A 57,671-nucleotide genomic window follows, 5' to 3' on the forward strand; every position below is an offset into this window, starting at 1 on the left:
CATATGAACGTGCTCGCCATCGACAGCCTGAACAGGTACGTTCGCCGCAACCCCGATTTCCTGAAATCGGCCCCCAATTTCGAGGCCTTCAACGACCTGCTGTCGACCGAAATTGTGAAGAAAATGAAGCAGTTGCAGGGCGACCGCCGCGAACTGCTGACCCGCTACACGGTCGACCACGAAAAGGTCAGGCTGCTCGATACGCAGATGAGCGACCTGGCCGACTACATGAAGGAGAGCATCAACAACACGCTCACCAACCTGCAAATCAAGCACAAAGACCTTAATCGCACCATTCAAGAGGCCGAAGCACAATTTATTGGTCTGCCCAGCCGCGAGAAAACCATGACCGTGCTGGAACGAAATTTCAGCCTCGACGAACAGATATACCGGTTTCTGCACCAGAAACGCACCGAAGCCGACATTGCCCGCGCAGCCACGATCTCGTTTCATCGCGTTATCACAGAAGGTAAAGTAGCCCGCACCCCCATTTCGCCCAACCCAACCCTGATCAAAGTGCTGGCCGGTTTCCTGAGTCTACTGATGAGTATCGTGCTGCTCTACGGCGTTCATTTCCTGAAAGCGCGGGTCAACAACGAAGAGAATATTCAGCGCACGTCGGAGACCGAAGTGGCAGGTGTGGTGCCTTTTCTGGCCAATGCCGCTAAATCGACCGCCTTTTTCCGGCAATGGGCGCTGCACATGGAATTGAAACAGTGGCTCATACCCGGTTCGGTCGTTACCATTTCGTCGTTCGACAAAAAAGAAGGCAAACGTACCCTGGCTACGGGGCTGGCAACGGCGCTGGTGAATCTGGGTAAAACGGTGCTACTCGTCGATGCCGACGGGTCGCTGACCTCGTTCGGTAATCAGGACAACCCGGCCTACGTGAACGTACCTGAGGCTGATCCGCAGTGGCAACGGCCCATCAATTGGCAACCGATGCTGAACGAGTGGAAAGCTTGCTTCGATGTGGTGCTGATCAAAAATGCGCCGATCACCGCCGAGCCCGCCGCCGTGATGCTCATGGCCTCGGCCACGCTCAACCTGCTGGTGCTCGACAGTCGCCGTACCAAACAAAACCGGGTGCTGGATACCGATGTACTGGCCAGTAATCTGAAACTGCCTATGCTGGCATTCGTGCTGAACCGCGCCGGATACACCCCGTCATTGCTCAGTGAACTGATTCAGACCGTGCGCGGGCTGGCTCGTCGTCGCCAATCGGTAGCTAAACCAACGAACGTTTACGCATGAACCCGGCATCGATCAACCAACTGTTGAGGTCCGAAAAAGGACTGGTACTCACCGATCAGGTGGTGGTGAGCGGCGCGGCCTTTGCTACCAACCTACTACTGGCGCAATCGCTGGGGCTGGTGGCCTACGGGCAATTTTCGGCGGTGGTGCTGAGTCAACTGTTTCTGTTGTCAGTGCAACAAGCGGTGGGTAGTGGCATTTATCAGGTCGTGTTTCCGGGTTTGTCGGCTGCCGTTCAGAAACCGTATACCAACGGCTTGTTCTGGCTTCAACTGGTCTGGCTGGCCCTTGTACTCATTACAGGTAGCCTGTTGTATGCCTTGTTGCCTATTCTGTTTATACCCTATAACGCCGACTTTATGCTGGCGGCGGGCGTGGCTACGGTGCTGTACCTGTTACAGGATTTCCTGCGTAAAACGCTGCTTGTTCAACAGCGCGCTGGTCAGGCCCTGGTGCTTGATGGCCTCACCAACGTAAGTCAACTCCTGCTGCTGTTCGCCTTTAGTCAACAAAACGCCCTGACGTTGCCTGTAGCCCTGTGGATTATCGGAGCCACGTTTGTGCCGTCGATTTTGCTGGGTACGTTCTGGCTCAAACCCGGTCGGTTCCGGGCCGAAAATGGGCAACTGGTCTGGGAGAAGCACCGGCAACAAGGTGGCTGGATGCTGCTTTCGGCCCTGACGCAGTGGTTGGCGGGTAACTTCTTCATTGTGGCCGGTGGCTGGTGGCTGGGTGCTGCCGCGCTTGGTGCCCTCCGATTGGCGCAATACATTTTCGGACTTCTAAACGTGCTGCTCCAGGCCGTTGAAAACTACGTCATACCCCAGGCGGCGCAACGGGCGCATGTCCCCACCGACCTGCTGACGTACCTACGTTCGGTGCTGCTGAAAAGCCTGCTCGGTTTGCTACCGGTGCTGCTCGCGCTAACCCTGGGTGCCGAACCGCTGATGGCCCACATCGGTGGCAACGATTACCGGTCGTTCAGCTACGTCATGTACGGATTGTCGGCGGTGTACCTGCTCGTGGTGTGCAGCTATCCCCTCCGAATTCTGCTGCGGGTTCGCCTACTCAACAAACACTACTTCACCGGCTACGCCCTTACCACCGTTTTCAGCCTCAGTACGGCTACCTGGCTTATTTCGGGTTGGGGGCTCAAGGGCGTGCTGGCGGGTCTGTTTTTTACCCAACTCATTCTGATCACTTACTGGCTTATTGTCTTACATCGTAACGGTTTATTCGTATGGAAATCATTCATCTTATTCTCGGCAAGGCCAATCCGGCCCGAATGAACGGGGTCAACAAAGTGGTTCATGAACTGGCTACTCAGCAGCAACAGGCGGGGTATTCGGTCGAGGTATGGGGCTTTGCGGCCAATGCACTGCACGACTACCCGGAACGTACCTACACCACCCGCCTGTTTAAGGCCAGTCGTAATCCGTTTTGGGTGGGCGACAACTGGAAACGGGCTATTCTGGCCCGGAAAGACGATGTGGTGGTGCAGTTTCACGGTGGTTTCATCCCCCGTTTCTTCGCCGCCGCCCGTTTCCTGAAGCAACACCACATTCCGTATCTGGTTACGCCCCACGGCAACTACAACTGGCATGCCTTGCAACGGAATAAACTAGCGAAAAGTCTGTATTTCAGGTTGTTTGAAAAGGAGGTGCTGACCGGTGCCAGTGCTGTTCATGTGTTGGGGAAAAGTGAAATCTCGGGTTTGCAGACCATGTACCCCAACCAGAAATCGGTGCTGATTCCGTACGGATTCTCGGTTTACGAACAGGCTAGCGAACCCATCGATTCGGCCTTCATCATCGGCTTTTGCGGCCGCCTCGATATTGATCATAAAGGGCTTGACTGGCTCATTGATGGCTTTGCCGAATTTAAAAAGAACGTCCCCAACGCCCGTCTCTGGCTGATTGGCGATGGTCCGCACCGGAAGCAATTGAAAGCGATGGCCGAACAACACGGCATAGCGCACCACGTAACGTTTTGGGGCAGTCGGTTTGGCGAAGAGAAACTACAACTACTAGGCTTGTGCAGCCTGTTCGTACATTCGTCGCGCTACGAAGGCTTGCCGGTATCTGTACTCGAAGCAGCATCACTGGGGCTGCCTTGTCTGGTGTCGGAAGCAACCAACGTGGGCGACTCCATTCGGGCGTTCAATGCCGGGTACGTTGTTGAGCACGGCACCGCCCCGCAGGTAACCGAGGGCCTGACCGCTTTGCACGCGCAATGGAAATCCGGCCAACTAGCCGAACTGGGTAAAAACGCCCGCGACATGGTGGACAAACATTATAACTGGCCGCGTCAGCTCAAGCAGTTTAACGAGTTATATCAACAGGTATGGCACGCCAATTAACCACGCCGACCGACCATACGCGGTTCCTGAAAACAGTCGGTTTTTTGCTAACGCTGATCCTGTTTGTCAAGCTGGGCGGCTTCTTCACCTGGAGCAATAACATCTCGATTACGCGGGTCATCAAAGTCATCAGCCGCATTGCCATGACGGGGTCTATCTGGTACCTCTACCGGGCAATCATCAATCGTGGAGCGGTGGCGTCGTTTGGCTGGAAACAGAGCCTGTCGCCTTTTCTATACGTCGTTTACCTCTTTCTGGGACTGCTGTCGGTAATGTGGTCGACTGATCCGGGATACTCTGGTCTTCAGTGGTTCATGGATATGGAAGGGCTGGTTTTTTGCTATTACTTTATCGCCTGTTTCATCCTGATCGACCATTTCTTTACCGATAAGGCCGTGAAAATGTACCAGGTCATCGGCGACGCGGTCATGATGATGATCAGCATCTTTCTGGTGGGCATGTACATCGACCCCGATACGTTCTACCGGCTGACCCACGGCGGCGAAGAGGCCCGCTTGGGTGGGTTTATCATGAACCCCAACGAGTTGGGTATGCTGTGCGCGGTGGGCGTCTCCTGCTTCATCTTCAACATCTATCGTAAGCACCAACTCGTCTGGACGTTCATCAAAATTGGCCTGCTGATGTGGGCTGTGGTGCTGACCGGCTCCCGCTCATCGACGATCGGCTGTCTGCTGATCGCGTTTTTTCACATTCGCCAGTCGTCGAACACGAAGCTCAAGATTGCCATGTACGCTGGGGCGGCTATGGTGGTGCCGGTGGCAGTGCAAACGCTGCTGATTAAAGAGCACGGCGGTGGCCTCGACGAGGTGATGAGCATGACTGGTCGCTTACCATTCTGGACCGCCCTGCTGACCGAAGGCTTGCCCAAAGCCCCTTTTTTCGGTTTCGGTTTCATGCGCATCGCCACTACTGACTATTTCCAGGGCGTGCACGTGTTTACCTACGCGGCTAAAATGACCCACAATACCTTCATTCAGGTGCTGATGAATCTCGGCTTTGTGGGCTTTTTCATCGTGTTGTTCCAGCTCGTGTTCACCATCCGTGGTTTTTTGCAGGTGCCCGAAAAAGAAAAGAGCCTGATCTGCGTCGGCGTGCTGATTCCGATCATGATCAACTCGTTTACAGAGTTCGGCATCTTCGGCGAAACCAACTACGGCATCCTGTTCTATCAGCTTCTGATTTTCTACATCAGCCTGTCGATCAACCCGCTGTTCACGCCTAGAGAAAAATTGTTTCTTTATCGTCGTCGGCCCGATTTGCGGCCAGTTAGAGCTTGAGTGTATTGCTCCGCGCTCTAGGCCCTTCGACTCCGCTCAGGGTGACAAGACACTCAAGAGTCATAGCCTGAACATGGTGATGACTGATGTCACCCTGAGCGGAGTCGAAGGGCCTAGAGCGCGAAGCAATACACATAAGCGCGAAGCCTACGCCGTGCAAGAAAATCCCCCATTCCAGAAAATGGAATCACTTTCCCGAAGGCGGAACTGATTTATCCTAAAACAGGCTCATACAGCGCGTATGGGCCTGTTTTGGTTGCTGGCATGGTACTGGCAATATAGGTATACATGAACAACGTATACAGTGCAGACATACAGCGGTTGCAGGACGGGTTGCTGGCCATTGGGCTTCCGGTATCAACTAAACCCACTGGCAAAACGGGTTATCCGATCTTCTGTAACCTGTACCACAACCCCGATGGCACCATTCGTTGGGTGTGGCCGAGCGCATCAAACCAGCCCGATTTTTTGCGGTTTTACCATGCCGGTAGCCGTCGGGCCCGTTGGTTTGTGTGGGTGGTTCGCCTGCTGTTTCGCCTAAAACTGGATAACCTGCTGGTGCAAAACCGGATCACGTTCTACACCACCGAAACGGGCTTCGAGTTGCTGCAACGTACCCAGGTTTGCCGGTGGGCGCTGTTTACCGGAACGGCCGGACCAAACCGCAAATTGGTAATCTGGTACAACACAAAAGACGGCGAAAGCCACTTCCTGAAAATTGCCTTGTCGCCCAATGCGGAGGCCAACCTTCGGCAGGAAGCAACGGCCTTGCAACAGATGCAGCAAACGCCCTTTCGCCAGATCATGACGTCCGCACTTCTTTCTTTTTCAGGAAACGCCTTGATTCAGCAGGACATGGGAGCGGCCGGAAATAAGCCCATCACCCAACTGACCGACTTGCCCTACGGAACCATGCAGGAGTTCGTGAGCCGCAACTGGCATACGAAACCGCTGCAACAGGCCGATTTCTGGACACAGGCGCTGGACACGCTGGTGACGTTGCGGGTGAAAAACGACAGTCGTATTCCCGTCAGCCTAATCGATAAGCTCGAAAAGCTGATGCTCAGCATCGACGATCAGCAACCCGTAGCCCTGGCCGCGGCGCACGGCGATTTTACGCCCTGGAACAGCATGCTGCGTGGCAACAAGCTGTGCGTCATCGATTGGGAACTGTACCAAACCGCATTGCCGGGTCTCTACGATCTCTTCCATTTCCAGTATCAGTCGCTGATTATGGTTGGGAATAAAGGATTTCAGGCCATTCGGCAGCAGGTTGATAACACGCTGGATCAGGCAGAATGGCAACTATTTCGCGAAGCGCACCAGATCGATGTTGACGTGGCCGAGAAACTGTACCTCATTCATACTATCACGTATTATCTGTCGGTCTACAGTCGGCAGGCGGCATGGCATCAGCAGGTAAACTGGCTGCTCACTACCTGGAACGAGGCCCTTACCTACTGGCTGACCGAGCAACAAACCACCACCGACCGGAAACTGCTGCTGCATGACCTGGCTTTCTGGCTGCACAATCAGCCCCACGCGGCGCTGAAATTCCTGCCAACGTGCCTGTACGAACTACCCGAATCGTCGGATCTGGATCTGTGCATGCCCCGGTCTTCGGCCAGTCAACTGGTTCGTTTCGTGCGGCAACATTCGCTGGTTAGTCAGCTTGTGATCGATAACCGGACGTTCATGAAACAGCTTCACATTCAGCTAAACGATAACACAAGCCTGCACCTTGATCTGATTTGGGCCTTCAAACGGAAACAACTCGAATTTATGCCTGCTAATGCCGTTTGGGAAACGGCAAAGCTAGCCCCGCATGGCCTGAACGTACCTGCGCTCGAACATGAACAAACCTACGTGCGCCGGTTTTACGGCCTCAATAATGCCCCGGTTCCCGACCGTTACCAATACCTGTTCGGCTATCTTACTCAGGCCACGATGACCACCCAGGAAACGACCGCTATTCAGGCAATGCCCGCCAATCGGGGATGGCGTGCAGTGCGCAACACGCTGGCCTACGGCTGGGATACAATACGCTCGTTTGCGTTCCGGCGCGGCATGATCGTGACGTTCAGCGGTGTCGACGGTGCGGGGAAATCGACGGTGATTGAGCAGACGAAACACGACATTGAAAAGAAGCTCCGGCAACGGGTGGTTGTGCTTCGGCATCGGCCTTCGCTGCTGCCTATTCTCAGCGCCTGGCAATATGGTCGCCGCGAAGCCGAACAACGATCGGCCAGTCGGTTGCCGCGTCAGGGAACGAACAAAAGCAGTTTGTCGTCGATGTTGCGCTTCGCCTATTATTTCGCCGATTACCTGCTGGGCCAGTTCTACGTACAACTCAGGTACGTGTCGCGTGGGTATGTTGTTCTGTACGACCGCTATTACTTCGATTTCATCAACGACCCGCGCCGGAGTAACGTACAACTTCCCGCCGGGCTTGCCGCTAGCCTGTACCGCTTTCTGCTGAAACCCGAACTGAACGTATTTCTCTACGCGCCCGCCGATGAAATCCTGCGCCGCAAGCAGGAACTCGACCCGGCCACTATCACCGAACTGACCAACCAATATCTCGGCCTGTTCGACACGTTGCAGCGACAATACCCATCGTCCGACTACATGCCGGTGCTGAATCAGGATCTACCCATCACCCTGAACCGCATCTTCAGCCGTATTAAAACCCATTCGCTGGGTACGTTATGAAAACACTTCTCGAACGCATTGTCCGGTTACGCAATCCGCAATTCCGGTTTTCGCCCGTGTTGACCGATTCGCTTATTCTGGCGTTTTGCTGGCAGCAGGGCCTGGCTCTGTTGCGGAGTAGTACGCTGCTGTTGCGCGGCCGTTCGCCCAAAGGGATGATTCGGGGGCGAGGTGTACAGTTTTTTAACCTGGCTCAAATTCGGTGGGGGCGTTTCCTGAAACTGGGCGATCAGGTGTATTGCTCAGCCATCAGTACCGACGGAATCCGGCTCGGCGATCAGGTAAGCATTGGGGCGTTCAGCCGACTTGTAGTCTCGACAACGCTCGATAACCCCGGCCGGTTTATTCGCATCGGTAATCGGGTAGGTATTGGCGAGTTTGCCTACCTCGGCGGCGCGGGCGGGCTAACCATCGGCGACGATTGCATTATTGGGCAGTACTTCAGTTGCCACCCCGAAAATCACCTCTTCGCCAACCTGAACGTACCTATTCGCCTACAGGGGGTCGACCGAAAACCGATTGCAATTGGTGCTAACTGTTGGATTGGCAGTAAGGTTACCGTACTCAGCGGCGTCACCATTGGCGAAGGATGTGTAGTGGCCGCCGGGGCCGTTGTGACGCAGAGTTTCCCTGCCAACAGCCTCATCGGTGGCGTACCCGCCCGGTTGCTTAAAACGCGAACGGAAAGCGAGAAGAAACATCTTGCGGTCGCCTGATCGCTAAAATCGCTTTTTATGATCAACTAATGCATCATTTCTACCCGAAATCAATCCGTTGAAAACAATCCTTGCTACTGCTTATGCCGTGAATCCTTACAAGGGATCTGAAGACGGAATGGGCTGGAATTTTATTCTCGAAATAGCCCGTCATCAGCGCGTTATTGCCGTAACCCGGCCTAACAATCAACCAGCCATTGATCGCTACTGGAACGAGCATCCTGAACTGGATGAACTTCGGCAACGTACCCAGTTTCTGTATTTCGACTGGCCCTATTGGCTTCGTTTCTGGAAAAAAGGCCCGTTGTTGTCCATGATTTATTACTACGGATGGCAACTGACGCTGGCCTTCTGGCTGAAACGCAAACGACTAACGGTTGATCTGGTTCATAACGTTAATTTCCACAACGACTGGACGCCTACCTTTCTCTGGCTGTTGGGCAAGCCACTGGTGTGGGGGCCAGTAGGGCATCACCCGGCCATACCCGATCAGGCTATTGAGGAGTTCGGCTGGAAAGCGAGATGTCAGGATCGTGCTTTATGGCTGCTGAAACAGGCCTTCTGGAAACTGGATCCGTTTTTAGCGCTCAGTAAGTGGCAGGCGGCGCACATTCTCTGTATGAATCAGGCCGCCGCCGACGTGCTCCGGCTATCGCCCCGGGAGTATAGCATCGTGCCGTCGGTAGCATCGGTACCAGTCAATCCGAAACGGACCAATCATGGCTATTTTCGGGTGCTGTCGGTTGGCCGGTTTGTGGCGCTGAAAGGCTTTACGAGTACGGTACGGGCGTTTGCTCAATTTTATCAAGGACTTAACCCCGACGAGCAGCAGCGTACCCGGCTAACGCTGGTGGGCAGCGGCCCTGCCGAGGCGATGATTCGGCAACTGGTTCAGGAGCAGGGTATCGGGCATTGTACGGATATCATCAACTGGCTTCCTAAAACTGAAGTTGCCGCCTGTTATCAATCGGCATCGGTCTTTTTGTTCCCGTCGCACGAAGGGGCGGGTATGGTTGTGGCCGAGGCAATGAGCTACGGCCTGCCCGTAGTTTGTTGGGATAATGAAGGGCCGGGTCGGTTTGTCAATCCACAGTCGGCGTTGCGAATCAGTCAGCGTAACCTGAAGAGGGGCGAGGCGCAAATGGCTACCCGGCTAGAGGCCTTGTTTCATTCACCTGGTTTTTACAAACGTGAAAGCCAACTGGCTCATCAGCAATTCAATTCAACCTTCACCTGGTCGGTACGGGGGCAACAGCTTCGGCAGGTTTACGACCGTATTTTATCATCCAATTCAGTAGTAGTTAACTCATTTTATGACGTCGAAACGACTTATAGCGGTTCACCTGCTTAACGACTGGAGCGGGAGTCCCCTTGTTTTCCGGCAGGCGCTCGAAGCCCTTCATCAGGCTGGGTACGTTGTCACGCTATTCACGGCAACGTCCGAAGGTGGTGGCTTTCTCAGCAACATCGACGGTGTAACAACCCGATCGCTTCGCTACAAATGGCATCCCGCCAAATTGGTGACGCTAGTCAACTACCTGCTGGTTCAACTCAGTTTGTTTGGGAAACTAATGGTTCTACTTCGATCAACCGATACGGTTTACATTAATACGTTGCTTCCGTTTGGTGCGGCGTTGGCGGGCTGGGTACGTGGTTGCCGGGTAGTGTATCACGTGCACGAGGTAAGTATAAAGCCCCGGCCGTTGAAGATATGGCTACGTGCGGTAGCTAACCAAACGGCGAGTGAAGCCCTGTTTGTATCGCGCTATACGGCGGAGCAAACTCAATTGAAACAACCTAAAAACCGACTGATATACAACTCGTTGCCTGATTTGTTTATGGAGCGGGCCAGTGAAATTCATACGCCCAATATGTTCTCACCATTCACTGTGCTGATGGTATGTTCCAACAAAGCGTATAAAGGCACGTATGAGTTTGTAGAGGCTGCCCGGCAACTGCCAAGTCTACAGTTTCGGCTCGTGATGAACACAAATCAAGCCGACGTAGACGCCTTTGTTGAGCAATACGAACCGCCCCAAAATTGCACTGTTTTTCCAGCCCAAACCGACACTATTCCATTCTACCAACAGGCCCATGTAGTGGTCAACTTATCGCATCGAAATGCCTGGGTCGAAACTTTCGGGCTTACCATTCTCGAAGGTATGGCTTGCGGACGACCCGTGCTTGTTCCGCCCGTTGGCGGCGTTCGCGAACTGATTGATGATGGGGAAGAAGGATTCGTTGTCGATGCGCTGGCACCACAGGCTGTTGTAAGCGTTCTTCAACGATTATCGTCAGATATTAGTCTGTATATGCGCGTGGCGAAAGCTGCCAGGCATCGTGCAGATTCCTTTTCAGGATACGCATTCCGGCAGCAAATCGTTGAGGTTTTCAGTGGCAAAGCTGACCGGGCTACGCCTGTTGTTGAACCGTTCGTAACTCGTTGACTACGGCCGTAATGACGGTATCCAACTGGGCTATCAGTAATTCCAGTTCCTTGTTTGTCAGGGTATTACCGGCTTCTTTTTCGATCGTTCTGATGGCCTCTTTGAGCGAAAGAATGCCCATGTTATCGATCGAAGGTTTAATGCGGTGAGCTGTTTTTCTCACTTTCTCGAAATCTCCGGCCATATGAGCGTCCTTGATCTCTTGTACGGCAGCCGGGCCGTACTCGATAAACAGGCTGGTCATTTTTGTTACAAACACTTCATCGCCCTTGGCCATGCGCCGGAGCGCCGATAGATCGAACAGGGGAGTAGCCCGAATGTCCAGATTCTGGACTGGCGTTTCGGTTTTAGCTAACCACTTGGTAATCACCGCCACCAGCTGACTTTCTTCAAATGGTTTAGACAGATAATCGCTCATGCCAGCTGATATGAACTTCTCACTGTCGCCTTTAACGGCAAAAGCAGTTAAGGCAATGACCGGCAACTGATTACTGAGTTTTGCCCGAATCTGTTTGGTGGCTTCTACACCATCCATGACCGGCATTTGAACGTCCATCAACACAATATCGAACGTGGCTTGCCGAAGTTTATCAATGGCCTCCTGCCCGTTGTTTGCTTCTTCGATTACGGCACCATAATTCTGCAGTATCGTCGAGGCTACCAACCGATTCATTTCATTATCGTCGGCAACCAGAATTCGCTTTTTGGCGATTAAATCTGTATTTATATAATGCGTTTCCTTGACCGGCAAACTTTCCTGAGCACCCTTTAAAAACGGAATGGTAAAAGAAACTGACGTACCTACGCCTTTCTTGCTTTGCACCTCCATAGTACCCCCCATCAACTCAACCAGATTTTTGCAGATGCTCAGCCCAAGTCCGGTGCCCCCAAAGCGCCGACTAATCGACGCATCTTCCTGCATGAATTTTTGAAGAATTGTTTTGGAAAAAGCGTCATCCATGCCAATTCCCGTATCGCTTACGGTGGCTTTAATAATCTGACTTGTGTCAGTATCGCTGATCACTTTGCAACGAATATCGATGCCCCCCTTCTCCGTGAATTTTATGGCATTCGAGATTAAATTGAGCAATATCTGATTCAGGCGATACGGATCGCCAATGAGAACAGACGATAAGGCGCTGTCGCAGAACGAATTGGTAAACGCCAGGCCTTTCTCTTCTGCTTTGTGCATCATTACCTGCATAGCCCGGCCTACCACTACTTTGGGCTCGAAACCAATACTCTCCAGCGTGAGTTTCCCGGCTTCAATCTTTGATAGATCGAGAATGTCATTGACAATAATCAGTAAATTATCGGTTGCAGATTGTATGGTGCTTAGATAAAACTTTTGATCGGTAGTGAGGGGTGTTTTAGTTAACTGATTGGCCATTCCCATGATGGCATTCATTGGAGTACGTATTTCATGGCTCATATTGGCCAGAAATAGTTCTTTTACCCGAGTCGATTCTTCGGCTACCTCTTTGGCATAGGTTAACTCAATTTCTAGCTGTTTTTGCCGCGTAATATCAATATGGGTACCAATTATTTTGAGCGGATTTCCTTCGTCGTCTTTTTCAAGCACAACGCCTCTGTCAAGTACCCAATGAATGCTTTCATCCTGATGAATCATGCGGTATTCATGATGGTGCTGATCAATCAGTTTCGCTTTGTATTGAAAATCATTGAGTTCCAGTATTTTTCGATCGTCGGGGTGAACCCTGCTCCACCACAAATCGGCAACATTTGTAAATTTCTCAAGCTGGTAGCCCAATATACTACTGCTGGGATTTGAGAAATAGGTTTTCCCGGTTCTAAAGTCGTGTTCCCAATAATTGTCACCTACGTTGGTTAACGCCATTCTTAGCTGTTCCTCGTAGGCTTTCAGCTTCAGTTGGGCTCCTTTTTCGGCCGAAATATCTTCAACCATCGAGAAATAGTGCGTAATAGCTCCCCGTTTATCCGTAACAGGTTGGCCGTTTGTTCGGGCCCAAAACCAGGTGTTGTCTTTCCGGTAATGAATGCCTTCAATGTCAAACGCTTGTCCTTTCTCAAAGGCATTAAGCATTACTTTCAGACTGTCGCGGTCAGAGAAAGGGCCTTTGCACAGTTCAATAGGGGTTTTGCCGATAACTTCTGCGTTGGTATAGCGGGTCAGGTTGCAAAAACCTTCGTTCGACCAGAAGATTTTTCCATCCAGATTGACAAACACAATGCCGTTTTTGTTAGCACTCGCTACTAATGACAGTCGCTCTAGTTCAGCTTCGTTTCGCTTACGTTCGGAAATGTCTCTGATAAACGAGCAAAAAAATTCATCATTGCCCTGTTTAACGGGTATAATGTACATTTCAATAGGGAATAGTTTACCCTCCCGATTAAGGGCTGGTAATTCCATTTGCTTCCCCATTGCCGGGCCATGTCCGGTCTCGTTATAATGCTTCATGCCCTCATCATGGGCAGCCCGGTGTATCGGAGGGATAATGAGATCGGCTAATTTTTTGCCAATAACTTCCGCTGCTTTCCAGCCAAAAACATGTTCCGATTGCGGATTCCAGAATGTAATTAAACCGGCTTTGTCAATCGTAATGATTGCATCTAAAGCCGCATTCATAATCAGCCGGTTTTTTAATTCGCTCTGTTCAATGGCATCCTGGCTTTTTTTGCGCTCGGTTATATCGGTATAACTCCATAGATGCCCTTTATATTTATCGTCGATAAAAATTGGAATATAATCCCGTTGAAATATTTTTCCGTCAACGAGTTCAAGAATTTCACCCGTAATGAGTTTTTTTTCGAAAAGAATCTTATTGATTCTCCCTGAAAAATAATCTGATTGTTTAAAGAGATGTTTCGTTTGCTCAGCCGTATTGGTGCAATCTACACCTTTGAGCGAATCAGGAGGGGCGGGAATACTGAAAAGATCACAAAAAACCTGATTTGTAAACGCAATTTTTCGATCTTCATCTTCCAGTAGTACACCACTCTGCATATTGGCTATAAGCGACGTAAATACTTCCTCAGCATTCTTGCGCTTATTTACCTGCTGATGCAATAATCGGGCAATAGCCAGCAGATCATCAGAATCGGTCGGAGTGTCGATGCCGGAAATAGCGCTTGTGGCATCTTTTAATTTTTCAATAGACTGCTTTTTTACGTAAATCTCCTGTTTAAGCTTATGGTGTAATTGTAGGTATTCTTCTTCGCTGATGGTGAATGCCCGTTCTGCCAGCTCTCTATCTCTATCAAGAGCCCTATACGACTCACTGACCACACCCAGAAATTTATTCATTCTGGGATTTTCCAGAAATTCTTCCGGAAAATACTTGGCAATTTGTTTCGTCAGTAGCTTATGGTAGTTCATAAAAAGAAGTAATAGTCATAGTCTGATTATGTAACTGACAACTGCCGCCATCATAAAAAGGAGAAATTTCGCCGTTGGCGTAAAAGCCGGCTACTGGAACGCTACTGCCCAGGGTATCGCTTACTGCTTCCACCTCTTCGTCGATACGTGGACCGTATATGAGTTTGCGACCAACACAACTTACCAATAAGGCCAAATCTGGTTTCCGATTGTTGGCAAAGCAGGTTTGTTGAGCGGCTTTGGCAGCGGCGGCCGTAAGCTTATCGAAATTGGCTTTCATGAACCGCACTTTAGACCCCGCCGGTACATCACCGGCAAAAGTCATGCTCTTTTTCTGTTCGTCGATCGATAAAATAGTACGAACTACGGGTTGCTCGGCACCTGGACTTGTAACCGACAAAGGAAACAGGAGCGCAGAGCCTGGCAAATGTTGGGCATCGGGCCCCAGGTATTTTTTATAAATCGACAGCGCGTTCTGATCATCAATTTCGTACAGAATATTTCGCTCTGATTTGGTTATTTCTTTCTCCAGACCAAACATATCCCATCCGCCTTTCGACCCGTGGGTAACTACCAGTTTTCTACTGTAAAAGCCAATAGCTACAATGTTGCCCTCAGTTGGTTGTTTATTCAGCCCAACCAGTGTCGCCGTAAAATTGGCTGCATCGCCGGCGAGGCCTCCTGTGATCAGTACGTTTTTGGCTCCCGCCGTCAGCCCTTTCACCAGTTCACTCCCGTTGACCAGACAGCCATCAGACAGCACCATCATATAGGCCAGGTCATCGGCCAGTAATGAACCGGAAAGGTGTTCGGCAGCGTGATAACTGTCGTTGAAATCGGCAATATTGACCGATGCCGTTTTAACACGGGTATTACTGAAGGTTATGGCAATGGCTACCAACGTGTTATCATGTACGGTATCCTGATAAATTTCACCCGCTGTGCTGCATAAGGCTATTTCTGCATTGGGGAATTTCGCCTGAACGAGGCCGAACATCGATTCAACTTCCAGAATCTCCTTGGCACCGAAGCACAGCACCAACTGGGCATCTTTATCATCTAATGCCTGGCTAACCGCGTGCCTCGACCAATTATTTTCTGAATACTGTACAACTGATACGACCATTTAAGTAGAGCGAGGCAAAAAGTATAGACTGAACGATAAACACCATAAAAAATCGTACCAGTATTGCGATCGCTATTTAATTGTTTAGTTATTAGCTAGTTATCGTGGTTTCTATAAATGAGATTTTTCCATATTTTGGAATATGAGTCTCTAATTTGGAATGATCAACACTTGTTCAACGTACCAGATCTTGGATACTAGAGGCTGGATGCTGGATAAATAAAAACGGGATTGGCTAGCTTTTTTTAGCCAACATCCAGCCTCTAGTATCCAACGTCTAGTAACGAGACACCAACTAATATTGACGTTGTAAAAAGTGGAATAATTTTCCAGAATTCGGAATTTACTTTTTCTGAAAACGTCGATTTGAGCGAAATAGAGGGCATTTTTCAGTTTGGCACGGCTTAAGCATACTAGCTAGTACATAACTAATTAGTAGCATGAATAAGACAAGCGTAGCCATTATCGGTACTGTTGGCATACCGGCTAAATATGGCGGTTTTGAAACATTGGCCGAGCACCTGGTCGAGCATTTGGGTAATGAGTTAGACCTGTCGGTGTATTGTACCACGAAGAAATACGGGCAGGCCGAGCGGCAAACACACTATAAACAAGCCCGGCTCATCTATCTGCCGTTCGACGCCAACGGCATTCAAAGTATCATTTACGATTGTGTTAGTATTATACATGCTCTGTTCTATGCCGATGTGTTATTGATTCTGGGTGTAAGCGGTGGTTTCGTGTTGCCCTTTGTGCGGTGGTTTACAAATAAAAAAGTGATCATATCTATTGACGGGATTGAGTGGAAACGTCACAAATGGAGCAAACTGGCAAAGTGGTATTTGTGGGCGGCCGAATGGATGGCCGTTCGATATTCGCACGCCGATATTTCAGACAACGAATCGATTCAGAATTATACGGCCATTCGTTACAAGACACTGAGTCAGATTATCGAGTATGGGGCAGACCACACCATGGCGGTGCGCCCAACCCCGGCCGATCGAGAGCAGTATCCGGTGCTGGCAAAAGCCTATGCTTTTACGGTCTGCCGTATTGAGCCGGAAAATAACATTCACCTGGTGCTCGAAGCCTTTGCTCAATTGCCTAAGCGTACGCTGGTGATGGTGGGAAATTGGGCCAACAGCGACTATGGTGTCGATTTGTATGCTCGTTATGGTGCTTATCTAAACCTGCACCTGCTTGATCCGATCTACGATCAACGGCAGCTTGACCTGCTGCGGAGCAACTGTCTGGTTTATGTGCATGGTCATAGCGCGGGTGGCACTAATCCGTCGCTGGTAGAAGCCATGTATCTGGGATTACCCATTATGGCTTTTGATGTGAGCTACAACCGCACCACCACCGAGAATAAAGCCTTGTTCTTCAAAACAACTCACGATTTGGTGCGGCACATCGAGGACACCTCGGTTGGTGAACTGATGCAACAGGCGGCTGCGCTGAAAGCCATTGCTTATCGCCGCTACAGTTGGGCGGTCATTACCCGAAAATATGCTTTTCTGGTACAACGGGTTATGCAAACATCGAGCAAGGGTAAATTACTTTCTAAAGCGGGAGAACGTTTATCGACCGATTGGCTATTACAAGCAGAACTGGCTCATTTACAGGCCCCTATTTATTTCTACGAATAAGCTTTGACCATAACCCATGATCAATTTTACACTCTCTTCTGCAAGCCTGCTCTCTGGCTTCGCCATTGCGCTGCTTCTTTGCTGGATGCTATTGCCACTGCTGATCCGTTTGAGCCCTGCTATTGGTTTGGTTGATCGGCCAAATGATCGTAAAGTGCATCAGCAGGCTATTCCGGCCATTGGTGGCCTCACTATTGGATTGGCCGTGTTTTGTACAGCGCTGATCTATGCGCCGTTACAGATCCTGTTCCGTCAGCATATTCCGCTGGCTCTGGCATTACTGATTTTGCTGGTGACCGGCGTTGTCGACGATCGGCTGAATATGCGGGCGTCGGTTCGTTTGCTCATTCAGGTTGGCTGTGCAGTGACTGTGGCTCACTATGGCATTCGACTCACATCGTTGCATGGTTTGTTGGGCATCAATGAGTTACCGCTTGCCGTTCAATACGGGATAACAGTGCTGATTCTCACCGGAATGGCCAATGCCTTTAATCTGATCGATGGTATCGACGGGTTGGCCGGTAGTTTGGCGTTCATTAATATGACACTCTTTACGGTGCTTGCCTTGGTGCTGGGGCAACGTACCTGGCTGGCTTTGCTGCTACCACTAATGGGAGCGTTACTTGCCTTTCTGAAATACAACTGGCGACCGGCACGGCTCTTTATGGGCGATGGCGGTTCGGTGGTACTTGGCTTTCTGATTGCCGTACTAGGTATCGTGTTTGTTGAAGAGGCTTACCAGAGCAACTCAAGCTATGCACCGCAGGTAGTAGTAGTGGTCATGGCTAGTTGCATGATTCCTGTATTGGATGCGCTCCGGGTATTTAGCAGTCGTATTTTAAAGGGAGATTCCCCTTTCCTGGCCGACAAAAATCATATGCACCACTGGCTGCTGAAACACCGGCTTGCCCACTCGCAAATCACGGTCCGAATAACGGCCATTCATATTTTTTTGTTAATAGTTTCGGTGACAACTTCGTTTGGTGCAAGCATATCAATAGTATTTTTTGCTCAAGTATTATTTGTTGCTCTGTACACAGGAATTATGCAGCTTAGTTACTCGTTTCTGCAAAGCTACCGTTTGGTTAAGATGTTGGCGAATAGTTAGTTGGCTGAGGTGTGTTTCGTTTTTTTTTGAGCACCAATCAGCAATTAAAATCAGTTGCATGACTGAGTAATTAACTCATCAGTTCGGTTTTTCTCCAAAAAAGTAAACGCACAAGCAAAAAAAGTTTGTTACTTTCATGAAGTATTAGCGGTATGATATTTGCAATTTGGTAACAAATTGTAATCTGATACACGGCTGATTTACGCTACTGTACGGCAAGTTTTGTAATCCCAACAGCTGAAAAGCATGGGATTAACATAGAACTAGCCGTACAGTATACTTGTGTTTTAGTTGCCAATCAGCCTCACTGATTCTGTACAACTACTTAAGACGCTCTTTCAATGAAGGATGTAAGTATCTACCGTATTTTTATTGTTGAAGATGATCCCTGGTATGGTGAGGTACTGACGTATCAGTTGTCGCTCAACCCGGACTATGAACTTCATCGGTTTACAAACGGAAAAGATTGTCTGCACAAACTGACCAGCTGTACACCGGATCTGATCACGATCGATTATTCATTGCCCGACACCAATGGGGCCGACTTGTTCAAACGCATTCACGCGCAATTGCCCGACGTACCTGTCATTGTCATCAGCGGTCAGAAAGATGTTGAAACGGCCGTTGGTTTGCTGCAGTCGGGCGTACACGATTACTTCGTGAAAGATGACCGTACCAAAGAGTTGCTTTGGAATGCCATCATCAAGATTCGGGAAAATCAGTCGCTGAAGCAGGAAATTGAACACCTGCGCGAAGAACTGGGTCAGAAATACGACTTTAGTACCATCATCAAAGGCAACAGCCCCGCCATTCGTAAGGTATTTTCGCTGGTTGAAAAGGCCGTTCGCACCAATATAAACGTATCGGTAACGGGCGAGACTGGAACGGGAAAAGAGCTGGTTGCCAAAGCCATTCATTACCATTCAGATCGGAAAAAGAAGCCATTTGTAGCGGTAAATATGGCAGCTATTCCACTCGAATTGGCTGAAAGTGAGCTTTTTGGTCACGAAAAAGGCGCGTTTACGGGAGCCATGAACCGGAAAATTGGTCGGTTTGAAGAAGCCAATAAAGGCACCCTTTTTCTGGATGAAATTGCCGAGCTGGATCTTTCGCTGCAAAGCAAGCTGCTTCGTGTGTTGCAGGAACGCGAACTGGTGAGGGTAGGGGGCAGCGAACGAATAGCGTTGGATATCCGGCTGGTGATTGCCTCGCACAAAAATTTGCTCGATGAGGTGAGGCAGGGCCGTTTCCGCGAAGATTTATACTATCGTCTGATGGGCCTTCCCATCGCTTTGCCTCCATTGCGCGACCGATCGACCGATATCATGATTCTGGCGCGGCACTTTCTAGATGACTTTTGCCAGGAAAATCGCCTGCCTATGCTGGCTATTTCACCGTTGGCGACCGACAAACTACTGCGGTACAGTTTTCCGGGTAATGTGCGGGAACTGAAGTCAGTGATGCAGTTATCGGCGGTGATGTGCGATGGCAACGAGATCAGGCAGGATGATGTGTTGCTGGCCTCGGAATCGGAAGAATTATCGATGCACGGCGAAGAGAAAACCCTGCGCGATTACACCATTCAGGTAATCAAATCATACTTGAGGAAATACGATAATAACGTGGTATTGGTGGCCGAGAAACTCGATGTTGGCAAATCGACGATCTACAAAATGATTCAGAATAACGAGCTTTCGTTGGCCTGAACCCGTCTGCAACCCGTATGAAAGAAGTGTCTACCGCTACGGCCGAACAAGCTTCGCTGACCGCGTTGCTGATTCAGGAAAACGAACGTCTTCGCCACGAGAAGCAACAGCTTGAGGCAGTTGTACTGCAACAGCAGACAGCCCTTGCCGAGAGTGAACGACGCTGGAAATCGGTGCTGGAGGCCGACGCTGATATGGTACAGCAACGGCAGGTACATGAGGTTTTGCGTACCAATGCCTACCGGTTATCGAACCTGATTGCCAGCCTTCAGGAAGGTATTTTATTGGAAGATGAACACCGTACCATTGTGCTGGTGAATCAGCTCTTTTGCGATTTATTTGCCATACCTGCCACGCCCGTTCAGATGAAAGGTATGAACTGTCTGGGCATGGCCGAACAGAGCAAAGGTTTTTTCAAACACCCGGATCAGTTTGTGGCGCGGGTTGATCAACTGTTGGCCGACCAGAAACTGGTGACGGGCGAAGAGCTGGAACTGGCCGACGGACGTATTTTCGAGCGCGACTACGTACCTATTTTCATGGACGATGTGTACGCGGGTCATCTCTGGAAATACTCGGACATTACCAAGCGGAAAATTGCCGAAAACGCCTCGGTTCGGCTGAAGGAAAAGTATCAGCGGATCATTGAAAACATGAATCTGGGCCTGATTGAGGTCGACTTGGAGGAGCGGATCGTGTACACCAATCACAGTTTCTGTGCCATGAGCGGCTACGAGCCCGACGATCTGCTTGGCCGGGTAGCTACTGAAATCCTGCTTAAAGGCCAGAATATTGACTTCATGCGCGACAAGAACGAGAGTCGGCTGAGGGGGAGCATGGATACGTATGAAGTAGCCATAAAAAACAAGCGCGGCGAGGCCATGTGGTGGCTTGTCAGTGGGGCACCGCTCTATTCCGAGACCGGCGAAGTGATCGGGTCAACGGGCATTCACCTCGACATTACGAACCAGAAACAGCTCGAATCGGAGTTGCGCGTTGCTAAGCAGGAAGCCGAACGATCGTCGCACGCGAAGGAGCTTTTTCTGGCCAATATGAGCCACGAGATTCGTACGCCGATGAACGCTATTTTGAGTCTTGGCCAGCAACTGACAAAAACGACCCTGACCGATCATCAGCAGTTTTTCCTGGGTATGATCAACACCGCCGCTCGTAATTTGTTGGTGATTATCAATGATATACTTGATTTCTCGAAGATAGAGGCGGGGCAATTATCGCTGGAACATATCGGCTTCAACATGACCGATCTGCTGCAGCGGGCTGTACATGTCATGTCTGAAAACGCCCGACAGAAAGACCTTCAACTCAGTATGCAGGTTGCCCCAGATCTGGCACCGGTACTGATGGGCGATCCGTACCGACTGACGCAAATTTTGCTTAATCTGCTTGGCAATTCCATCAAGTTTACCGAGAAAGGAAGCGTGCAGGTACGTTGCAATGTCCGTGCAGTTGGTAACTGTCAGCTTGTGACTCTGAGCATCAATGATACCGGCATTGGCATGGATGCCACCTTCAAAGAAAACCTGTTTTCGAAGTTTACGCAGGAAGACGCTAGCATTGGTCGACGGTATGGCGGCACTGGCCTTGGCATGAGCATCACCAAACAATTGGTTGATTTGATGGGGGGGACAATTGAGGTCGACAGCACAAAAAATAAAGGAACAACCATTAAGGTGCATCTGTCTTTTCCCGTCGGCGACGAAGAGAACAGCCCTGTAGCTACCAAACAAAGTTGCCAGGACACGGGCATTTTGGGCGGAAAACGGGTGCTTGTGGTAGAAGACAATGACATGAACCGGTTGGTGGCGACTACCATTCTGGCTTCATATGGCGTGATAGTGCTGGAAGCAGCAGATGGACTCAAAGCGCTGGAAATACTACGTACTGACCCAATTGATCTGGTGCTGATGGATGTGCAGATGCCGATTATGGATGGGTTGGAAGCCACCCGTATCATCAGGCAGGAAATCAGCGATTCGATACCGATTCTGGCCTTAACCGCCAGTGCTATACGAACCGAAAAGGAAGAGTGTTACAAAGCCGGTATGAATGACTTTCTGGCCAAACCGTTTGAAGAAGAAGAACTGGTCGATAAGCTGATCAAGTGGGTAAATGCGCCCGAAACGACCGTCGAAATCGGATTTAAACCACTATACGACTTATCAAAGCTGGAAACGATAGGGCGCGGTAATCAGGCATTTGTGCAAAAAATGGTGCGCCTTTTCTGCACAGATGCACCCGATGTTGCCGCACAGCTTAAAGTTGCTTACCATACACAGGATTATGAGCGGGTAACGTACCTGGCCCATCAGGTAAAGCCCTCGATCGATAACATGGGGTTACACGCCCAGAAAGAGGTCATTCGCGAAATAGAACAGCTAGCGGTTTCTGAACCGACCTCTGTTGAGTTAGCCCTTCTCATCGATCAGTTCGAGCGTGCTGTGCTTGGCGTTGTTGAGCACTTGCGCGTTACGTACCTGACCGAAGTGTGAGCGTGCCGAGTTTCCAGGCGTCATGTTTTACCGTTGTCGGCGTCAGGCTGGTAAATACACGGTAAACGTGGAGCCCTCGCCAATTCGACCGCTGGCCTCAATCGTACCGTTGTGCTGTTCAACTACTTTTTTCACGATAGCCAGCCCAATTCCTGTACCGGGATAAGGGCTGTTACGGCTATGTAATCGTTGAAAGGCGCCGAAAATCCGGTCTTTATATCGTTCATCGAACCCAATCCCGTTATCCACAACCTGAATGGCCCAATATACGTCTGACTGTGAAGGTGTAAGCCCCGGCAGTTGTTTACCCCCAACCTGTTTGGCGCTGATCTGAATATGAGGGGGCACGTCGGGGCGGGAAAACTTGAGCGCATTTCCGATCAAATTCTGCATAAGCTGTCTCATCGTGAGTGCATTCGCCGGAAGAGTAGGTAATGAGCTTACATCGATAGTGGCTTTTTTGTCGGTTACTCGGGTTTCAAGATCGATCAACACTTCAGAAACAAGCACATTTAGGTTAAGCGGTTTGGCCACTTCCTGTTGGTTCGATAGGCGGGAGTAGGCCAGCAGATCGCGAATTAGAACGGCCATACGGTCTGCCGCACTTTGCATGCGGTGAACCAGATCTTGCCCGTTTTCGCCCAACTGCGTCCCAAACTGTTGGGCCAGTAGGTTACCAAACGATTGTATTTTTCGTAAGGGCTCCTGCAAATCGTGACTGGCTACCCCTGCAAACTGCTCCAGGCTCTGGTTCGATTCCAGTAGTTGCTGCTGTATTTTCTGCGCAGCCGTAACATCTCTAAATGTGACCACAACCTGCTCAGTTCCCTGCCTCACCGCCGATACCTCAAACCAGGCTTCCAGACCGTTTTGGTCGCGGTAGAATTGGGTAGCCTGTTCAGGTTTGCCGGTTGTGACAACGCGTTGATAAAGAGCCAAAAAACCGTATTCAGCATTTCCGGGAAAGGTAGTGAGTAGTCGTGCTCCTATTATTTCGGCTGGGGTACGTCCGGTCATGCTGTAGGTTGTCTCATTGGCCGCTTCCATCAGGAAATCAATGGGTTGGCCGGCATCGTCCCGAATGGCCCGCATGGCAATAATGCTGTTGAGCGACGACTCGAAAATGGCTGTTAATTGATCGGTTTTGCGAGACAGTTCGAGTTGCGCCCGTTTCCGGTCCGAGATATCCAGTAGGGTTAGCACAAGGCCGTCGTTCTGTCGAATGGCCGTAATGTCGAACCATGCATTTAAGCCATCTTCACGAAACTCCTGCTCCAGTTGTTGCTTCTCGCCTGTTTCCAGCACGGTGATGTATCGGTCAAAAAGCCCATTTGTCCGTTTGGCGGGGAAGAGCGCCAGCATGCGTTGTCCAATCAGTTGGTGACTCGATTGCTGCATGATTAAGCAAGCCTGGTGATTAGCTGAAATAATCTCGAAATCAACAACGTTGCTATTCGCGTCCCGAACTGATTGGTAAGAAATCACCCCCGATTGCACACCGTCGAGTACGTTTTGCAACATATTAGCGCTTTGTTGCAACTGTTGCTCGGCTTGTTTCTGATCGGTAATGTCGTTGTAGGTGACCAGTAGGCCATTATCTGTTTTCTGAATGGAGAGGTCGATCCACTTTTGAGGAATAGGGTAAAAATGGGTAGCTCTGATGGGTTGTCCGGTCTTATAAACAGCGACATAACTAGGTAGCATACCCTGCTCACGGCTCTGTGGATACAGTTCGCTAACGGTTTTGTTAAGCATTTGCTCGCGATTGTCGAAGCCAGCCAGCCGTAGCGCACCGTGATTAATCAGTATGGTTTTAAAATCAACTACCTCACCTGTTTCGTCTTCTACAGCTTCAAAAGCGGTAATGCCGCTCAGGAAAGTGTTGATCACGCCATCGAGTAGTTTATTTTGGTGAATAAGAGCTGCTTCGGCCTCTTTACGGTCGGTAATGTCGCGGAGAATCAGGAAAAAACCATCGCCCAACTGCCGAGCCTGCATCTCGAGCCAGCATTTAGCCCTTTTGAAATAAGACTCGTAAATAAAGGGCTGGTTTTGCCGAATGAGTTTGATGTATTTCTGTTCGTAAGCGCGTCCCTCCGGGAAGCGCTCAAACAGGGTTTTTTCTGTAAAGTCAGTCGCTGTGTAGCCTAGTAATGTTTGCGCTTTACTGTTATAATAGATTGTCTGATAATCAACTATAGCACCCTGCTCATCATACACAGGCTGATAGGCAACAATGCCGTTGGGCGATCCGTCGAGAATTCCTAGTAGAAGCGTAAGCGCTTCGGGTGTAGAGAGTGGGGTGATCATAATTGCGTTGAGTACGTACAGTAAAGCTGTTGAGTACAGTCCGCGAATGTAAAGAAAATCAGGTTTTTACTAACATATTCAACGCGAAAACCCCAGAGTTGGATGCTGGCTATTGGATGCTGGATGCCAGACATCTAATGTCCAGCGTCCAGCATCCAATAGCCAGCATCCAATATTCGGCATCCTATCAGTCTGCCATTCTTAGCAAGGCCATCGGCAGTTTGTTTCGGAACAGATCGTTTATCGTCAACGCACTGCCGCTGGTATTAAGCAGGCAGTCGTGCCAGGTACGTTCGGTCGGCATCACAACCCGTGTATCCTGCCAGTTGATCATCATAGGATCGCTGACACCTGCCTGACTACACAAGCGTGCCAGATGAAGCGGTACCACAACAACATATTCGGCCCCCTGATGCTGCCGGGAAAAGGCTAGAATATGCTCGCGGTATTCGCCCTCTACCTCGACTGCAACATAGTCGGCGTTGGCCCAGAAATCGGGCTGGGCACGCCGTGTCTCCAACAAAAGCTGGGTGAGCCACAGTTTAGACTCTCCGCTAAATCGATTCTCCCATAAGGTGGCTGGCTGGGTACGTTCGGGTAAGGCTAGGCTAGCCATCAGTTTGGCCCGATGAGCGTAATCAACCGGGCGGCGATTGTCGGGATCTACCAGGCTTAGATCGTGTAATTCGCATCCCTGATAAACATCGGGTACACCTGGCGTGGTGAATTTCAGTAGCACTTGCGCCAGTGAATTGATGATGGCAAAATCGGCGATGCTATTCAGGAAAGAGAGAAATTCGGACCAGAACGAGCCTTCCTGATCCAGCAAATGGTCGATGAATGCGTGAGTGGCATCCATATAACGCTGGTTTGGCGCTGTCCAGCTTGTATGTCGCTTAGCTTCCTGCAAGGCTTTTGTTACGTACTCTTTCAGGCGGTTCTGGAAATCGTCGCTGTCTTCTCCGGCAAAGGGATGTGCGCCAACCAGCGTTTGCAGAATGAAATAAGCATCGTTTTGGTCAGGCATATTCTGCGGCCTGTGCGAAGCCGTTTTGTCCAGCCATTGTTGTGCTGTTTCTACCCATTCATTGCCAAGGGCAGTCAGCACATTCAGACGGGCGCGTACATCTTCGCCCCGTTTGGTATCGTGGGTCGAGGTGCCGTTCATCGCCAATGGCCACTGTGTCTGCCGCTCCTCCATGGTGCGATGGAACGCAGGTATGTCCATGCCGAACGCCTCGGCCGAGTCGCCTACTTCGTTATGTCCGATAAAACGGAAATACGTGTAGAGCAGGGTGTCTTCAACGCCTTTGGCCATAAGCGGCCCGGTAAACTGCATGCATCGCTGGTAAAACCGCAGGGCACGAGCGTTGTACTCAGCCTCACCTCGTTGCGGATTGATCAACCAGATTTGCTCCAGCAGGTCGGCTGGTGCCTTGAATTCGACCGCCCGGTTACGCACTCCGTCGAGCATATGTCGCAGGGCGTCGGCCTCGTCTGCTTCCAGCGGAAACTGATTGCCATAGTAGCGGTACACAGGGCATTGCACCAGTAGTTCGGCAATGGTCAGCAGCAGCATGGTTTCGTTGACGTTGGCTAGTTCTTCACCGGTAGCCAATTGCTGATGCCAGAAGAATTTGTAGAGGTTGGCCAGTTCGCCACCCATATCCTGATACAGGATATACGCTTTCCGACTTAGAATCTGATCGTGAATCGGTGTGGTGTTACCAACCAGTTTTTCATAGAACTGCGTGAAGGCTTCCTTTCCAGCGGGGTCGGTCAGTATGTTATTGACTAGTGCCAGGTAGTCGTACCCGCTGCTTCCCTGAATGGGCCAATCGGCGGGCATGGCTTCGCCGGGTTCCAGAATTTTCTCGACAACAATGTAGGGTTCGGTACCCATTGTTTCCCGTAGTCGATCCAGATAACCCGCCGGGTCGAAGAGGCCGTCGATATGGTCGATGCGGAGGCCCTGAAATGTACCATCGGCTACCAATTCGTGCGTGAGTTGATGCACTTTGTCGAACACCTCGGGCCGTTCTACAGCCAGGCAAATAAGGCCGTTAACGGTAAAGAAACGTCTGAAGTTGATGCGTCTCCGGGTTTCTTCCCCATCGCAAAGGCGGTAGTGTTGTTCTTCGCAAAGCGCATGAATATCGTCGGCCGATTGGTTGAACCAGGCTAGGCGCGTTTCCACGTAGTGGCGAACGGCTTCATCATCGTCCATGAGTGCTGCCAGTTCCAGCCGGGCTTCGTCCCAAATCAGGGCGGGGTTTCCCACAAAGGCGTGCTGCTGATCAACAAAACCGCGCTGATCCGTTACGTCGATTACCGGGTTGGTTGGTTCAGGCGCGAAAACGCCGTTTATCTGCGATAGCCATTGCGACAGGGCCGCAGGTACGTTGGTGGCAAACACATCGGCATGTTGTTGTTCTTCTGATACGAGCGCCTGTGCGTAGGTGTGCGGGGCCAGCGGAAAATGGCTATCGTAGTACTGAAGCACGAGCCGCTGATGCAGATACGCTACCCGCAGTTCGCCATTTTTGATGATTTCGACCAGTTTCTGACCCAGAAAGGGAGCCATTAACGTTCCGTCGAACAATTCGTTACTGCCTGGAATATCAAAATACCCGGCATAAAGAGACTGATGCCCCTTTTCCAGCACATCGCTTATCCAAGGGTTGGCGGGGTGGAAAGCCAGATGGTTAGGTACAATGTCCTGTACCCAACCCATGTTGTGTTCCCTTAATTTCTGGCTCAGGCTTCGTAACTGATCCAGCGTACCTATTTCCGGGTTGATGCGTTGCGGGTCAATACCATCGTACCCGTGGGTGCTGCCGGGCGTAGCGGCCAGTGTCGGCGAAGCGTAAATAGTGGTAACACCTAACTTATGCAGGTATTCGATCTGTTTTTCGAGATCGGCAAATGTGAAATTCTCGTGCAGTTGCACGCGATAGGTAGAAACCGGATTGTACATGACGTTGAGTGTAGATGACCTGTTAACAGACCACTACCTAAACGGCAAGAGTACCGGTAAATGTTTTGTGGTGCTAGCGATAGCCGCCGCCAAAACCGCCATTATCGAAGAACGAGCGGCGGCGGCTGAGTTTCAACTCCTGAAGAATCGACGATTTGGCGCGTAAATCGAACGAGTAGTTACCGGCGCGGCTGGCACTACCGGCGTAGGGCGTCCAGTTGAAGGCCATTTCCCAGCAATGCAGGTCACGGTTCACGCCGATGGTTGTGAGCGAAGGGGCTTTGAACTGGAAATCGTAGCCCGTCTGGTAGGTAAACTTCCATTTGGGCGTCAGGCTGAAGTCGCCGGTTAGGTTCAGTGTTTGAATGATGGCGCTTTGCATGGGAGTCAGGCGAGTATAGCCAAACGAATAGCTAACGTTGACCGTCCATGGAATGTCAAAATCGACGTACAGATCGGGGTTCTGGTTAATCGCTTTCAGCGTAGCGTCCGACGCGTTGGGTGATTTCTTGGGGGCGTCGGCCTTTTTCGGCGCAAACCGGGTGCTCACGAAAGCCTGAAGACTGGTCAATCGCCCTAAACCTTGTCCTTCAAACACAGAATACCGATTGATTCGTGGGTACGTTACCGTCGATTCCTGACCGACAATGGCGGCTACAGCCGGGTCATACCCTGTGAAACCGGTTTGGTAAGGATTATAGTAGGCGTTGTAAAAAGGCCGATACGCATACGGATCAAACGTTGACGACAGGTTGAAATTGACGTTTTTGAAGATCTGTGTATTGGCGCTGACGTTGATCGGCGAGAGCTTATATTCCGGTGCCAGCACATTGTAACTGCCGTTGATACTGATATTATCGAAGAGTGGAATCTTCTTGAATTCAGCCCCTGATGTATCGTCCCTTGAGCGCACTTTCATTTCCAGCTGGTTTACAATGCCAAAGGAAATTACGGCATTTTGTCCCGGCGCGCTACTGCCATACGTACCGCCCAAACCCCTATACCGCGAGAGTGTCCGGCGATATTCGGGAAGGTTAGCCAGTTTCTCACCCACGGCAGGCAGGGTAGTGAAGAAGCCAAATGAAGAGCCTGAGAAGTCGGGTGTGTAGCTGATAGAGACAGAAGGTGCTACCGTGTGGCGAATAGCTTCGAGCCGTTTGCCCCGGAAGAAGTAGGTGCCATATACCCGCGTGTTGAGGCTGGCGTTGGTGGCAAACGAATAAGTGGGGAAGAAACCACGGGCCGTATCAATACGCACGCCGTCTTTCACAGGATCGTACGTGTAGGTCAACTGTCGGCTATAAACGTCGCCCTGTAGTGAAAAGCCGGGCGTGAAGTTGATGTAGCGGGCAATTTTAAAGTTAGGCAGCGCCACCGGAATGCTATAGCGCATGGTTACGTTGCGGTTATCTAAAATGCGGCTGAGGTTATCGAAATTGAACGCAATCAGGTTTGGGTCAGTTACCGTTTGCCCTAATCGGATCAATTCTGCACGAGCCAGGCTATCTCGTACGCGCTGTTCGCGGCTCAGAAGGGTAACCCCATCGGGAGGAAGCACGTTGAAGCCAAGTCCGCTGGTGTCGAGTTGTGTGCGAATGGTGTTGTTGATCTGCGCCTGCGCGTCGAACTGGAAGCCTACGCGAAAGCTTTCGTACCATTTTCCGGTGCCGCCTTTTAGGGCGAATGGCGCAATCTGGTTTACCGACAGGTTGAAATCGGCCCCTACATCGGTTTTCCCGTTTTCGCGAACGCCTGTTTGCCGGTTTACCTGCCCGAACTGCTGGTTTACGCGAATGTTGGAGCCCGATCGAATGTATTTTCCAAAGGTGCGGCTGTACTGGATAGACGACCCGGCTACGTTGGATGTAACGGCTTGTGTGCTGAAGGAGTTGAATTGATTGTAGCTGTTACTGGTCACGTTCACGTTGGCCGAAAACGACCCCCGACGACCAATATTCTGCGGCGCGTGCGACCAGTTGATGGCAAAATCGGTACGTGGCGGGTTCAGGAGTTTTTCTGCTTCAGTAAGCGCCCCCGACGTGTTGTAGTTGTATCGAAGCTGGAAGCTACCGGCGTAGCGATACCGTTTGTTATACGCTCCCGACGTACCTAGTCCCCAGCTCCCGCGTGAGTAGAGTTGCCCGGTGAACTGAAGGCCTAGGTTTTCATTGACCGCCCAGTAATAGCCACCGTCGCGCAGGTAAAAGCCGCGCCCGTTGGGTTCTTCGCCGTATTGAGGCATCAGAATACCGGAAACGCCAATGTCTTTTTTCTTAGGAAACGGGAAAAAGCCGAAGGGAAGCCCAATGGGTAACGGAATTTGGTTAATTACCAGATTGAATGGCCCCGACACCACCTGCTTGTTGTGTACTACTTTCAGTTTAGGGGCGTTGATGTGGAAGTGGGGCGTAGCCAGATTACAGGTTGTGTAGATCGAACCCCGGATATACAGATTATCGTCAGCATCTTTTTTTACTATTTTTCCGCGAATGTTGCCTTCGCCCTGCTGCGTTACAATTCCCTGAACAAGTGCCTTCTTGGTCTTAAAGTTGTAGCGTATTTCTTTGGTGTTATATTCTTCGCTACGGTCTTTAAAAATGGGTGACCCCACGGTCTTCTTCGACGTCGAGTCGTATCGACCCCGGGCATATACTTCGTTAGTGGCCTGATTTAGTTTAATGTAGTCGGCTTTAAGTGAGATGGCCCCGTAGACAACTTCTGCGTCGCCCCAGAGCTCAACAATCTGGCCATTTACCTGGCTCGAATCCTTCGAAGAATATTGAACGGTGGTGGTAAACTGGTCTTCCGGGGTCTTCGTTGTATCTTTTGTTACACCCAGGCGAGTGGTATCAGCGCCGGTAATGCCCGTTATGTTTGTGCGTTGGGTACGTAGCGGGGCAGAGGAGGATGTACTGACGGGGCGCGTGTTGGCTGGGATAGAGGGTGGTACTGGCAATGGGCTCAACGGATTAGTGGGACGCTCCTGCGCGTGCAGAAGGCCCGTAACTGCTGTTAATAGCCACAGTAGCAGTGTATAATTCGTCACCCGTAAAATAATATACCTGATTTTCGGTTCTATCAAAAATTACATTTGCTGCTGTCAATCGTCTCAACAGAGCCTACAAAGTTACCTACGAACAATCACGTGATACTGCCTTGAAACGCATTTTGCTGTTAATTTTTATTAAACCCTTTACTCCCATCAAGTCGGTTATGCTTGTTAAGATTATCCTACTTTGCGTAGTGCTGGTTCCCTTAATGGCTGGAACAATGTTGCCTAAACCAGCCTGGCAAGATAGCACCAATCAGCAACCCCGCCCAGCCGGACGAGCCAATCTGATCCGTACGGTTGTGCTCGATGCCGGGCACGGTGGTAAAGATCCGGGAACACATGGTCGGTATGCCAAGGAGAAAACCATGAATTTGAAGCTAGTCATGGCATTGGGAGCGAAGATAAAAGAAGAGATGCCTGGTATGCGCGTTATCTACACCCGCACCACCGATCGTTTCATTGAGCTTGCCGAGCGGTCGGCTATTGCCAACCGTAACCGCGCCGATCTGTTTATTTCTATTCACTGCAACGCTAATCCCCACTCAAAAGCTATTCACGGTACCGAAACGTACACGATGGGTTTGCACAAAACAGAAGGTAACCTCGACGTAGCGAAGCGGGAGAATGCGGTTATTTTAAAAGAGGCAAACTATCAGGAAACGTACAAGGGCTTCAACCCCAACTCACCCTTAGCCTATATTATGCTGGCTAATTACCAACATGCGTTTATGGGTAGTAGTATCAGCTTTGCCGAGAAAATCGAACGCAACTTCCGTCGTCAGGCAGAGCGAAATAGTCGGGGTGTCAAACAAGCTGGTTTTCTGGTGTTGTGGCGTACTACGATGCCTAGTGTACTGATAGAAGCCGGTTACCTCACCAACGCTAACGAAGAAGATTTTTTGGCTTCTGATACCGGGCAGGAGCGGATTGCCGGAGCCATTTATAATGCCTTTGAGCAATATAAGCGGGATATGGAAGGGGCGAACTGAGACTTAAACTCCTCTCATTCAACGTTTGAAGGGCGCTATTCTCCGGTAATATAGTGCTCTGGGGCACACTTTAGACCTTTGACGTTGAACTTTGGATTGTATTACTTGAACCCTGACCCCCCTGTTACCGGTTATACGTCGAAGCGCATCTGAATGTGCACTGATTCTTTTCACGCTACATGAAACTCTCCCAGGAAGCGAAAGTAGGCCTGTTGGCCTTAGTTACCTTCACCATGTTTTTCTTCGGATTCAATTTTCTCAAGGGGAGCAACATCTTCAAGAAAAATAAGCAGTTCACCGTTGTTTACGACAATGTTGACGGGCTTACTACCTCTAACCCGGTATTACTAAACGGACTGACAGTAGGACGTGTGGCCAAAATTGATCTGTTGCCTGAGCAGGGAAATAAGTTGCTGGTAACCATCGACATGAACAAAAACGTAGTTGTTCGTCAGGGTTCCAAAGCGTTACTGGCCGATGGTGGCTTACTGGGTGGCAAAATCATTCGTCTGGAGCTGAACAGAGCAGGAGGCGTCATTGATGAAGGTGAACTGATTGCGGCCAATGAGCAGGGTATCTCGGCTCTGATCAAAGAAAAAACCTTGCCGGTTTTGAATAACGTTGATTCACTGACTCGGCGGTTAAACTATGTAGTTGCTTCATTCGATCAAACCGCCGACGTACTCAATCAGACGTTGCGTGGGGCCAATACCGTTACAGGTACGTTGAATAGTGCGTTGAACGAAAACCGGGCGGGGTTACGGCTCGCGCTGGCGAACGTAAATCAACTATCGCGTTCGCTGGATCAAACCACCCGGGAGTTGAGTCCTATTTTGACCAAGGCATCAACATTCACCGATTCGCTGAATGCACTGCAACTACGGCAAACGTTAAACAGCGCTAACAAATCGATTGATAATCTGCAGAAGCTGCTGGGCAACATTGAGAAGGGTCAAGGCTCGTTGGGCAAACTTACCACAGATGACTCGCTCTATGTGAACGTAAGCCGAACGGCGGGTGGCCTGGAAAAGCTGTTGACTGATTTCCGACAAAACCCGAAGAAGTACATCAATGTATCGTTCTCGGTATTTGGGAAAAAAGACAAGCCTGCTGCTAGCAAACCCGGTGCGATGACCACAACGACCGTAACCACAACGGTGGTCGACACTACGCGAAAGTAAATTTTTGGCGGCACTTTGATTCCCAATTACTTTCTGCTACTTTTGCACTCCCAATCGCAACAGTTTATTAACGACATAGAAGCGAGTGAAGGTCCGAAAGGAAACCACATTTGATTTAGTTAGCGGCAGAGGCGTTCCACGAGGTACGTTGTTTTGCCCTGAGGAGGTCAGGTGTTCTAACGCCTGACCTTTTTTTGTGCTGAAAAACAAGCTGTTGCAATCACGGTCTATTTCCCGTACTTTTGCGCTCCGTTTCGGCGGGGTCCGGCCTACCGGCGGCACGGCGCTCCGTGATAGTTTAATCAATCATTCACCTGCTTTTTAACAAACAGAAAATGTCTGGATTAATTGGTAAAAAGATCGGGATGACCAGTGTGTACAATGCGGACGGGCAGGCTCTGGCATGTACAGTAATTGAAACTGGTCCCTGTGTTGTAACCCAAGTCCGCACCAAGGACAAGGATGGCTATGAAGCTGTTCAATTGGGTTACGGAGAAAAAAGAGAGAAAAACACCAACAAACCGATGTTGGGCCACTTCAAAGCGGCTAACACAACGCCAAAGCGGAAACTGGTTGAATTCAAAGAATTCGAGCAGTCGTTCAACTTGGGCGATACGCTCCTGATTGGAGACGTATTCGGTGAGGGAGATTTCGTTGACGTAGTCGGTACGGCTAAGGGTCGCGGTTTCCAGGGTGTAGTAAAACGCCACGGCTTCGGCGGTGTTGGCGGACAAACACACGGACAGCACAACCGGGGTCGTCACCCAGGTTCGATTGGTGCTTGTTCATTCCCTTCACGGGTGTTCAAAGGTCTGCGCATGGCAGGTCGTATGGGTGGTAACCGGGTTACGGTTCAAAACCTGAAAGTGTTACGTGTGTTGCCTGAGCAAAATCTGCTGGTTGTCAGCGGTTCGGTTCCAGGTGCCAAGAACTCATTCGTCATAATCGAGAAGTAAGCCGTCATGGAAGTTATCGTATATAACAGCAAAGGCGAAGACACAGGCAAGAAAGCCGAATTGTCTGACGCCATCTTCGGCATCGAACCGAACACGCACGCGATCTACTTAGACGTTAAGCAGCACCTGGCCAACAAACGGCAGGGTACGCACAAAACGAAAGAGCGTGCAGAGAGTGCCCACTCGACTCGTAAGATCAAGAAGCAGAAAGGAACGGGCGGTGCTCGTGCCGGTAGCATTAAATCACCCGTATTTGTGGGTGGTGGTACCATCTTCGGTCCCCGCGTTCGTGATTACTCGTTCAAACTGAACAAGAAAGTAAAGGCTCTGGCCCGTCGTTCTGCACTGGCTGCCAAAGCCCAGGCTAGCAATGTATCAGTGCTGGAAAGCTTCACATTCGATGCGCCACGCACGAAAGATTATGTAGCCTTCCTGAACGCGTTGCAACTGACTGGCAAAAAGACCCTGCTGATTCTGCCCGACGTAGATATCAACATCGTTAAGTCGAGCCGTAACGTACAGAAAACTCGTGTGACCACTGCTTCGCAGGTGAACACGTATGATCTGATGAATGCTGACCAATTGCTGATCAGCACAGAGGCCCTGGAGAAACTGCAAACCATCTTAGCGAACTAAATCATGGACGTGCTGAAAAGACCGATCGTAACCGAGAAGATGGCTGTGCTGAACAAGCTAGGTCAATATGCCTTCGCGGTAGATCCCAAAGCCAATAAAATCGAGATTGCCAGAGCTGTAGAACAACTGTATGGTGTAAACGTGACGAGCGTAAACACGATGCGGAAACTGGGCAAAAAGCGCTCGAAAAACATTAACGGACGGGTTGTTACAGGTCGTACTCCCCTCGTTAAGAAAGCCATCGTGACCGTCGCTGAAGGCGAAGTGATCGACATTTACGGAGATTTATAGCCTGACCCCATAGGCTGACAAACCGAACCATTATCATGGGCGTAAGAAAACTAAGACCAATCACCCCCAGCATGCGTGGTCGCGTGGCTCCTGATTTTAAGGAGTTAACTACCAGCAAGCCCGAAAAGAGCCTGTTAGAGCCCCTGAAAAAATCAGGTGGTCGTAACGACACAGGCCGTCGGACGATGCGCTATATTGGCGGAGGCCACAAGCGTATGTACCGAATTATCGACTTCAAACGCGATAAATTTGACATGCCTGCTACCGTTATTTCGGTAGAGTATGATCCAAACCGTTCAGCCCGTATCTCACTGGTACAGTACGAAGACGGTGAGAAACGCTACATCATTTCTCCGCAAGGGATTCAGGTGGGCCAGATCATTCAGTCAGGCGAAGGTGCATCACCCGACGTGGGCAATGCATTACCTCTGTTGAAGATGCCAATTGGTACCATCGTTCACAACATCGAATTGCAGCCAGGTCGCGGCGGTTCAATGGCGCGCTCAGCAGGTACGTATGCACAGCTTGTTGCTCGTGAAGAGCGTTATGCTGTACTGCGTTTGCCTTCTGGTGAAACCCGCCGTGTGTTGAACGTATGTTTAGCTACGGTTGGTACGGTGTCAAACGCCGATCACATGAACGTTACGATGGGTAAAGCCGGTCGTGTGCGTTGGTTAGGTCGCCGTCCACGGGTACGTGGTGTTGCTATGAACCCAGTCGATCACCCAATGGGTGGTGGTGAGGGTCGTGCATCAGGTGGTCACCCCCGCTCTCGGAACGGTCAATTTGCTAAAGGTCAGAAGACCCGGAGCAAGAAGAACCCGTCTAATAAATTGATTATCAGCCGTCGTAAAAAGTAAGCAGTAAATGGCACGTTCCTTAAAGAAAGGCCCCTACATCGACTACCGCCTCGACAAGAAGGTGGAAGCGCTGAACGATACGGGCAAAAAATCGGTGGTCAAGACCTGGTCTCGCCGGTCAATGATCTCACCTGATTTTGTAGGTCACACCTTTGCTGTGCACAACGGCAACAAGTTCATTCCGGTCTATGTAACGGAGAACATGGTGGGTCACAAACTAGGTGAATTCTCTCCTACCCGCAATTTCCGTGGTCACACGGCGAAGAAAGACAAAGGCAAACGGTAAAATCAGTGAAAGGTTAAAAGTTAAGAATTAAGAGTTGGTGTCTAGGCAGATAACTCTTCACTATTAACTTTTCACTATTAACTCCTTAGAAATGGAAGCAATAGCTAAGCTTAAAAATGTACCCACTTCACCTCGCAAAATGCGGTTGATCGTCGATTTGATTCGCGGTCAGCGTGTGAGCCGGGCGTTGGGTATCCTGCGGTTTCAGCCGCAAGCCGCTGCCGTTACACTGCAAAAAGTCCTTCTTTCGGCAGTAGCCAACTGGCAAGTAAAATACGAAGGTGAGCGCATCGAAGATGCCGACCTGTACATCAAAACGATTTTCGTTGATGGTGGCACGATGTTAAAGCGTCTGCGCCCAGCGCCACAAGGCCGTGGTCACCGGATCCGCAAACGGTCGAACCACATTACGTTGGTGATCGATAGCGCGGCTCCCGCTCTGCCGACCATCGAAACGGCACCCGAAACATCTGAAAACGCGTAACTCGAATGGGACAGAAAATTAATCCAGTAGGTTTCCGGCTCGGCATCGTCAAAGGATGGGATTCGAGTTGGTACGGCGGCAAAGAGTTCGCAGATAAACTTGTTGAAGACCAGAAAATCCGTAAATACATCTCAGCACGTATTCCGAAAGGAGCCATTGCCCGGGTTGTTATTGAGCGGACGCTTAAGCGTATTACCCTAACGATTCACACGGCACGTCCGGGTATCGTCATTGGTAAAGGCGGCGGTGAAGTTGACAAGATCAAAGAAGAGCTGAAAAAGATCACGGGCAAAGATGTTCAGATCAATATCTTCGAGATCAAACGTCCTGAAATTGACGCTAAACTGATTGGTGAAGCGATTGCTCAGCAATTGGAAGCCCGGATTTCATTCCGTCGCGCCATGAAGCAGGCTATCAACTCGGCTATCCGTGTAGGTGCTCAAGGTATTAAAGTAAAAGTATCGGGCCGCTTAGGCGGTGCTGAGATTGCCCGTTCAGAGCAATATAAAGAAGGTCGTGTGCCTCTGCACACTATGCGTGCCGACATCGATTATGCCTTGTCTGAAGCTCAGACAGTGTATGGTAAAATCGGTATCAAAGTATGGGTCTTCAAAGGTGAGCTGTACGGTAAGCGTGATTTGTCACCTGCTGCACTGATGTCACAGGCTTCAGCCGGCGACCGTGCTGGTGGAAGTAATGACCGTGGCGACCGTGGTGGCCGTGGTCGGGGCGATGAGCGTGGCGGTGATCGTGGTGGCCGTGGTCGTAATGATCGTGGCGGCAACAGCAATGATCGCGGAGGCAATAATCGTGGTGGCGGAGCCCCTGGCGGCGCTAATCGTGGCGGTGGCGGCGCAGGTCGTCCCGGCGGTGGTGGCGGCGGTGGTCGTCGATAGACATCAGTGAACCGTGGGTGACCCACAGCGTACACGTACCTGAATAAGCCCACGATTCCTTAACTCACTATAACAGCAATGTTACAGCCAAGAAGAACCAAGTTTCGCAAAATGCACAAAGGTCGTATCAAAGGACTCGCTACACGCGGGTTCGAGATTTCCTTCGGTACATTTGGCATTAAATCACTCGAACCAGGTCGTATTACGGCTCGGCAAATCGAAGCAGCTCGTATCTCTGTGACACGGGCTATGAAACGGGAAGGTCAAGTCTGGATTCGTATTTTTCCTGACAAGCCTATCACGAAGAAACCCGCCGAAGTACGGATGGGTAAAGGTAAAGGTGCCCCTGAATATTGGGTAGCCGTTGTGAAGCCCGGAACGATTATGTTCGAGACTACCGGTGTTCCACTCGCTACTGCCCAGGAAGCACTGCGGTTAGCCGCTCAGAAACTACCTGTACGTACGAAATTCGTTGTTCGTCGGGATTATATCGAAGAAGAGGCATAAGCCACAGGAGATCAGAGAGCCATGAAAAAGCAAGAAATCAAAGCCCTGTCGGTCGATCAGTTAGTTGAGCAGATCAGTGCCGAAAAATCGCAATTACAGAAGCTAACCTTCGCTCATGCGGTGTCTCCTATCGAGAACCCAATGCGCATTCGGGAAAGCCGCAAGCTAATTGCCCGGTTATACACGGAGTTGACCCAGAAGGAAAATCAGGCATAACCCGTTAGCTACGTATCGCAATGGAATCACAACAAGAGCAAACTCAGCCGCAGGTCGCAGCATCTGCGCCAGCCGCAGCAGCATCGGTTGAACGGAGTGCCCGGAAAGAACGCGTTGGTAAGGTCACCAGCAATAAAATGATGAAGACCATTACCGTTGCCGTTGACCGGAAAGAGAAGCACACCAAGTATGGTAAATTTATGACCAGCACCACCAAGTTCACGGCACACGACGAGAACAATGAGTGCGGTATCGGCGACACGGTTCGGATCATGGAGACCCGCCCGTTGAGCAAGAACAAGCGTTGGCGTTTAGTTGAAATCATCGAGAAAGCGAAGTAAGCAGCCATGGTACAGCAGGAATCAAGATTAGGTGTTGCAGATAACAGTGGTGCGAAAGAAGTACTCGTTATCCGCGTACTGGGCGGTACAGGCAAGCGCTACGCTTCGTTGGGCGATAAGATCGTAGTTACGGTCAAAGCCGCTATCCCGTCTAGCAATATGAAGAAAGGCACGGTGTCTAAAGCCGTTGTCGTTCGGACTAGGAAAGAGGTACGTCGTAAAGATGGTTCATACATTCGCTTCGAAGACAATGCAGCGGTATTACTGAACAATAACGATGAGCCGCGTGGTACGCGCATCTTCGGGCCGGTTGCCCGTGAACTGCGCGAGAAGCAATTCATGAAAATCGTTTCGCTAGCCCCCGAGGTTATCTAAACTAAGGCATCAGGATGGAAAAGAAGAAAACAGTCGTTCCGCACAAGTTCCACATCAAAACCGGCGATACCGTATTGGTACTTTCTGGTAATAGCAAAGGACAACGGGGCGTCATCAAAGAAGTAATCCGGGAGAAAGACCGGGCGAAGGTGGAAGGCGTGGCAATGATCACGAAACACATCAAGCCAACGGCTCAAAATCCTCAGGGCGAACTGCGTAAAGAAGAAGGTACGATCCACATCAGCAATCTGATGGTCGTTGATCCTGCCACAGGTGAGCCGACCCGGACGGGCCGCCGCCTGAACGAGAAAGGGAAGTTGCAGCGTTTTTCTAAGAAGACGAACAACCTGCTTTAATCGGCTAATGTGTTCCAAAACACACTAAACGGACAAAGAAATGGCAAGCACGCCACGATTGAAAGATAAGTATGTAAACGAAGTGGCTGAACAACTCAAGCAGAAGTTTGAGTATAAGTCAGCCATGCAGGTGCCACGCCTGACCAAAATTGTTATCAACAAAGGCATTGGTGCCGCTGTTGCCGATAAGAAACTGGTCGATGTAGGCGTAGACGAATTGACAACGATCACTGGTCAGAAGGCTGTACCAACGCTGTCAAAGAAAGCCGTATCTAACTTTAAACTGCGGGAGAATATGCCCATTGGTGCGAAAGTTACGTTGCGCGGTGACAAAATGTACGAATTCCTGGACCGTCTGACTACGGTGGCTCTGCCCCGCGTTCGTGACTTCAAAGGAATTAGCGACAAAGGCTTTGATGGTCGTGGTAACTATACCTTCGGCGTTAAAGAACAGATTATCTTTCCAGAAATCAGCATCGACAAGGTGTCACGTATTTCAGGAATGGACATCACCTTTGTGACAACGGCAGATACCGATGCGGAGAGCATCGAATTGCTGCGGGCTTTGGGTATGCCTTTCGCCAGCAACAAAAAATAAGTAAAACCAACCATGGCTAAAGAATCACTCAAAGCAAGAGAGCGCAAGCGGCAAGGTTTAGTCGCTAAATATGCGACAAAACGGGCTGCGCTTAAAGCGGCTGGCGACTACGTTGGCTTAGACAAACTGCCACGGAATGCCTCACCGGTTCGTCTTCACAACCGTTGCAAATTGACTGGCCGTCCTCGTGGCTACATGCGCAAATTTGGTATTTCGCGTGTAACCTTCCGCGAGATGGCAAGCGCCGGTAAGATTCCGGGTGTAACGAAGTCAAGCTGGTAAGGTTTTATTTCTCAAACAGTTTCCGTACTTTTGCAAGCCTTTTTCAGATACAGGCAAGCAAGTAACTCCTTGCAGAAATGAATACAGATCCGATAGCAGATTTTTTGACCCGTGTCAGAAACGCCATCCGTGCCAAGCACCGTGTGGTGGAAATACCTGCATCAAATATTAAAAAAGAAATCACGAAAGTGCTCTTCGAAAAAGGCTTCATCCAGAACTACAAGTTCGATGAAACTGGTCCTCAGGGTACAATCAAGATTGCCTTGAAATACAACCCGACTACAAAACAGTCAGCTATTGTTGATTTGCAGCGGGTTAGCCGTCCGGGTCTTCGTCAATACACAGGTGCAGCAACGTTGCCCCGTATTTTGAACGGACTGGGTGTCGCCATTGTGTCGACGTCAAAAGGCGTCATGACGGACAAAGAAGCCCGGACGCTGAATATAGGCGGCGAGGTGTTGTGTTACGTTTATTAATACCAAAGAAACACTATGTCACGCGTAGGGAATAAACAAATTGAACTGCCTGCAGCCGTTACTGTCTCCGTAGATGCTGAGAACGTAGTAACGGTGAAAGGCCCTAAAGGCAGCCTGTCACAGGCTATCGACCGTGATATTTCGGTATCAATGGAAGATGGCATTGTAAAGGTAACGCGCCCAACTGAGCAAAAGCGGCATAAGGCCCTTCACGGTCTTTACCGTGCGCTGGTGAACAATATGGTGGTGGGTGTAAGCACTGGCTTCAAAATTGATCTGGAAATTATTGGTGTAGGTTACAAAGCCTCGGTTGCCAATAATATTCTGGAATTGAATCTGGGCTATTCACACAATATTTTCCTGGCGATTCCGGCTGAGATCAAAGCAACTGCCATCACTGAGAAAGGCCAGAACCCAAAGGTTATCCTGGAAGGGACTGACAAGCAGTTGATTGGCGATGTAGCTGCCAAAATTCGCTCACTCCGTAAGGTTGAGCCATACAAAGGAAAAGGTATCCGCTTCGTGGGTGAAGTGGTTCGCCGGAAAGCTGGTAAGTCAGCAAGTAAGAAGTAATAAGCGCCCATTTGGTCGGTATCAAATAAAATGGCAGCAACGAAACAATCAAGACGGCAACGGATCAAGTTTGGTATCCGGTCGAAAGTATCCGGGTCGCCTTCACGCCCCCGTTTATCTGTATTTCGCTCTAATAAAGCGATCTACGCACAAATCATTGATGATGAAGCAGGAAAGACACTCGTGTCAGCTTCTTCAATGGAATTGAAGACCGAAGTGAGCGGTTTCACAGTTGAAACTGCGAAAATGGTCGGTCAGCGGTTAGCCGAAAAGGCCGCCGCCCAGAATGTACAGTCGGTGGTTTTTGACCGTAACGGCTATTTGTATCACGGCAAGGTGAAAGCCCTGGCTGACGGTGCCCGTGAGGGTGGCCTCAATTTCTAAGAGAATGGTATCGAACGTAAAACCGTCAAAAGTAAACGAGGCTGACCTGAAAGAGCGCGTAGTAGCGATCAATCGGGTAGCCAAAGTAGTAAAAGGTGGTCGTCGCTTCAGTTTTGCGGCCATCGTAGTTGTTGGTGATGGCAACGGCGTAGTAGGTTATGGCCTGGGTAAGGCGAACGAAGTAACAGACGCTATTACCAAAGGTGTTGAAGATGCCAAGAAAAACCTGTTCCAGGTTCCTTTGCTGAAGCGCACTGTACCCCACGAAATGGAAGGTCGTTTCGGCGGCGGTTTCGTGTTGGTTAAACCAGCTGCTCCGGGTACAGGTGTTATCGCAGGCGGTGCCATGCGTGCTGTATTGGAAAGCGCCGGTATCCATGACGTACTGGCAAAATCGAAAGGCTCATCTAACCCGCACAACGTAGTAAAAGCTACCATTGATGCGCTTATCAAGATGCGTCTGCCTCACCAGGTTGCCTTCCAGCGTCAGGTGTCACTGAAGAAAGTATTCAACGGTTAATCGAGACGAAATATGGCACAGGTACGTATTACTCAGGTGCGCAGCACCATCAAACGTCCTAAAACTCAGAAACTGGCGATCCAGTCATTGGGTTTGGGCAAAATTAACCGGAGCATTGTACTGGAGTATAACCCATCTATCGCTGGTGTTATTCGTAAGGTCGAACATCTGGTTAAGATCGAAGAAATTTAAATCAAACTGACAATGAATCTAAGTCATATCAAGCCGGCAAAAGGGTCAGTTAAGCAGCGCAAGCGAGTCGGTCGCGGTCAAGGTTCCGGAATGGGCGGAACATCGACCCGTGGCCACAAAGGTGCTCAATCACGCTCTGGCTACAGCCGTAAGCTAAACTTTGAAGGTGGTCAAATGCCCCTTCAGCGTCGCTTACCTAAATTTGGTTTTACTAACCCAACTCGGGTAGAGTACAAACCAATCAACCTGGATACGTTACAGGAATTGGCCACAACTGCCAATGTTACAACCATCGATTTCGCTGTACTGCGAGAACATGGTTTAGCTGGCAAAAATGACCTCATCAAGGTATTGAGCCGTGGTGAAGTTACGTCAGCCCTGGAAGTATCAGCCCACGGCTTCTCCTCATCAGCCAAAGAGGCTATTGAGAAAGCAGGAGGGAAAGTAACCGTTATCGAACGGATTGCTAGGAAAGAGTCTGCGATTTAACCACCGGAAGCCGCGTACGACTTGTATGAACCGTTTCATAGAGACTATCAAGAATATCTTTTCAATTGAGGAGTTGAGGACACGTATCCTCAACACTCTTTTGTTTATAACGGTCTTCCGACTGGGTACGCAAATTGTGCTCCCCGGTGTCGATCCAGCCCGTTTAAATGTGCGTACCGACGGGCTCCTTGGCCTGCTTGATACGTTCCTGGGTGGTGCCTTCAGCAAGGCGTCCATCTTTGCGTTGGGTATCATGCCTTACATATCGGCGTCAATTGCCATTCAGCTTTTGACACTGGCACTCCCTTACTTCCAGAAAATGCAGAAGGAAGGAGAGTCGGGCCGTAAGAAGCTGAACCAAATTACGCGGGTACTGACAATCTTTGTTACAGCCATTCAGGCCGTTACGTACATCCGTACAACGATCCCTGCTGATGCGCTGTTCATTGATCGGACACTGTTTACGGTTGCTGCTGTATTTATCTTAACTGCCGGTACCATCTTCTGTATGTGGCTGGGCGAGCGGATAACTGACAAAGGAATCGGTAATGGTATCTCGATGATCATCATGATCGGTATTGTATCAAGGCTGCCAGGTGCTATTTACGGCGAGGCTCTTTCACGGGGAACATCGCAGATCTTCATCTTCTTTATCGAGATGGTTGGTTTGTACTTCGTGATTATGGGTGCTGTATTGCTCACGCAAGCAGTACGTCGTATACCGATTCAATATGCTAAGCAAGTTGTTGGCAACAAAGTGGTAGGTGGTCAACGCCAATACTTGCCATTGAAATTGAATGCTGCCGGCGTTATGCCGATCATCTTTGCTCAGGCATTGATGTTCGTACCCGGCTTTGCCTTTGGTTTAGGTGCTGAAAAAAGTGAGACGATGGCGTCGCTGTATAATACGTTTCAAGACTACACGTCATGGCAGTACAACCTGTTGTTTGCTTTGTTAATTATAGTCTTTACGTTCTTTTATACGGCCATCTCGGTTAACCCTGTTCAGATCTCTGACGACATGAAGCGCAGTGGTGGCTTCATTCCGGGAGTTAAACCGGGCCTGTCTACCTCAGAGTATATCGGAACGGTACTTGACCATATTACCTTGCCGGGTGCTGTTATGCTGGCTATCGTTGCTATTCTGCCTTCGTTAGCCAGTCAGCTGGGCATGACTTCGAGTTTCGCTTCTTTCTTTGGTGGAACTTCGCTGTTGATTATGGTTGGCGTGGTACTAGATACATTGCAACAGATTGAAAGTTATCTGTTAATGCGTCGTTACGAAGGTTTGATGAAGTCTGGCCGAGTTAAGGGCCGTACAGAAGGCATACCAGCATAATAACGTATGATTACATTACGCAGCGACGAAGAAATTGAGATCATTCGTGAGAATGGTCAGGTACTCGGTAAAACACATGCCGAAGTCGCTAAGCTGATTCGTCCGGGGATTACGACTAAGGAACTTGACATTGTTGCACAGACGTTCATAAAGGATAATGGCGGTATACCCTCGTTTCTTGGTTTCAACAATGGTACCGCTACTCGTTTTCCGGGTGCTTTATGTATTTCGGTAAATGATGTTGTTGTACATGGTTTTCCGACCAGCTACGAATTAAAGGAAGGCGACATAATATCAGTAGATTGTGGCGTTTTCCGGAACGGTTATCACGCCGACAGTGCGTATACGTACCCGGTAGGAGAAGTTGCTCTTGGTGTTCGAAAACTGCTGATGCGTACTAAGGAATCCTTATACGTTGGCACGGCCAAAGCAGTTGATGGTAATCGGATTGGCGACATTGGCTATGCTATTCAGTCGTATACGGAGCATTTCGGATATACGGTAGTACGTGAGTTGGTTGGTCATGGTGTTGGTCAATCATTACATGAGGAGCCACAAGTGCCCAATTATGGCAAGCGTGGTCAGGGTGTGAAGCTGAAAGAAGGAATGGTGCTTGCTATTGAGCCCATGATCAATTTCGGCAAAAAAGGTGTGGTACAGGAGCGCGATGGCTGGACAATTCGGACAAGTGATCGCAAACCCTCAGCACATTTTGAGCATACCGTGGCAGTTCGTAAAGGGAAGGTCGATATTCTGACTACATTCGATTATATCGAAGCAGTGACGGCTGGAACCAGTATGGAAATCGAGTTGAGTGCCGCAGCAGTGGCTTAACGTCTATATGGCAAAACAGAATTCGATTGAGCAAGACGGTGTGATTCTAGAGGCATTGTCTAATGCGATGTTTCGGGTAGAACTCGCCAACAAGCATGAAGTGATTGCACACATCTCAGGAAAGATGCGGATGAACTACATCAAAATTCTGCCTGGTGACCGTGTGAAGTTGGAGATGTCGCCTTATGATTTGAGTAAGGCGCGAATTGTGTACCGTTACAAGTAAACAGGCAAGCAACCATGAAGGTTAAAGCGTCAATTAAAAAGCGCAGTGTAGACTGCATCGTGATCCGGCGGAAAGGGAAACTGTACGTGATCAACAAGAAGAATCCCCGTTACAAACAAAGACAAGGTTAAGCACTATGGCACGTATTGCAGGTGTTGACATCCCCGATAAGAAGCGCGGCGCTATTTCGCTGACGTACATCTATGGTATCGGTCGGAGCGCAGCAAAAACGATTCTGGCAAAAGCTGGTATCGATGAAAACAAAAAAGTTGGTGAGTGGAATGACGAAGAGTCTACGGCTGTTCGTAACGCTATCAGCGAAGAGTTTAAAGTAGAAGGTGCACTGAAATCAGAAGTGCAGCTTAGCATTAAACGGTTGATGGACATTGGTTGCTACCGTGGTCTGCGTCACCGGAAAGGTCTGCCAGTTCGTGGTCAAAAAACCAAGAACAACTCACGGACTCGGAAAGGGAAGCGTAAGACGGTTGCCAACAAGAAGAAAGCAACGAAATAAGTAAATGGTCATTAGTTGAAACGTCATTCATAGTCATTAGCTAGTCAGTTATCGTTCAATAAAGTGCGTTCGACAAATGGCTATTAATGACAAGAAATGACCAACTTCAAAGTAATGACGATTATCTAAGCAAATGGCACAAGCAAAACGTAAAGACAAAGCTAAAAAGCGGGTCGTCGTAGTTGAGTCAGTAGGTCAGGTACACATCCGGGCTACGTTCAACAACATCATCATTTCGATTACGAACATGAACGGTCAGGTTATCTCATGGGCATCTGCCGGTAAGATGGGCTTCCGTGGTTCGAAAAAGAATACCCCCTATGCAGCTCAAACAGCTGCACAGAACTGCGCACAGGTTGCCCATGAATTGGGTATGCGGAAGGCAGAAGTGTTCGTAAAAGGCCCGGGTGCCGGACGTGAGTCAGCCATCCGTACTGTACAGAACACGGGAATCGAAGTGACTACAATCCGTGATATTACCCCGCTGCCCCATAATGGTTGCCGCCCTCCGAAACGTCGGCGCGTATAGTATTGGGTAAAGTTGATTGCAATCATTTGGCATAGTACTAAATTATAGTCAGGTTATTGCCGCAGCAATGAATACGGTTGGGCGACATTCAGTTGTGTCTGATCTCTTTTTCACATTATTCATTTCTTATAATGGCACGTTATATTGGCCCAAAAGGCAAAATTGCCCGTAAGTTTGGTGAGGCTATCATTGGCCCCGTCAAAGCTTTACAAAAGAAAAACTATGCGCCCGGCATGCACGGACGCGGTCGGAAGCGTAAGACCTCAGAATATGCTGAGCAGCTTCAGGCAAAACAGAAAGTGAAGTACATCTATGGTGTGCTGGAGCGTCAGTTCCGTGGATTATTCCACCGCGCCGCTGTTAAAGAAGGCATCACTGGCGAAAACCTGCTGAAGCTTTGTGAAGCCCGTCTTGATAACACTGTTTATCGCATGGGTATCGCTTCAACTCGTCGGGCTGCCCGTCAGTTGGTTTCTCACAAACATATCACTGTTGATGGAGAAGTAGTGAACATTGCTTCATACTCTCTGAAACCTGGTCAGATCATCGCAGTTCGCGAGAAATCGAAGTCGCTTGAAGCTATCACGACTAGCTTGTCTGCTCGTAATGCAAAGCGGTTCAACTGGCTGGAGTGGGATCAACAGCAATTAGCTGGTACGTTTATCAGCTATCCTGAACGTGATCAAATTCCTGAGAACGTCAACGAGCAATTGATCGTTGAATTGTACTCTAAGTAATAAATGAGTATAGTTGGCCGAAGCGGTTGGTAGTGTTTATCTGCGAACCACTTCGGCCAACTGTAGTCTTAATTTTAGGCTGTTAACCACGAAAAGGTATGTCTATATTAGCTTTCCAAATGCCCGATAAAGTCGTAATGGAAAAAGCCGACGACTTTCACGGTGTATTTGAGTTTAAGCCTCTCGAAAAGGGTTATGGCGTTACAATTGGAAACGCTTTACGCCGCATACTGTTGTCGTCACTGGAAGGTTACGCCATCACTAGCGTCAAGTTTCCAGGCGTACTCCATGAATTCTCTTCGATTGAGGGAGTTGTTGAAGATGTAACTGAAATTATCCTGAACCTGAAAATGGTTCGGTTTAAGAAGGTTAATGATATGGTCGACAACAAGATCACGGTCAACATCAAAGGTCAGTCGATGCTGAAAGCTGGTGATATCAGCAAGGCAACGGCATCATTTGAAGTGTTGAACCCAGATCTGGTTATCTGCAACATCGACAATACACGCGACCTGGAGATGGAAATCTTCGTAGAAAAAGGTCGTGGTTACGTACCTGCCGATGAGCCGCGTGCCAACGAATTGCCATTCGGTCATATCCCTATCGACTCGGTCTACACCCCGGTGAAGAACGTTAAATTCGGTGTTGAGAACACGCGGGTAGAGCAAAAAACGGATTATGAAAAGCTGGTTCTCGATATCGAGACCGACGGTTCAATTCATCCGGAAGAAGCGCTGAAAGGTGCCGCTCATATCCTGATTCAGCACTTCATGCTGTTCTCGGATCAAACAATGACGTTTGATACGGTGAAGCCTGAAGAAGACAATGTCGTTGACGAAGAGATGCTGCATATGCGCAAGCTGCTCAAAACGTCACTGGCTGATCTTGATCTGTCTGTACGTGCTTACAATTGCCTCAAGTCTGCTGAAGTGCGGACGTTGGGCGATCTTGTACGTCTGGAAATTTCAGATATGATGAAGTTCCGCAACTTTGGTAAAAAGTCGCTGACTGAATTAGAGCAATTGGTTGCCGACAAAGGTCTTACCTTCGGTATGGACGTTGTGAAATATCGGTTAGACGAAGAATAAGCTCAGTTTGACGTTTACCGTTTGAAGTCTGACGTTTGTCACTTCGAACGTCGGACGACAAACGACAAACTACTACAATGAGACACGGTAAAAAAGATAATCACCTCAGCCGGACCCATTCGCACCGCGACGCAATGCTGTCGAATATGGCCGTTTCGCTGATTATGCACAAGCGAATTGAGACAACGGTTGCGAAGGCGAAAGAACTTCGTAAATACGTTGAGCCGATTCTGACGCGTGCCAAAGAAGATAACAATCAAAATCGTAAGGTTGTCTTCCAGTCACTGAACCACAAAGAGGGCATGAAGGAGTTGTTCGGCGTAGTGTCGGACAAGATCGCTTCTCGGCCTGGCGGATACACCCGCATCATCAAACTGGGCAACCGGAAAGGTGACGCAGCTGAGACCTGCCTGATCGAACTGGTTGACTTTAACGAAACACTGCTGGCCGCTGCTGCTGAGCAGGCTGCAACCAAAACTCGTCGTAGCCGTCGGGGTGGTTCAGGCCGTGGCGCTGCTGGTGCAACTGACGTTGTTCCTGTAGCTGTTGCTGCTGACGAAACGCCCTCAGCCGAAGTGGTTGAGGAAACGCCAGCCGCAGTTGTAGAAGAAGCTCCTGTTGCTGCTGCTCAAGAAGCGCCTGTAGTTGAAGCCACATCTACCGATGAGGCTCCTGCTGCTGAAGAAGCAAAAGATGACGAAACAAAGCCCGCCGCTGAATAGTGAAAAGCCACTCGTCATAAAGAAATGGGGTTAGCCGGTTATCGGTTAACCCTTTTTTTTAACCAAAAACATCAATTATACCCTAATGACACGCCCTCAACAACCCGAAGCGTTACTGGTTTTGCAGGATGGCACTGTATTCAAAGGTTTTGCCCTCGGCAAAATGGGTACAGCTGGCGGTGAGATATGTTTCAATACTGGTATGACCGGGTACCAGGAAATCTATACCGATCCGTCATACTTTGGTCAAGTGATTGTGAACACTACGTCACACATTGGCAATTACGGCATTCAACTGGGCGTCGAAGAAGAATCCGCTGGGGTGAAAATTCGGGGCATGATCTGTAACTTCTTTTCGCCGACCTACTCGCGTCATCTGGCCGACGGGTCGTTGCAACAGTACTTCGAGAAGGCCAATATCGTTGGTATTCACGGAATCGATACCCGTCAGCTCGTGCGTCATATTAGGGACAAGGGAGTAATGAACTGCATTATTTCCTCGGTTATCCTTGATGCTGATGTGTTACGTGCCGAATTGGCTAACGTACCTGATATGGCTGGTCTTGAGCTGTCTTCAGAAGTGAGTACACAGGCAACATATGAGTTAGGTCTGGAGGACTCGCGTTTCCGGGTAGCCGTGCTCGATCTCGGTGTTAAGAAGAGTATTGTGCAAAATCTGGCCGATCGGGGAGCATATTGTCGGGTTTTCCCTGCGAAAACGTCGTTTGCTGAGTTGCAGGCTTTCAACCCGGATGGCTTCTTTATCTCAAACGGACCTGGCGATCCGGCAGCTATGTCATATGCGGTAGACACAGTTAAACAAGCCCTAGAGACCGAAAAGCCTTTGTTTGGTATTTGTCTGGGTCACCAGATTTTGTCGCTTGCCAGCGGAATCGGAACTTACAAAATGCATAACGGTCACCGAGGCCTGAATCATCCTGTCAAGAACCTGATCACGGGTCTGTGTGAGGTTACCTCGCAAAACCATGGTTTCGCCGTAGTTGCTGATGAGGTAATGGACCACGCCAATGTAGAGGTGACGCATATCAACCTGAACGATAAGACGATCGAAGGTATTCGCCGGAAAGACAAACCTGCATTCTCTGTACAATATCATCCCGAGGCCTCACCAGGACCGCATGACTCGCGCTACCTGTTCGACGATTTCGTGAAGTTGATGCAGTAGTGCACAATCTGTAAACTCCTCTTTTTTCGCAAAGCCGACGCCTCAACGGCGTCGGCTTTTTCGTTAGTAAGTCCTATGTCATCCACTATCAAACGGTTTCTCCTGGTTGGGCTGGGCCTGGTGCTTTTAAACGCACTGTCCGCTTTTATCTACACCCGCGTTGACCTCACCGAAGACCAACGGTACACGCTATCGGGCGGCACGCGGCAATTGTTGGGTACGTTGCCCGCTCGGGTGCATGTCGATGTTTTTCTGACGGGTAACCTGCCACCGGGTTTTAAGCGGTTAGAAACAGCGGTCCGTGAAACATTAGATGAGTTTGAAGCGGAGGCAGGAAGCAGCATCAGTTTCCGGTTCATTGATCCAATTTCAGGTACGTCGGAGGCACAGATTCAGCTACTGGATCGGTTGGCAAAGCTGGGCCTTCAGCCTACAAACCTGTTCGCTAATCAGGGTGGCACGCGCACCGAGCAACTCATTGTACCGGGAGCTGTTATTAGCTACGAAAGCAAAGAAGCGGGCGTGCTCCTGCTAAAGGGAAATAAAGCCGCAACACCTACCGAGCAACTTAATCAATCGTATGAGGGCGTAGAATACCAATTAGCGGCCGCTATTCGCCGACTAACGCAGCCGGAAGGTAGTCGGCGGCGCGTTGGCCTCGTCTTTGGGCATACACAGGTTCCACCAGAGCGTTTTTCCGATTTGTTAGCTTCCATTCAGGAGCAGTATGATCTCTTCTTTGTCGATCTCAAAAAGCCCGGCCCTGTTGAGGGGGTTGATGCGTTGCTTGTTTTAAAGCCCGATCAGCCGTTTGCGGAAAGCGAAGTGTTTAAAATCGATCAGTACATCGTGAAAGGGGGGAAGGCGCTGTTCTTCGTAGATGGTCAGCGCGTAGATAGTGTTAGTGCCCAGGGTTCCTACGCGCAACCTATGCCACTTGGCTTAGATGATGTATTCTTCAACTGGGGCGCGCGCATTAACCGAAATGTGGTGAAAGATCTGGCATGTGGCGTGATTCCGCTGAATGTGGGTACGTTAGGTGATAAACCCAATGTACAACTGGTACCGTGGCGATTCTATCCGGTGCTGAATTCTTTCGGCGATAACCCCATCACCCGAAACCTGGACGCTGTTTCCAGTCGCTTTCTAAGCACGATCGATACGGTACGCACAAGAGGCATTCAAAAAACAGTGTTACTGAAAACGTCGCCGTATACGAGCATCTTGAATTTGCCAGCGCTGATCTCCTATAACGAAGCACGCCAACAACCAGATCCTGCCACGTATACGGGAGGTGTTAAATCAGTAGGGGTTTTGCTCGAAGGATCATTTACGTCTCTGTTTGGCAACCAGTTGTTGCCCGATTCGCTGGCGCAGGGCTTTAAGGCGAAAGGAGAGCCGGGTAAAGTGTTGATTTGCGCTGATGGGGATCTGGTAGTGAACGATGTCGACTATAAACGCAAAGCGCCGTTGCCGCTTGGATATGATCGGTTCTCTCAGAAACAGTTTGCTAATAAAGAATTTACCCTGAACGCCATCGACTATATGATTGATCCGGAAGGGCTGATCAGAGCACGTACCCGAGAAGTACCTTTGCGGCCGCTTGACACGGTAAAGCTTAGTCAGGAACGTGCTTGGTGGCAAGCTATTAACGTGTTGGTTCCGTTGGGGTTACTGGCTATCGGTGGATTGGTGTGGCAGGTAATTCGCCGCCGTCGATACGCCAGATAGTACATATGTTAACCGGGAATAAAACATAAATCGAGGCTAAGAAAAGGGCACTTTTTTTGCTACTTTTGTTCAAATACACAAGAACATACTGACGCCTCCAGCGCATGAAATTCATCGTCTCCTCGTCCGTTCTGCTCAAGAACCTGATGAACATCAATGGGGTGGTTGCGACCAACCCAATCGTACCGATTCTCGAAAATTTTCTGTTTCGTATTGAAGACGGTACGCTAACCGTAACGGCGTCGGATCTGCAAACAACCATGACCACGCAAATTCCCGTGGATGCGTCGGAAAGTGGTGCTATCGCGATTCCGGCCAAGCTATTACTCGATACACTGCGGAGCCTGCCTGAGCAACCTATCACGGTTAATATCAATACAGATACATTTGGTACCGAAATTCTGACGGATAACGGCCGGTTTAAACTGTCAGGCGAAAACCCAATTGATTTTCCCAAGATTCCTGCTGTCAACAAGAATCAGTCAGTCGAGCTATCATCAGATGCGTTGCTGAGTGCTGTGAATAACACCGCTTTTGCCACGAGTACAGACGATCTGCGCCCGGCCATGACGGGTGTTTATCTTCAGTTGAACAGCGACAATGCTACCTTTGTGGCTACCGACGGACATCGGCTTATCCGGTACCGTCGCACCGATATTCAGGCTTCGGCCAGCACATCGCTAATCATACCACGCAAAGCACTATCGCTGTTGAAAGCGTCGTTACCCGAAGGTGTTGATGTGAAGGTTGAATTAAGTCAGGCCAACGCCTCTTTCGTGTTCGGCTCAACGCAGTTGATTTGCCGCCTGATCGATGAGCGCTTTCCCGACTACGAAAACGCTATTCCAACCAACAACACAAATGTGATGACTATTGGCCGCGCTGATCTGCTGAACTCATTAAAGCGAATCATGATCTACGCGAATCGGACAACACATCAGATTCGCTTGTCGATGAAGGCCAATAGCCTGACCATTTCGGCCGAAGACCTCGATTATTCGAACGAAGCCAACGAGAAGTTGATGTGCGAGTATGAAGGCGATGATATGGAAATTGGTTTCAATGCTAAGTTGATGGCCGAGATGCTGAGTAATCTGAGCGCTAAGATGATTTCGCTTGAAATGTCGGCACCTAACCGGGCTGGCTTGATCATTCCTGCCGACAAGGAAGAAAACGAAGAGATTTTAATGCTGGTGATGCCAGTGATGTTAAATACCTACGCATAGCCTCCTCTACGTTCAAAGGCATAAAAAAAGGCCCTGGCAATATAGCCGGGGCTTTTTTTTTGAAAGTTGGTAATAGATTAAGTACACAACCCGGCTGAAACCAAGAGTAACTAGCTTGAGAGTTACTTAAAGAAAGAAGTCGAAAAAGAGAAAGGAAAGGATTTAGGAATAGGAAACTGTACGTGTGTAAAGATAAGCAGTAGGATAATAGGAAGATATTATTGCGCTTAAAAGGTTAGTGAAAAAAAATCCCGGATGAGGTCATCCGGGATTTTTGTACATCGACTGGTTAGTACATTAAGCAGCCGTTTCAACCAAAGCAGGGTAATCTGTGTAGCCTTTTTCGCCTGGTGTGTAAAATGTGTCGTAATCAGGTTGAGCCAGTTCTGCACCGTTCTCCATGCGCTCTACCAAATCTGGATTGGGAATAAACGGCCGACCGAATGCGATAAACTCAGCTTTGTCAGCGTTCAGCGTTTCTTCGGCGCGGGCGGCATCGTAGCCACCACTTAGAATCAACGTACCTGTAAACGTATCACGGATGGCGTCAACGATCTTCTTGTCAACGGCTGGGGCGCCCATCGCTTCATGATCGACCAGGTGGACATACGTGACAACGCCGTTCAGCTTCTCGACAATCTGTAGAGTAATGGCATCGTAATCGGGCGAGTAAGGCATATCGTTGAACACACCATACGGCGACAGGCGGATACCTGTTTTTTCGACACCAATAGCAGCTGAAATAGCAGTGGTTACCTCAATAGCAAATCGCGCGTAATTTTCAGTAGAGCCGCCATATTCATCGGTGCGCTGATTCGTTGTCGGCCGTGAGAACTGTTCAACCAGATAGCCATTGGCTCCGTGAACCTCAACCCCGTCGAATCCAGCAGCAATGGCGTTTTTGGCGGCGGCAACAAATTCCTGAATCGTTTTCTCGATATCGGCTTTCGTCATTTCACGGGGCGTTGGGTGATCCTGCATGCCCAACTCATCGGTGTAAATCTGACCGGCAGCGGCGATGGCCGAAGGAGCCAGAATTTCGGCACCTTTCTCCATGTTTGCTGAGTGGCTAACACGGCCGGTATGCATCAGTTGAGCGAATATTTTGCCGCCTTTTTCGTGAACGGCCGCAGTAATAGCCTGCCAGCCTTCTACCTGTGAGGGAGTGTATATGCCAGGTACGCGGGCGTAGCCGTTACCGTTTGCTGATGGAGCAATTCCTTCTGTGATGATCAAACCTGCTGAGGCACGCTGAGCATAGTATGTCGCCATAATTGGCGTAACATCATGACCGGCAGTGGCACGGTTACGTGTCATGGGGGCCATAACAACCCGGTTTTTCAGGGTGATGTTTCCTAACGTAGCAGGTGCAAATAATTTCGTAGACATGTTGAAGTTATTGTATGTACAAAGACAAGCAAACAACAACGGGCCACTTACTATTAGTTTGTATGTATTGACATTAAATTCAATTGAATGAAATTTATGTCTGATCCTCAGTTAGTTATCAGGAAATATAATCAGTTTCTCAACAGCCTGTATAGGCAGTAACGTACCCAAACGTACCTGATCTTCAACCTGCTTCAGTCGTTCAGACAGACCGGACTGATTAAAAAACTGCCGTTCGATTTGCTGACGCAGCAACGTTCGGAACCAGTCGAGGGCCTGCGTTTGCCGATGGCGAATACGTTCACCCGATTGGGTAAACAGCGTTTGGTGACGCTCGATCATGGTCCATACATCGGCGATGCCCGTGCTGTTAGTTGCTGAGCAGGTAACTACCGGCGGTTGCCAGCCTGTACCCGTCGGAGGAAAGAGGTGGAGCGCGTTTTGGTATTCGACACGCGCCCGATTGGCGGCATTAGCATTGTCACCATCGGCTTTAGTGATGGCCAGTGCGTCAGCCAGCTCCATAATACCGCGTTTCATGCCTTGCAGTTCATCGCCAGCACCTGCCAGCATCAAGAGCAGGAAGAAATCGACCATGCCATGAACCAGCGTTTCTGACTGCCCTACGCCCACCGTCTCGATCAGGATAACGTCGAAACCGGCGGCTTCGCAGAGAAGCATGGTCTCGCGGGTTCGGTGAGCCACGCCGCCTAGCGAATCACCAGCGGGCGAGGGGCGGATGTACGCACGAGGGTCCATGGAGAGGCTTTCCATACGGGTTTTGTCGCCCAAAATACTGCCGCCTGACCGCTGACTGGTTGGGTCAATAGCTAGAACGGCCAGTTGTTTGCCCAGCCCGGTCAGGTACGTTCCGAAGGTTTCGATGAAGGTGCTTTTGCCCACGCCCGGAACGCCTGTGATGCCTACACGTACCGACGTCTGCGGAACGTATGGCAACACACCTTCCATGACCTGCCGGGCCAGTAACTGATCGCTCGGCAACTGACTTTCCACCAGCGTAATGGCACGGCTCAGCACCAGCCGATCACCCGCCCGCAAGCCGTCGATGTAGTAAGATGGAAGCTGTCTAGGCCGCATTTTTTTGTTTGTGGTTTGTTGTGAGTGGTTTGTGGTTGCGCTGCTAATTAACCGTTTTTTTTCTCAGCAGCGCAACCACAAACCACTCACAACAAACCACAAACTCATTTTAAATCGTCTGGCGTGGTGATTTTGATGTTTTCGTAGTCGCCTTCAATGAGGGATATGGGGTAACCGGCAAATTCTAGTACACTGGCGCAGTCAGTGAAGTAGGGTTGCTCGGGACCAGCAAATGCCTTTCTGAACCAATCTAGTCGAAACGTTTGCGGCGTTTGGATGAGGCGTACCTGACCTCGGTCGATGGCCTTGTTACTACCGTCGCTGTTGATAAGCCGTACGGAATCTTTGACAGGAACGCAGGTAACGGCACTTCCTTTATGTGAGGCTGTGGCGAAGCCTTCGGCGATAGTTGCCGGCGTTACATAAGGGCGAACGCCATCATGCACGGCAACCAACCCCTGCGCATCGGCGTGTGTCGGAATGCTGTTCAGTCCATTGCGGACTGATTGAAAACGCGTGGCTCCGCCGATAATTGTGGTGACGTTGGTGGGGTAAAATTGATGGGTATCGCAGAGCGATTGCCAGATGGCCAGATCACGTTCGGGCAAAACAAGTCGGATCGGCATCTCGGGCGAATAAGCCAGGAACTGCTCGATTGTATGTTGCAGAATGGGTTTGCCACGCAACAGCAGAAACTGTTTGGCAACGTCGGTTTTCATACGGCTTCCGCTACCGCCCGCCACAATGATGGCGTAGAATTGAGTTGTACGTGTCAATGTTCAGTCTTGATAGTCGCTGAAATTAAGAGTCCAGAGTCTGGAAAGTCATGAAGAAGTCCAGAGTCTGAAAAGTCCATTTGCTAAAATACGATTCTAGCAAATGGACTTTCCAGACTCTGGACTCCCATTATTGACTTTCCAGACTAGATACTTACAAAATCAACATCGCGTCACCATAGGTGAAGAAGCGATACTTCTCTTTAATGGCAACTTTGTACGCCTCTTTAATCAATTCATGACCACCAAAAGCTGACGTCATCATTAGCAATACCGATTCGGGTAAATGCATATTGGTGAGCAGAGCATTGGCAATTTTGAAATCGTACGGTGGGAAAATGAACCGGTCTGTCCAGCCTTCAACGGGCTTCAGACGGCTATTGGCCGATACCGACGACTCAATGGCTTTCAGCGCGGTTGTACCGATGGCACATACGCGTTTACCTGCATCTAAACCAGCGTTAACAATCTTAGTGGCATCGGGCTCGATACGGAAGTTTTCCGAGTCTGTTTTGTGCTTGGTCAGGTCCTCTACGTCTACCTGACGGAATGTACCCAGACCAATATGCAGTGTAACAGGCGCAAAGTGAATCCCTTTAATCTCCATCCGCTTCATCATGGCACGGGTGAAGTGCAAGCCGGCCGTTGGCGCTGCTACCGCACCAACGTGCTGGGCAAATACCGTTTGGTAGTGTTCACGGTCGGCTTCAACCGATTCGCGCATGATTTCGCGGGGAATCGGCATTTCGCCCAACTGATCCACGGCTTTCATGAACTCATCGTGGTTGCCGTCGAACAGGAACCGGATGGTACGGCCGCGTGAGGTAGTGTTGTCAATGACTTCAGCAACCAGGTCGCTATCGCCAAAATACAGCTTGTTGCCTACCCGAATCTTCCGCGCGGGATCAACCAGCACGTCCCAGAGTTTCATTTCGCGGTTCAGTTCGCGCAACAGAAACACTTCGATTTTCGCCCCCGTTTTCTCTTTGTTGCCATACAGCCGAGCCGGAAATACTTTCGTGTTGTTGATTACCATCACATCGCCATCTGAGAAATAGCTCAGAATGTCGCCGAACTTTTTGTGTTCAATGGTTTTGGTTTTACGGTCAACGACCATCAACCGTGCTTCGCCTCGTTCAACCGGATATTTGGCAATCAGACTTTCGGGGAGGTCAAATCTAAATTCAGCTAGTTTCATACAAGTTTTCCCCTTGATAATTAAGCCTATAAGATGGGGAAAGTTCGCAAATATACGACAGAAACCCCCGGTTTCGACGGGGGAGGGGGAGGAAAAATGAGTCGTAAGTCGGTAGGTGATGGTCGTAAGTCGATAGTCAGCTGGCGCAAGCGTACTCTCGCGTCAGCTGACTATCGACTTACGACTCACCTCTTACGCCTCGGGCGCTGTTATAGGCTGTACAGAGCCTTCTGTATTTACGCCACCGCGTTCTGAAAGGTTGAATTTGGCCATCAGTTCAGGCGAGACTTCGTCGGAATAGGTACCCTGAGCAGACACGAAGAGCCCTTTCATGCCATTAGTGCAGGAAATAGCATATAGTGTCATCTCGTCGCCAGGGTCAGATGTGCCTTCAAAGCGATGAAATTCATCGACCATAAATTCGTCGCTTCTGTATTTAACATCTTCTTCTTTGCTGGTCACCTTCAGATGGTCGTTTTCAGGCGCAAATTCTTCGGTGTAGCCGCGCTCATGCAAGTCCTGCATAGCTTCGGTAAGGGTGGTGAAATGTGTCATAACGTGGTTCTGTTTTAGCAGTAAAACCACTTTGAGCGGTGGTTGTTTGTCCG

56 protein-coding genes (1 of these 56 cut by a window edge) are annotated in these 57,671 nt (G+C 49.8%); 46 read left to right on the forward strand and 10 right to left on the reverse strand.

The genetic code is table 11. From position 1 onward, the window contains the following. The 8 genes from ACAW87_RS19020 to ACAW87_RS19055 all read left to right on the forward strand — a co-directional run. Positions 1–1,254, forward strand: the 3' portion of a protein-coding gene (locus ACAW87_RS19020; protein ID WP_370725226.1) for a GNVR domain-containing protein. 942 nt of this gene lie to the left of the window's left edge; the window shows 1,254 of its 2,196 coding nt (coding positions 943–2,196); the start codon falls outside the window, past its left edge; it ends in the stop codon at positions 1,252–1,254. Beyond that, the gene (locus ACAW87_RS19025) at positions 1,251–2,543 is read left to right on the forward strand and encodes an MATE family efflux transporter (RefSeq protein ID WP_370725227.1); all 1,293 of its coding nucleotides are present in this window, start codon (positions 1,251–1,253) and stop codon (positions 2,541–2,543) included. The genes ACAW87_RS19020 and ACAW87_RS19025 overlap by 4 nt, the downstream gene beginning before the upstream one ends. Continuing rightward, a complete protein-coding gene (locus tag ACAW87_RS19030; protein WP_370725228.1) occupies positions 2,495–3,613 on the forward strand; it encodes a glycosyltransferase family 4 protein in 1,119 nt (372 codons plus the stop codon). Before ACAW87_RS19025 ends, ACAW87_RS19030 begins: the two co-directional genes overlap by 49 nt. Next, a complete protein-coding gene (locus ACAW87_RS19035; protein ID WP_370725229.1) occupies positions 3,598–4,911 on the forward strand; it encodes an O-antigen ligase family protein in 1,314 nt (437 codons plus the stop codon). The genes ACAW87_RS19030 and ACAW87_RS19035 overlap by 16 nt, the downstream gene beginning before the upstream one ends. A gap of 288 nt (positions 4,912–5,199) precedes the next feature. Next, positions 5,200–7,623 carry a phosphotransferase gene (locus ACAW87_RS19040; protein WP_370725230.1) on the forward strand — a complete coding sequence of 808 codons (2,424 nt, stop codon included), beginning with the start codon at positions 5,200–5,202 and terminating at the stop codon, positions 7,621–7,623. Beyond that, positions 7,620–8,339 (forward strand): acyltransferase, encoded by a 720-nt coding sequence (locus ACAW87_RS19045; protein ID WP_370725231.1) that lies wholly within the window; start codon positions 7,620–7,622, stop codon positions 8,337–8,339. The genes ACAW87_RS19040 and ACAW87_RS19045 overlap by 4 nt, the downstream gene beginning before the upstream one ends. A 58-nt stretch (positions 8,340–8,397) precedes the next feature. Next, entirely contained in the window at positions 8,398–9,690 is a 1,293-nt protein-coding gene (locus ACAW87_RS19050) for a glycosyltransferase (protein ID WP_370725232.1), read from the forward strand. Then, a complete protein-coding gene (locus ACAW87_RS19055) occupies positions 9,653–10,786 on the forward strand; it encodes a glycosyltransferase family 4 protein (protein WP_370725233.1) in 1,134 nt (377 codons plus the stop codon). Before ACAW87_RS19050 ends, ACAW87_RS19055 begins: the two co-directional genes overlap by 38 nt. On the opposite strand, the gene ACAW87_RS19060 is transcribed toward ACAW87_RS19055, so the two are convergent. Both ACAW87_RS19060 and ACAW87_RS19065 read right to left on the reverse strand, forming a co-directional pair. Beyond that, positions 10,752–14,144 (reverse strand): PAS domain S-box protein, encoded by a 3,393-nt coding sequence (locus ACAW87_RS19060; RefSeq protein WP_370725234.1) that lies wholly within the window; start codon positions 14,142–14,144, stop codon positions 10,752–10,754. The genes ACAW87_RS19055 and ACAW87_RS19060 overlap by 35 nt on opposite strands. Continuing rightward, on the reverse strand, positions 14,131–15,270 hold the full coding sequence (locus tag ACAW87_RS19065) for an FIST signal transduction protein (protein ID WP_370725235.1): 1,140 nt from the start codon (positions 15,268–15,270) through the stop codon (positions 14,131–14,133). Before ACAW87_RS19065 ends, ACAW87_RS19060 begins: the two co-directional genes overlap by 14 nt. A gap of 440 nt (positions 15,271–15,710) precedes the next feature. Between ACAW87_RS19065 and ACAW87_RS19070 the strand changes: the two genes are divergently transcribed. The 4 genes from ACAW87_RS19070 (at position 15,711) to ACAW87_RS19085 (ending at position 22,243) form a co-directional block, all read left to right on the forward strand. After that, complete coding sequence (locus tag ACAW87_RS19070; RefSeq protein WP_370725236.1) at positions 15,711–16,919, forward strand: DUF1972 domain-containing protein; 1,209 nt, start codon at positions 15,711–15,713, stop codon at positions 16,917–16,919. A gap of 16 nt (positions 16,920–16,935) precedes the next feature. Next, complete coding sequence (locus tag ACAW87_RS19075) at positions 16,936–18,027, forward strand: glycosyltransferase family 4 protein (protein WP_370725237.1); 1,092 nt, start codon at positions 16,936–16,938, stop codon at positions 18,025–18,027. Positions 18,028–18,368: 341 nt separating this feature from the next. Beyond that, positions 18,369–19,733, forward strand: coding sequence for a sigma-54-dependent transcriptional regulator (locus ACAW87_RS19080; protein WP_370725238.1), 1,365 nt, complete (start codon positions 18,369–18,371; stop codon positions 19,731–19,733). A 17-nt stretch (positions 19,734–19,750) separates the two neighbouring features. Continuing rightward, positions 19,751–22,243, forward strand: coding sequence for a hybrid sensor histidine kinase/response regulator (locus tag ACAW87_RS19085; protein WP_370725239.1), 2,493 nt, complete (start codon positions 19,751–19,753; stop codon positions 22,241–22,243). A gap of 42 nt (positions 22,244–22,285) precedes the next feature. Here ACAW87_RS19085 and ACAW87_RS19090 read toward each other — a convergent pair whose 3' ends face one another. The 3 genes from ACAW87_RS19090 to ACAW87_RS19100 form a co-directional block, all read right to left on the reverse strand. Continuing rightward, the gene (locus ACAW87_RS19090; protein ID WP_370725240.1) at positions 22,286–24,553 is read right to left on the reverse strand and encodes a PAS domain-containing sensor histidine kinase; all 2,268 of its coding nucleotides are present in this window, start codon (positions 24,551–24,553) and stop codon (positions 22,286–22,288) included. Positions 24,554–24,740: 187 nt separating this feature from the next. Continuing rightward, positions 24,741–27,530, reverse strand: coding sequence for a malto-oligosyltrehalose synthase (gene treY, locus ACAW87_RS19095; protein ID WP_370725241.1), 2,790 nt, complete (start codon positions 27,528–27,530; stop codon positions 24,741–24,743). 73 nt (positions 27,531–27,603) lie between these two features. Beyond that, positions 27,604–30,576 (reverse strand): putative LPS assembly protein LptD, encoded by a 2,973-nt coding sequence (locus ACAW87_RS19100; protein WP_370725242.1) that lies wholly within the window; start codon positions 30,574–30,576, stop codon positions 27,604–27,606. Between the two features lie 212 nt (positions 30,577–30,788). Between ACAW87_RS19100 and ACAW87_RS19105 the strand changes: the two genes are divergently transcribed. From ACAW87_RS19105 to dnaN, 34 genes are all read left to right on the forward strand, one after another. Next, positions 30,789–31,571: an N-acetylmuramoyl-L-alanine amidase family protein gene (locus ACAW87_RS19105; RefSeq protein WP_370725335.1), complete on the forward strand. Its 783-nt coding sequence runs from the start codon at positions 30,789–30,791 to the stop codon at positions 31,569–31,571. A gap of 179 nt (positions 31,572–31,750) precedes the next feature. After that, the gene (locus ACAW87_RS19110; RefSeq protein WP_370725243.1) at positions 31,751–32,752 is read left to right on the forward strand and encodes an MlaD family protein; all 1,002 of its coding nucleotides are present in this window, start codon (positions 31,751–31,753) and stop codon (positions 32,750–32,752) included. 335 nt (positions 32,753–33,087) lie between these two features. Next, positions 33,088–33,708 carry a 50S ribosomal protein L3 gene (gene rplC, locus ACAW87_RS19115; RefSeq protein WP_370725244.1) on the forward strand — a complete coding sequence of 207 codons (621 nt, stop codon included), beginning with the start codon at positions 33,088–33,090 and terminating at the stop codon, positions 33,706–33,708. Between the two features lie 6 nt (positions 33,709–33,714). After that, positions 33,715–34,344 carry a 50S ribosomal protein L4 gene (rplD, locus tag ACAW87_RS19120; RefSeq protein WP_370725245.1) on the forward strand — a complete coding sequence of 210 codons (630 nt, stop codon included), beginning with the start codon at positions 33,715–33,717 and terminating at the stop codon, positions 34,342–34,344. 3 nt (positions 34,345–34,347) lie between these two features. After that, positions 34,348–34,635 (forward strand): 50S ribosomal protein L23, encoded by a 288-nt coding sequence (gene rplW / locus ACAW87_RS19125; protein ID WP_370725246.1) that lies wholly within the window; start codon positions 34,348–34,350, stop codon positions 34,633–34,635. Between the two features lie 35 nt (positions 34,636–34,670). Continuing rightward, positions 34,671–35,495, forward strand: a complete 825-nt coding sequence (rplB, locus tag ACAW87_RS19130; protein ID WP_370725247.1) for a 50S ribosomal protein L2 — start codon at positions 34,671–34,673, stop codon at positions 35,493–35,495. A 7-nt stretch (positions 35,496–35,502) separates the two neighbouring features. Then, on the forward strand, positions 35,503–35,781 hold the full coding sequence (gene rpsS / locus ACAW87_RS19135) for a 30S ribosomal protein S19 (protein ID WP_085412247.1): 279 nt from the start codon (positions 35,503–35,505) through the stop codon (positions 35,779–35,781). 91 nt (positions 35,782–35,872) lie between these two features. Then, the gene (gene rplV / locus ACAW87_RS19140; RefSeq protein WP_085412248.1) at positions 35,873–36,265 is read left to right on the forward strand and encodes a 50S ribosomal protein L22; all 393 of its coding nucleotides are present in this window, start codon (positions 35,873–35,875) and stop codon (positions 36,263–36,265) included. 5 nt (positions 36,266–36,270) lie between these two features. Beyond that, positions 36,271–37,161 (forward strand): 30S ribosomal protein S3, encoded by an 891-nt coding sequence (gene rpsC / locus ACAW87_RS19145; RefSeq protein ID WP_207329609.1) that lies wholly within the window; start codon positions 36,271–36,273, stop codon positions 37,159–37,161. Positions 37,162–37,239: 78 nt separating this feature from the next. Beyond that, positions 37,240–37,668, forward strand: a complete 429-nt coding sequence (rplP, locus tag ACAW87_RS19150) for a 50S ribosomal protein L16 (RefSeq protein WP_370725248.1) — start codon at positions 37,240–37,242, stop codon at positions 37,666–37,668. A 21-nt stretch (positions 37,669–37,689) separates the two neighbouring features. Continuing rightward, on the forward strand, positions 37,690–37,884 hold the full coding sequence (rpmC, locus tag ACAW87_RS19155) for a 50S ribosomal protein L29 (protein ID WP_370725249.1): 195 nt from the start codon (positions 37,690–37,692) through the stop codon (positions 37,882–37,884). A gap of 20 nt (positions 37,885–37,904) precedes the next feature. Further along, complete coding sequence (gene rpsQ / locus ACAW87_RS19160; RefSeq protein ID WP_370725250.1) at positions 37,905–38,225, forward strand: 30S ribosomal protein S17; 321 nt, start codon at positions 37,905–37,907, stop codon at positions 38,223–38,225. Between the two features lie 6 nt (positions 38,226–38,231). Then, a complete protein-coding gene (gene rplN, locus ACAW87_RS19165; protein WP_370725251.1) occupies positions 38,232–38,600 on the forward strand; it encodes a 50S ribosomal protein L14 in 369 nt (122 codons plus the stop codon). 14 nt (positions 38,601–38,614) lie between these two features. Continuing rightward, a complete protein-coding gene (gene rplX / locus ACAW87_RS19170) occupies positions 38,615–38,956 on the forward strand; it encodes a 50S ribosomal protein L24 (RefSeq protein ID WP_370725252.1) in 342 nt (113 codons plus the stop codon). Positions 38,957–38,996: 40 nt separating this feature from the next. Continuing rightward, a complete protein-coding gene (rplE, locus tag ACAW87_RS19175; RefSeq protein WP_085412254.1) occupies positions 38,997–39,554 on the forward strand; it encodes a 50S ribosomal protein L5 in 558 nt (185 codons plus the stop codon). A gap of 12 nt (positions 39,555–39,566) precedes the next feature. Next, positions 39,567–39,836, forward strand: a complete 270-nt coding sequence (gene rpsN, locus ACAW87_RS19180) for a 30S ribosomal protein S14 (RefSeq protein ID WP_085412255.1) — start codon at positions 39,567–39,569, stop codon at positions 39,834–39,836. Between the two features lie 77 nt (positions 39,837–39,913). Continuing rightward, the gene (gene rpsH, locus ACAW87_RS19185) at positions 39,914–40,312 is read left to right on the forward strand and encodes a 30S ribosomal protein S8 (RefSeq protein WP_085412256.1); all 399 of its coding nucleotides are present in this window, start codon (positions 39,914–39,916) and stop codon (positions 40,310–40,312) included. A 15-nt stretch (positions 40,313–40,327) separates the two neighbouring features. Then, positions 40,328–40,885, forward strand: a complete 558-nt coding sequence (gene rplF / locus ACAW87_RS19190; protein ID WP_370725253.1) for a 50S ribosomal protein L6 — start codon at positions 40,328–40,330, stop codon at positions 40,883–40,885. Positions 40,886–40,915: 30 nt separating this feature from the next. Next, positions 40,916–41,269 (forward strand): 50S ribosomal protein L18, encoded by a 354-nt coding sequence (gene rplR / locus ACAW87_RS19195; RefSeq protein WP_370725254.1) that lies wholly within the window; start codon positions 40,916–40,918, stop codon positions 41,267–41,269. Between the two features lie 4 nt (positions 41,270–41,273). After that, complete coding sequence (rpsE, locus tag ACAW87_RS19200; protein ID WP_085412259.1) at positions 41,274–41,789, forward strand: 30S ribosomal protein S5; 516 nt, start codon at positions 41,274–41,276, stop codon at positions 41,787–41,789. 12 nt (positions 41,790–41,801) lie between these two features. Next, positions 41,802–41,981, forward strand: coding sequence for a 50S ribosomal protein L30 (gene rpmD, locus ACAW87_RS19205; protein ID WP_207329615.1), 180 nt, complete (start codon positions 41,802–41,804; stop codon positions 41,979–41,981). 12 nt (positions 41,982–41,993) lie between these two features. After that, on the forward strand, positions 41,994–42,470 hold the full coding sequence (gene rplO / locus ACAW87_RS19210) for a 50S ribosomal protein L15 (protein ID WP_370725255.1): 477 nt from the start codon (positions 41,994–41,996) through the stop codon (positions 42,468–42,470). Between the two features lie 25 nt (positions 42,471–42,495). Next, positions 42,496–43,809 (forward strand): preprotein translocase subunit SecY, encoded by a 1,314-nt coding sequence (secY, locus tag ACAW87_RS19215; protein WP_370725256.1) that lies wholly within the window; start codon positions 42,496–42,498, stop codon positions 43,807–43,809. 6 nt (positions 43,810–43,815) lie between these two features. Further along, positions 43,816–44,643: a type I methionyl aminopeptidase gene (map, locus tag ACAW87_RS19220; protein ID WP_370725257.1), complete on the forward strand. Its 828-nt coding sequence runs from the start codon at positions 43,816–43,818 to the stop codon at positions 44,641–44,643. Between the two features lie 7 nt (positions 44,644–44,650). Further along, positions 44,651–44,869 carry a translation initiation factor IF-1 gene (gene infA / locus ACAW87_RS19225; protein ID WP_009284801.1) on the forward strand — a complete coding sequence of 73 codons (219 nt, stop codon included), beginning with the start codon at positions 44,651–44,653 and terminating at the stop codon, positions 44,867–44,869. A 14-nt stretch (positions 44,870–44,883) separates the two neighbouring features. Then, on the forward strand, positions 44,884–45,000 hold the full coding sequence (gene rpmJ / locus ACAW87_RS19230; RefSeq protein WP_207329619.1) for a 50S ribosomal protein L36: 117 nt from the start codon (positions 44,884–44,886) through the stop codon (positions 44,998–45,000). A gap of 5 nt (positions 45,001–45,005) precedes the next feature. Further along, complete coding sequence (gene rpsM / locus ACAW87_RS19235) at positions 45,006–45,383, forward strand: 30S ribosomal protein S13 (RefSeq protein ID WP_370725258.1); 378 nt, start codon at positions 45,006–45,008, stop codon at positions 45,381–45,383. A 133-nt stretch (positions 45,384–45,516) separates the two neighbouring features. Further along, on the forward strand, positions 45,517–45,912 hold the full coding sequence (rpsK, locus tag ACAW87_RS19240) for a 30S ribosomal protein S11 (RefSeq protein WP_085412266.1): 396 nt from the start codon (positions 45,517–45,519) through the stop codon (positions 45,910–45,912). 131 nt (positions 45,913–46,043) lie between these two features. After that, on the forward strand, positions 46,044–46,649 hold the full coding sequence (gene rpsD / locus ACAW87_RS19245) for a 30S ribosomal protein S4 (RefSeq protein WP_370725259.1): 606 nt from the start codon (positions 46,044–46,046) through the stop codon (positions 46,647–46,649). Positions 46,650–46,747: 98 nt separating this feature from the next. Beyond that, positions 46,748–47,737: a DNA-directed RNA polymerase subunit alpha gene (locus ACAW87_RS19250; RefSeq protein ID WP_370725260.1), complete on the forward strand. Its 990-nt coding sequence runs from the start codon at positions 46,748–46,750 to the stop codon at positions 47,735–47,737. Positions 47,738–47,814: 77 nt separating this feature from the next. Next, positions 47,815–48,459 carry a 50S ribosomal protein L17 gene (gene rplQ / locus ACAW87_RS19255; RefSeq protein WP_370725261.1) on the forward strand — a complete coding sequence of 215 codons (645 nt, stop codon included), beginning with the start codon at positions 47,815–47,817 and terminating at the stop codon, positions 48,457–48,459. Between the two features lie 85 nt (positions 48,460–48,544). Beyond that, positions 48,545–49,645, forward strand: a complete 1,101-nt coding sequence (carA, locus tag ACAW87_RS19260; RefSeq protein WP_370725262.1) for a glutamine-hydrolyzing carbamoyl-phosphate synthase small subunit — start codon at positions 48,545–48,547, stop codon at positions 49,643–49,645. A gap of 75 nt (positions 49,646–49,720) precedes the next feature. Then, entirely contained in the window at positions 49,721–51,376 is a 1,656-nt protein-coding gene (gene gldG, locus ACAW87_RS19265; protein WP_370725263.1) for a gliding motility-associated ABC transporter substrate-binding protein GldG, read from the forward strand. A 104-nt stretch (positions 51,377–51,480) separates the two neighbouring features. Then, positions 51,481–52,602: a DNA polymerase III subunit beta gene (dnaN, locus tag ACAW87_RS19270; protein ID WP_370725264.1), complete on the forward strand. Its 1,122-nt coding sequence runs from the start codon at positions 51,481–51,483 to the stop codon at positions 52,600–52,602. Between the two features lie 297 nt (positions 52,603–52,899). Here the strand turns inward: dnaN and ACAW87_RS19275 are convergent, their stop codons facing one another. The 5 genes from ACAW87_RS19275 to ACAW87_RS19295 all read right to left on the reverse strand — a co-directional run bounded on the left by ACAW87_RS19275 (position 52,900) and on the right by ACAW87_RS19295 (position 57,618). Continuing rightward, on the reverse strand, positions 52,900–53,991 hold the full coding sequence (locus tag ACAW87_RS19275; RefSeq protein WP_370725265.1) for an alkene reductase: 1,092 nt from the start codon (positions 53,989–53,991) through the stop codon (positions 52,900–52,902). Positions 53,992–54,102: 111 nt separating this feature from the next. Continuing rightward, a complete protein-coding gene (gene meaB, locus ACAW87_RS19280; RefSeq protein ID WP_370725266.1) occupies positions 54,103–55,089 on the reverse strand; it encodes a methylmalonyl Co-A mutase-associated GTPase MeaB in 987 nt (328 codons plus the stop codon). Between the two features lie 104 nt (positions 55,090–55,193). Beyond that, positions 55,194–55,865 carry a 2-C-methyl-D-erythritol 4-phosphate cytidylyltransferase gene (locus tag ACAW87_RS19285; protein WP_370725267.1) on the reverse strand — a complete coding sequence of 224 codons (672 nt, stop codon included), beginning with the start codon at positions 55,863–55,865 and terminating at the stop codon, positions 55,194–55,196. A gap of 154 nt (positions 55,866–56,019) precedes the next feature. Then, on the reverse strand, positions 56,020–57,063 hold the full coding sequence (queA, locus tag ACAW87_RS19290; protein ID WP_370725268.1) for a tRNA preQ1(34) S-adenosylmethionine ribosyltransferase-isomerase QueA: 1,044 nt from the start codon (positions 57,061–57,063) through the stop codon (positions 56,020–56,022). A 192-nt stretch (positions 57,064–57,255) separates the two neighbouring features. Further along, positions 57,256–57,618 carry a hypothetical protein gene (locus ACAW87_RS19295; RefSeq protein WP_370725269.1) on the reverse strand — a complete coding sequence of 121 codons (363 nt, stop codon included), beginning with the start codon at positions 57,616–57,618 and terminating at the stop codon, positions 57,256–57,258. Positions 57,619–57,671 lie beyond the last annotated feature (53 nt).

Origin of the sequence: Fibrella aquatica (assembly GCF_041321135.1) — a bacterium.
In the GTDB taxonomy this organism is placed as follows: domain Bacteria; phylum Bacteroidota; class Bacteroidia; order Cytophagales; family Spirosomataceae; genus Fibrella; species Fibrella aquatica.

What these genes read in the sequence shown, in the direction of transcription:
- map (WP_370725257.1), top strand. Translation starts at nt 43,816, where the DNA reads ATGATTACATTACGCAGCGACGAAGAAATTGAGATCATTCGTGAGAAT.
- rpmD (WP_207329615.1), top strand. Translation starts at nt 41,802, where the DNA reads ATGGCACAGGTACGTATTACTCAGGTGCGCAGCACCATCAAACGTCCT.
- meaB (WP_370725266.1), bottom strand. Translation starts at nt 55,089, where the DNA reads ATGCGGCCTAGACAGCTTCCATCTTACTACATCGACGGCTTGCGGGCG.
- rplR (WP_370725254.1), top strand. Translation starts at nt 40,916, where the DNA reads ATGGCAGCAACGAAACAATCAAGACGGCAACGGATCAAGTTTGGTATC.
- rplE (WP_085412254.1), top strand. Translation starts at nt 38,997, where the DNA reads ATGGCAAGCACGCCACGATTGAAAGATAAGTATGTAAACGAAGTGGCT.
- rpmJ (WP_207329619.1), top strand. Translation starts at nt 44,884, where the DNA reads ATGAAGGTTAAAGCGTCAATTAAAAAGCGCAGTGTAGACTGCATCGTG.
- ACAW87_RS19275 (WP_370725265.1), bottom strand. Translation starts at nt 53,991, where the DNA reads ATGTCTACGAAATTATTTGCACCTGCTACGTTAGGAAACATCACCCTG.
- secY (WP_370725256.1), top strand. Translation starts at nt 42,496, where the DNA reads ATGAACCGTTTCATAGAGACTATCAAGAATATCTTTTCAATTGAGGAG.
- gldG (WP_370725263.1), top strand. Translation starts at nt 49,721, where the DNA reads ATGTCATCCACTATCAAACGGTTTCTCCTGGTTGGGCTGGGCCTGGTG.
- rplO (WP_370725255.1), top strand. Translation starts at nt 41,994, where the DNA reads ATGAATCTAAGTCATATCAAGCCGGCAAAAGGGTCAGTTAAGCAGCGC.
- rpsM (WP_370725258.1), top strand. Translation starts at nt 45,006, where the DNA reads ATGGCACGTATTGCAGGTGTTGACATCCCCGATAAGAAGCGCGGCGCT.
- ACAW87_RS19025 (WP_370725227.1), top strand. Translation starts at nt 1,251, where the DNA reads ATGAACCCGGCATCGATCAACCAACTGTTGAGGTCCGAAAAAGGACTG.
- ACAW87_RS19075 (WP_370725237.1), top strand. Translation starts at nt 16,936, where the DNA reads ATGATCAATTTTACACTCTCTTCTGCAAGCCTGCTCTCTGGCTTCGCC.
- rpsS (WP_085412247.1), top strand. Translation starts at nt 35,503, where the DNA reads ATGGCACGTTCCTTAAAGAAAGGCCCCTACATCGACTACCGCCTCGAC.
- ACAW87_RS19030 (WP_370725228.1), top strand. Translation starts at nt 2,495, where the DNA reads ATGGAAATCATTCATCTTATTCTCGGCAAGGCCAATCCGGCCCGAATG.
- ACAW87_RS19045 (WP_370725231.1), top strand. Translation starts at nt 7,620, where the DNA reads ATGAAAACACTTCTCGAACGCATTGTCCGGTTACGCAATCCGCAATTC.
- ACAW87_RS19065 (WP_370725235.1), bottom strand. Translation starts at nt 15,270, where the DNA reads ATGGTCGTATCAGTTGTACAGTATTCAGAAAATAATTGGTCGAGGCAC.
- ACAW87_RS19040 (WP_370725230.1), top strand. Translation starts at nt 5,200, where the DNA reads ATGAACAACGTATACAGTGCAGACATACAGCGGTTGCAGGACGGGTTG.
- rplF (WP_370725253.1), top strand. Translation starts at nt 40,328, where the DNA reads ATGTCACGCGTAGGGAATAAACAAATTGAACTGCCTGCAGCCGTTACT.
- ACAW87_RS19090 (WP_370725240.1), bottom strand. Translation starts at nt 24,553, where the DNA reads ATGATCACCCCACTCTCTACACCCGAAGCGCTTACGCTTCTACTAGGA.
- infA (WP_009284801.1), top strand. Translation starts at nt 44,651, where the DNA reads ATGGCAAAACAGAATTCGATTGAGCAAGACGGTGTGATTCTAGAGGCA.
- ACAW87_RS19085 (WP_370725239.1), top strand. Translation starts at nt 19,751, where the DNA reads ATGAAAGAAGTGTCTACCGCTACGGCCGAACAAGCTTCGCTGACCGCG.
- ACAW87_RS19055 (WP_370725233.1), top strand. Translation starts at nt 9,653, where the DNA reads ATGACGTCGAAACGACTTATAGCGGTTCACCTGCTTAACGACTGGAGC.
- ACAW87_RS19295 (WP_370725269.1), bottom strand. Translation starts at nt 57,618, where the DNA reads ATGACACATTTCACCACCCTTACCGAAGCTATGCAGGACTTGCATGAG.
- ACAW87_RS19035 (WP_370725229.1), top strand. Translation starts at nt 3,598, where the DNA reads ATGGCACGCCAATTAACCACGCCGACCGACCATACGCGGTTCCTGAAA.
- rplV (WP_085412248.1), top strand. Translation starts at nt 35,873, where the DNA reads ATGGAAGCAATAGCTAAGCTTAAAAATGTACCCACTTCACCTCGCAAA.
- rpsN (WP_085412255.1), top strand. Translation starts at nt 39,567, where the DNA reads ATGGCTAAAGAATCACTCAAAGCAAGAGAGCGCAAGCGGCAAGGTTTA.
- treY (WP_370725241.1), bottom strand. Translation starts at nt 27,530, where the DNA reads ATGTACAATCCGGTTTCTACCTATCGCGTGCAACTGCACGAGAATTTC.
- ACAW87_RS19080 (WP_370725238.1), top strand. Translation starts at nt 18,369, where the DNA reads ATGAAGGATGTAAGTATCTACCGTATTTTTATTGTTGAAGATGATCCC.
- rplB (WP_370725247.1), top strand. Translation starts at nt 34,671, where the DNA reads ATGGGCGTAAGAAAACTAAGACCAATCACCCCCAGCATGCGTGGTCGC.
- dnaN (WP_370725264.1), top strand. Translation starts at nt 51,481, where the DNA reads ATGAAATTCATCGTCTCCTCGTCCGTTCTGCTCAAGAACCTGATGAAC.
- ACAW87_RS19110 (WP_370725243.1), top strand. Translation starts at nt 31,751, where the DNA reads ATGAAACTCTCCCAGGAAGCGAAAGTAGGCCTGTTGGCCTTAGTTACC.
- queA (WP_370725268.1), bottom strand. Translation starts at nt 57,063, where the DNA reads ATGAAACTAGCTGAATTTAGATTTGACCTCCCCGAAAGTCTGATTGCC.
- ACAW87_RS19250 (WP_370725260.1), top strand. Translation starts at nt 46,748, where the DNA reads ATGTCTATATTAGCTTTCCAAATGCCCGATAAAGTCGTAATGGAAAAA.
- ACAW87_RS19060 (WP_370725234.1), bottom strand. Translation starts at nt 14,144, where the DNA reads ATGAACTACCATAAGCTACTGACGAAACAAATTGCCAAGTATTTTCCG.
- rplW (WP_370725246.1), top strand. Translation starts at nt 34,348, where the DNA reads ATGGACGTGCTGAAAAGACCGATCGTAACCGAGAAGATGGCTGTGCTG.
- rplN (WP_370725251.1), top strand. Translation starts at nt 38,232, where the DNA reads ATGGTACAGCAGGAATCAAGATTAGGTGTTGCAGATAACAGTGGTGCG.
- rpmC (WP_370725249.1), top strand. Translation starts at nt 37,690, where the DNA reads ATGAAAAAGCAAGAAATCAAAGCCCTGTCGGTCGATCAGTTAGTTGAG.
- rplP (WP_370725248.1), top strand. Translation starts at nt 37,240, where the DNA reads ATGTTACAGCCAAGAAGAACCAAGTTTCGCAAAATGCACAAAGGTCGT.
- rplD (WP_370725245.1), top strand. Translation starts at nt 33,715, where the DNA reads ATGGAAGTTATCGTATATAACAGCAAAGGCGAAGACACAGGCAAGAAA.
- ACAW87_RS19070 (WP_370725236.1), top strand. Translation starts at nt 15,711, where the DNA reads ATGAATAAGACAAGCGTAGCCATTATCGGTACTGTTGGCATACCGGCT.
- ACAW87_RS19105 (WP_370725335.1), top strand. Translation starts at nt 30,789, where the DNA reads ATGGCTGGAACAATGTTGCCTAAACCAGCCTGGCAAGATAGCACCAAT.
- rpsE (WP_085412259.1), top strand. Translation starts at nt 41,274, where the DNA reads ATGGTATCGAACGTAAAACCGTCAAAAGTAAACGAGGCTGACCTGAAA.
- rpsH (WP_085412256.1), top strand. Translation starts at nt 39,914, where the DNA reads ATGAATACAGATCCGATAGCAGATTTTTTGACCCGTGTCAGAAACGCC.
- rpsC (WP_207329609.1), top strand. Translation starts at nt 36,271, where the DNA reads ATGGGACAGAAAATTAATCCAGTAGGTTTCCGGCTCGGCATCGTCAAA.
- rpsK (WP_085412266.1), top strand. Translation starts at nt 45,517, where the DNA reads ATGGCACAAGCAAAACGTAAAGACAAAGCTAAAAAGCGGGTCGTCGTA.
- rplQ (WP_370725261.1), top strand. Translation starts at nt 47,815, where the DNA reads ATGAGACACGGTAAAAAAGATAATCACCTCAGCCGGACCCATTCGCAC.
- rplC (WP_370725244.1), top strand. Translation starts at nt 33,088, where the DNA reads ATGTCTGGATTAATTGGTAAAAAGATCGGGATGACCAGTGTGTACAAT.
- rpsQ (WP_370725250.1), top strand. Translation starts at nt 37,905, where the DNA reads ATGGAATCACAACAAGAGCAAACTCAGCCGCAGGTCGCAGCATCTGCG.
- carA (WP_370725262.1), top strand. Translation starts at nt 48,545, where the DNA reads ATGACACGCCCTCAACAACCCGAAGCGTTACTGGTTTTGCAGGATGGC.
- rpsD (WP_370725259.1), top strand. Translation starts at nt 46,044, where the DNA reads ATGGCACGTTATATTGGCCCAAAAGGCAAAATTGCCCGTAAGTTTGGT.
- rplX (WP_370725252.1), top strand. Translation starts at nt 38,615, where the DNA reads ATGGAAAAGAAGAAAACAGTCGTTCCGCACAAGTTCCACATCAAAACC.